This window comes from Paenibacillus sp. HGF5, from assembly GCF_000204455.1.
In the GTDB taxonomy this organism is placed as follows: Bacteria; Bacillota; Bacilli; order Paenibacillales; family Paenibacillaceae; genus Paenibacillus_AQ; species Paenibacillus_AQ lautus_A.
This window is the reverse complement of sequence record NZ_AEXS01000099.1, coordinates 1-48693: the sequence shown is the minus strand read 5'-3', so window position 1 is coordinate 48693 and position 48693 is coordinate 1. Positions and strand designations below refer to the sequence as shown.

Genomic DNA, 48693 nt, shown 5'->3' with positions numbered 1-48693 from the left:
CACGACCACAATCGAGAACCATGGCGTGAGCGTGCAGGCAAGCGACCGGGTACAGCGCGTGCTGCAGGCAGTCGATCGTCCGAACTTCAAGACGACCTTGGATATCGGCAATTTTCTATGCGTTGACGAGCAGCCGCTCGTCGGCGTGAAACGCAACTTGCCGCTGGCCTCGCTCGTCCACGTGAAAGACTTCTATTATCGTCCGTTTGATCAGGATCCGGGCGGGGGGAAGTGGTTCAGAACCTCCCATGGCAATTACCTACGAGGCTCCATCTTCGGGCAGGGGGATCTGGATGTGCGGCGAATCCTTCGACTCATTAAAGAATCCGGTTATGACGGGGATATTACGCTGGAATTCGAGGGCATGGAGGAGTGCAGGGAAGGAACCCGATTGGGTTTGGACAATCTGAAGCGGTTATGGGAGGAAGCGTGACAGGAGAACCGCTAGAATATATAAACGAAAACAAATAAAATATACAGGCCTGCCGTGGAGCAAATCCGGGCAGGCCTGTTTGCGCAAACCGACAACCGAAAGCAGCTCTGTACGAACCGATAATCACCTATATCTACTAAAAATGGATTCGGGAAGGGACAAAGCTGGTGTCAGAGCCCAATTTCAGTGATTGACAATTTATGGGTTGCGTTTAGTATTAAACTGAAGGACTAAATTCATGGTGAATTTCACCAGCCAAGGGGGATAATATGAACCAAACTACCGTTCCTTATAACGAGATTGAACCTAAGCTGCAGACCGGAGATATTCTGCTCGCTCATGGGGTAGCCAAGGGAAGTCTTCGAATTGAAGCACTGGAACATTGTCCGTGGTCACATGTTGCAATGGTCGTACGCGCTCCGAACGATGAAGTGCTGTTATGGGAATCCACGTCGCTCGATAATCTGGAGGATACGTGGTTACATATCAAGAAATCAGGTCCTCAGCTCGTGAAGTTACGCGATCGATTGTCAACCGATGTCAGCAACCATTACGATACGATGTTTGCGATCCGTCATCTGCATGCAGATCGAACACCCGAAATGTACGAGCTGCTGGATCATTTTATCGAGCAGGTGCATGATGCCGTGTTTCCGGATAAAAAACAGATGTATTGGGAGATCATCGAAGGCAAGTTCGGCATCACTACTTCGTTCCGCGACTTCTTCTGCAGCAAGCTTGTAGCGGAAACCTATATCCAACTAAAGCTGTTGTCCCCCGCTAAAGCACCCAACAGTTACGAACCCAAAGATTTTACATCCAAGCGACATCTTCGCTTGCTGGGGAATGCCCGGTTAGGCGATGAAATTTATATCGATGTTGCGTCCATTCTCGCATGAGATGGCGTAAACACGCGGCTGCCCTGTTTTTTTTACCTAATCCTATCTTTAGCAGGCCATTCGGAGATTGCTATTGCGAAGTCGTCCGTGAGCGTGCAGAACGGTGAGCTTCAGCTTGAAGGGTGGGATTTCGGCACAGACGGATCCATTTCGCTGAACGGAAAGTGGGCATTTTATTGGAACCAACTGCTGGATCCGGACGATCTGAAACAGGGGGCTTCTCCTGCCGTAAGCGCATACGTCGATATGCCCGAGTATTGGACGAATTATACATTGAACGGCAGAAAGCTTCCAGCCGACGGATATGCAACGTATCGTTTGACGATTAGCGGGCTTGATTCTGAAGAGCCGATTGCACTCAAACTGCGAAACATCTATTCGTCATACGCCCTATGGGTCAACGATACCCTGGCGGCATCGGCCGGTAAACCTGAAACTACGCACGAGGCATCCATTCCGAAATATGGTCCGTCTGTAGTCGTACCCGTTAAGCCGGACTCGGACGGACGATTGACGCTTCTGGTTCAGGTCGCCAATTATACGTATCCCAAAGGCGGGATTAATAACGCTATTGAGCTTGGAGATGCCAAGCAGCTGCAGCAGGAGAAGTCGGTAGAGCTTGTAAGAGACAGTCTTGTGATCGGTTCACTGCTGGTGATCGGTGTGTATCATATTATCTTGTACGTGCTCAGGCGCAACGACGTAACTCCGCTGTATTTCGGATTGTTCTGTATGTGCATTGCCGTTCGAACGATGCTGGTGGGTTCAAGATTTATACTGGAAATATTCCCAGCGTTCTCATGGGTTTGGTTTGCAAAAGTATCGTATTTAACGATTTACGTCGGCGAATTATTTTTGATCTCATATATATATCACTTGTTTCCCCAATTTCTATCCCGCAAGGTATGGCGTTTGACGCAGTTTTTCACGATATCTTTGACCTTACTGGTGCTTACAACAGATATCCGGGTGTATGATTATTCACTGATCCCATTTCAGATCTATTCCATCGGGCTTGTTCTCTATGCCGTCTATGCATCCATTCGGTTAGCAAGGCAAAGACAAGAAGGGGCTGTCCTCCTCATCCTCGGATTCAGCCTGATTTTCCTGACAGCGGTCAATGATACCTTAAACCGTAAAGGAGTCTTTACTACGCCAGCGTTGCTGCAGTTCGGTGTGCTCGGATTTGTATTTTTGCAGGCATTATTGCTGTCCATGAAATCCTCCCGGGCATTTTTCCAAGTGGAGCGATTATCGGAGCGTTTGTTGACATTAGACAAACTGAAGGATGAATTTTTGGCGAAAACCTCGCATGAGCTGCGTACTCCGCTGCATGGCATTATCGGTCTGGCCGATGCCTTGATCGACGGAAGCTCCGGCAAACTGCCATCGCCTGTCATCGATCTTTTGCGGCTCATGAAGGTCAGCGGCCAGCGGCTTGCCCATTTGGTAAACGATATATTGGATTTCTCAAAGCTCAAGCACCAGGAGATCGGTTTGGTCCTCGTGACGGTTAACTTGCGTCTGGCCGTCGAGCTGACCCTTCAAGTGCTCAACCCATTGGCCGAGAAGAAAGGGCTCCGGCTATCCCATCAATTGCCGGACGATATGTACGTGATGGCAGACGAGAATCGATTGCAGCAAATATTGCATAATTTAATTGGCAATGCGATCGCTTACACGGAAACCGGGGCGGTTACCGTCACGGCAAAGAGGCTGCAAGGACAACTTTCGATTCAGATAACCGATAGCGGAATCGGCATCGCAGAAGCTGATCTGGACCGTATTTTTGAATCATTCGAGCAGATTAATCCTCTGGATCGATCTCAACAAGGCGGTACGGGGATTGGGCTATCGATTACTAAGAAGCTAGTCGAACTGCATGACGGAAGGATTGGAGTAACCTCCGGTCTTGGCGAAGGCTCGACGTTCAGCTTTACGCTTCCTATGGCTGGCGAAGGAAAGCCGAAGAGCCCTCCTCTGCCTGTCGCAGATTACATTCCGACAGAGTCATTCTCACATTGGGAGATTGTTGAGCCTGAGCGGGAGGCAGCCCACTCCAATAAACAACTGCCTTCTGTGCTCATCGTGGATGACGATCCGATTAACGTCCAGGTACTCTTGCAGTTCCTGGCAGGAAAGTATTCACTCAGGTCGACATGCAGCGGGCAAGAAGCCCTGGAATGGATCCAGAATGGATACAAACCGGACATCGCGCTTCTGGATGTCATGATGCCGTACGTATCCGGACTTCAGTTAGGAGAAGAAATACGCAGGCATTACAATTCAGGGGAATTGCCAGTCATCTTCCTCAGCGCAAAAAGTCAAATGACGGATCTGATTGCCGGTTTCGAACACGGCGGTAATGACTATCTTGCGAAACCTGTCGACAAGCAGGAGCTGTTGGCACGCCTTGAACTGCATCTCCAGCTGGCACGCTGGAATGCAACGCTGGAACGCGAAGTGGAGGCGAGGACCATTGAACTTGAGCATTCTTTGGAAGAACGGGCCAGAGCATTGTCGGAGATATCCGTGCTCGCCGAGCGGAACCGAATTGCCGGCGATATTCACGATCACGTAGGACATATTCTAACAGCCAGCGTCGTTCAGTTAGAGCTCGGTCTGAAAATGTCTTTCCAAAACGCACCGGAATCGACGGAGAAATTGAAGCACGCGTCCGATCTGCTCCGCAAAGGGCTTCATGAAATGCGGAAATCCGTGCATATGCTTGCCGAGGAAGCGGCTGGTTCTGCAACGTTCCGGGACTCCTTGCTGCAAATCATTAACGACTCCCAGCAATATGCTGAAGTCAACATAGAGCATAGAATTGATGTCTCCGACGGCAGTCTTGAGCCGGAGGCCGAGAAGTTGATCCGCCATGCCTTGCAGGAGGGGATCACGAACGGTATTCGTCACGGTCAATGCACGTTCTTCCGGTTTGAGTTGATCGAGACAGAAGACGCTATCCGGTTTACGCTCGAAAATAACGGGCTGCCCTTTACGTCCGAACGGCTTGGATTCGGATTGACCATGATGCGGCAAACGACCCGGCGAAGGGGCGGCACCTTCCAGGTCAGCACGAAGGATGGAGCAGGCTGTGTGTTATTACTCACCATGCCCCGCTCCGCGCTTAAGGAGTGATCAGAAATGTCAAGCATAAGCATACTCATTGCAGAGGATCAGACCATTGTCCGTGAAGGCCTAGAGACCATTATCAATATGGAGCCCGAAATGGAGGTCGTTGCTACGACGGACAATGGGCAGACCGCTTGCGAGCTGGTGGAGCAATTGCGTCCTCAGCTTGTGTTAATGGACATCGAAATGCCGGTTATGAACGGAATTGCGGCAACGCACCAGATTAAGCAGTCCAATCCGGACACGATCGTGCTGATCCTCACGACGTTCACCGAAGAGGATTTCATTATAGAGGCACTCGCTAAAGGAGCATCCGGATATTTGCTTAAGGACTTTACGTCCCATAAAATCATCGCCTCGATCCGCGAGGCGATTCGTGGCGAGCTGATGCTCCCTTCGAAGGTGGCTGCAAAGTTGGCTGCCCGGTTAAGAACGACCGGAGTTCCACAGATTCCAGTGCAGAACTATAATCTGACCCCCAGGGAATTGCAAATTGCAAAGCTGATGACGGAATATAAGAACAACCGCGAAATCGCCGATATGTTATATATCACGGAAGGTACGGTTCGCAACTACATCAGCGTCATCTATGAGAAAATCGGCATGAATGACCGGACCAAGGCTATCCCGCTGCTCAAGCAGGTACTTAGGGATCCGGATTGATTAAGGCAAGAACACCGCTTTCAATGAAAGCGGTGTTTTTTTGTCATGTGTTTCTATGAGTATAGGGTTTGGCGGTCTTTCGAAACAGTTACTTCTGTCATATAAAAGCCATACACCTGTCATGCTTTAGTCATGATTCGGTCATATCCAAACGTGGCTGAACTAGGTTATGCCATCAGCACGATCCCGTTCGGCATTTTATATGAGATGAACGCAAACGTTAGGTTTTACATTTGAACCCGGCTGATATATGATATAACGTGGATATTGATTATCCGCTTTAAAAATGAATAGCATTTTAAACCAAATCCATATCGTAAAACGAGGTGCTGTTTATGCATATGAAAACCGGCGTGGAACAGTCCGTATATGCCCTGGTTCTGCTCAACATGCTGCCAGACAGAGCGGTGTTGCCCGGGGAAGCGATAAGCCAGCAGCTGGGAACTTCCGTGACCTATTTTCAGAAATTGTTGAGAAAGCTGGTAACCGCTGATCTGATCACGTCCGTTCCCGGCATCAAGGGCGGTTTCAGATTAAAGAAGAAACCTGAGGATATACGAGTATACGACGTTTACCTCGCGGTGGAAGGACAGCAGTCCCTATACTCGTCCCACGGAATTCTCGTGGACATGCTCGACTTGCAAAAAGAAGAGAGCTGCTGCCTGCTATCCGATTTGATGGAAGAAGCCGAGTCTTCCTGGAAAGCTGTATTAAAGCGAGAGACTATTGCTTCGTTGTCGGAGGAAATGCGCGGAGAACGATTTAAGGACAAGGTTAGCGCCTTGGAGGAATGGATCGGCAGCAAAATGGTCATCTAATCGAATCGAAGAAGGGAAGATATCATATGAGATTAAGCGTACTGGATCAAGCTCCCGTCACCAGCGGCAACACGGCGGAAAGTGCATTGATGAAAGCCGAAGAGCTGGCTGTTCTGGCCGATGGATTGGGATACAGCAGAATGTGGATGGCCGAGCATCATGGAGGACATACGTTTGCCAGCTCCGCACCAGAAGTGACGGCCGCCCGGCTTGCGGCAAAAACCGAGCGGATACGCATCGGCACCGGCGGCGTCATGATGATGCATTATTCGCCGCTGAAGCTCGCGGAAGTATTTAAGACGTTAAGCGCATTTACGCCCGGAAGGATTGATTTCGGCGTAGGGCGAGCGCCAGGCGGCGATACGAGTGCCATGTACGCTCTGTCCGAAGGGCGGCAGCTGATGCTTCATAACATGTATGACAAGCTCTCCGTCACCATGCAGCTTCTTCGCGACCAGGTGCCGGAAGATGAACTGTATGCCACGAATGCCGCCGCGCCTACGGGAGTCGCCCTGCCCGAAGTGTGGCTGCTCGGCTCCAGCGGCAACAGTGCGCTGCAAGCGGCACAGATGGGGGTCGGTTACTCCTTCGCACAATTCTTCAACGGAGCGATGAGCATAGACATATTGGACCATTACCGAGATAACTTCCAACCATCCCCGTTCATGGAGGAGCCTGAAATTAACGTATCCTATATGGTGACAACAGCTGAAACAAAGGAAGAAGCGGAGTATGAAGCGCTGCCGCAGGATATTTTCCGGCTGATGATGAGCAAGGGCCGGATTACGCAGCTGATGACACCCGAAGAGGCTCAGAATGTATCTTTAACGGAAATTGACCGGATGGCGATCCAGGAAGGGCGCAAAATTCATCTGGTGGGAGCGGTAAAAGACATCGCGGCCCGCTTACAGGAAGAGCAAGCGCACTACGGATTCCAGGAAGCGATGATATGCAGCATTCCGCATTCGCAGGAAAAGCGGCTGGAGGTGTATCGCCTGCTCGCACGTGAACTGCTGTAAATCATGGTTTTGAGAGGGCAGGCGGAAGTCTGTCCTTTTTCGATTGACGAAAATATCGTATCCCGTAGATGCGTGTTGATGCTAGAATAGTAAAAAATCGTTTATACATAAAATCAGCAGTTAGGAGTAATTATGCCTTTTACATTCGCGCATCCCGTCATCACGATGCCGTGGTGGAAGAAGAAGTCGTTACCGGTGTCCGCACTCATTATCGGGTGCATGGCGCCGGATTTTGAATATTTCATCCGCTTTCGGGCGGCCGGCGTGTGGGGACATGAGGGTCCGGGTATTCTTTTATTCAATCTCCCCTTGATATTGCTGCTGTACGTTGTGTTTGAGAAGGTCATACGTCTCGTTCTGCACGACTATTTACCTTCATGGTTCCCGTACCGCTGGCAGCGGGATGGCAAGCTTCCAGCCTCTCCAACTGGGTGGATGGCCGTAATCCTCTTAGGACTGGCAGGCGTTGGCACGCATCTGCTCTGGGATCAGTTCACGCACAAGGGAGCATGGATCGTCAATCAGATTCCGCTCCTCACGGAAATGCTGCATATCGGTACCGTACAAATTCCGGTGTATAAATTAGGCCAGCACGGCAGCACCCTATTAGGCTTGGTCCTGACCGCATGGTGGGTTCACCGTCATTTGTACGTATCGCCCACGAAAAGAGCCCATGCGAATCCGGTTAAAACCTTTTGGTGCGTATTCGTTGCGGTCTATATCCTCGTGATGTTCACAGCCATGATGACGGTTGCCGGAGGGGAGGGGCTGTCTTTTGTATTGCAGCTTGTCGTCCCGGCCATTAGCAGCTTTCTGATCGCACTGCTTGTAACTTGTCTCCTATTTTGGAATACGGCCAGGCGAAAATAACGAATCCAGCAAATTAACCAGAATTCATTGTGTAGGAGGGGGCCATTATGGTAACCATTGAACAGTACACCCTTAAGGGGATCCATTTCTTAAATGAAGATGCACTTATGATTCATGAGCAGGCGGGATTGTATGGCGTGTTAGACGGGGTATCCTCCATAGTTCCTTACCTCAGCGACAAGAAGGAAACGGGAGGGTACCTTGCTGCTCAAGCAGTGAAGAACTATTTTGAATCATTGGATCAAGTGGAACAGCTTGCGGAGCATACTGCGGCAGCAAACGATAAGTTAAGAGAACTCATGCAGCAAGCCCATGTCGATATGGAGAAAAAAGACGGGCTCTGGGGAACGGCTCTTGCTCTCGTACGAATTCAGGAGGAACGCGTAGAATTTCTGCAGACCGGTGACTGCATGATCCTTGCCGTTTACCAGGACGGGGAGGTTCGGCCGTTAACCTGGAGACAAGTGGCTCATTTGGAAACTCCAGCCATCGCGAAATGGGAGGAAGGCGTGAATCAGGGACTGACCCGTCAACAAGAACTCCATGGCACGGTAATAGATATCATTAGGGAGAACCGCTTTAAGAGCAACGTGAATGGAGGCTACGGCGTCTTGAACGGGGAACCCCGTGCCGTTGATTTTCTCGAATACGGAAAAATCAATAGATCCCGATTAGCCCATCTAATTCTATTAACGGATGGTTTATTCTGGCCTGTGAACGATTTGCCGAGCGATCGACCCTATTGGGACTACATCGCGCAGCGTATACTCTTAAACGGCCTTGAACAGTATACGCATGAATTACAGGATATCGAAGAGGCTGACCCGGAGTGCTTAACCCATGCAAGATTCAAGAAATCCGATGACAAGACGGGCATGGTGCTTCATTTTAACGACCTATAGTTGGTCCATAAAGCATGCTCTTGCATTTATATTAAAAGAAACCCCGAAACACTGACATAAAGTCGTCAGTGTTTCGTTTTTATTATAAAGTAAAAACAGAAGAGCGAGGTAATATGAAATGCCTAACCATCAAGATGTAAGCGGGTATCCGCGTTCTGAAGCTTCCGTTCGTCCCTTCCACGTACACTTCCCTCAAAAGGATATCGACGATTTGCGGGCACGTATTGCGAATACGCGTTGGCCATCCCAGTTACCTGGAGGCGACTGGAAGCGAGGGATTCCGGTTGCGTATCTTAAGGAGCTCGCGGATTATTGGCTTAAGGAATATGACTGGCGCGAATATGAGCAGAAATTAAATGCGTTCCCGCAATTTATGACGGACATTGATGGACAGCCGATCCATTTTCTACACGTACGTTCCCCTGAGCCAGATGCCTTGCCATTGATCATGACGCACAGCTGGCCGAACACCGTTGCTGAATTCATGAATATCATCGGTCCTCTGAGCAATCCAAGTGCGTATGGAGAAGATCCGAAGATGGCATTTCATATCGTGGCACCTTCAATCCCCGGGTTTGCCTTTTCACCTTTTCCGCAAGGGGCCGATCAATCACCGTGGAGCATCAAACGTGTTGCCGGCATATGGGCCGAGTTGATGCACAGACTAGGGTATGATGTTTATGGTGCGCACGGTAACGATGCCGGTGCCTTAGTCTCTCCGGAGCTGGCTATCCTGGATGCTGAACACATGATCGGTGTACATATTACAGGAGGTCTGGGCATCCCCATGGGAGATCCGAGCGAACTGGAAGGAGCTAGTGAAGAAGAGCTAGCGGAAGTGACTCATTTGGCTGAGCTGTTTGCAGGAGGTAGTGGTTATGCCCCTTATCTGTCCAATCGGCCGCAGACGCTCAGTTACGGATTTCACGATTCCCCGGTCGCTGCGCTTGCATATCTTGCCGAGCGCTATAAGGAATTTGACGGATGGCCCAAAAACAAGGATGTTATCCCCCGGGAACCTATCCCTGCAGATTTGCTCCTTACAAACGCCACCATATATTGGTTGACGGAGACTGCAGCCTCCTCGTCTTGGACGTATTATGATGGGGCAGCCGGGATGCCGACAGATCAAACAAAGGTACCGACAGGGGTTTCCCACGGAGGAGGTTCGATCTTCCGGCGCATTGCCGAAGCCAAAAACAATATCGTGCATTGGTCGAATCTGGAAAGCGGCAGCCATATGGTTGCCATGTCCGATCCGGAGTCACTCGTTAAGGATATAAGAGCGTTTTTCAGCATGCTTCACCGCCAATCATAACGGTTTACAAGCATCCTCTATCATCCATACGCTTTAATAAGCGTGCTTTGCCTAACAACATTTTCATGTCCGAATCATATTTTATGGTAACGGCATGAAAGCGGGAGGTATGCAGTATGGGCCGAGGAGTGCAACGCAAACGAAGACAGCAAGGAAAATCCAACAAAGCTACGGTTAAACAATTGGCGTTTATCGCAGCCATATTGGTATTAATCGCCTCAGCCATAGGCCTCTACGTTGCTTATGATGACTTGTTTGAGGATGAAGGTGTGGAAATTATCGTGTAGCCAATCGCGTAGGAACAATTTTTTAAACAACGTTAATTTCATCTTTATCATATATGACATAGAAATACTATCTGCTTCAAACCAAAGGCAGCCGTTCTTGTTTCCAAGAACCGGCTGCCTTAATTATGGGTTCATTTAACCGGCAGATCGTCAGGAGTCAGCCTCTATTTTGGTCGTTGGCGCAGTGGGGCCATCTTGATGGGGGAGCAGTTTCATGCCGGTATGATCCAGATGGACTTCGACATGTACCGTTTCCAAAGAACCTGCATCCATCGATGGGAGAGACGACTGATGAATTTTTTTCCAAAGTCGGGTGTCTTTCTTAAACAACACGTGCTCCAAGCTGTACAGATCTGTTTTTGAAGCAATTCCATTCTTAAACGTGGATATAATCTCCTCCCGTACTTCCGCGGCCGCCCTTTTTTCCATTTCGGTCTTATTCATGTCGTCGAGCGCTTCTACCACGTTACCATTTAACTTCACGTTGATGCGGAATTGAGGCATTCCGTTGACAATGTTCATTTTCTTGCGAATTTTAGGATTCGACAAAACGACGATCCCTGCGTACTCGCCGCTCTTATTTGTAATCATGACGTGGGAGCGTTTCGTATCGGTTTCCATCCAGCGTAGACCGGTGAGCTTGTCGCTGGTAAAAAAACCTTTCGATACGACCTCGGATATAGCGTATACTCCGTTAATCACAAGTTTCGGATTTTCTTTTTGTTTCAGGCTCCAGGTCCCTTTATCGATCGATAGATTAGGAAGGAGTACCGTGCTGGCCGGTTCGGTGATCAGCGCCATGAAATCAAAATATCGAATCGGTACGATATAGGATTTCTGTCTATACTCTTCCGAAGGTTCATGAGCTAACGTATTTAACGGGGAGAGATTGAAGAAAGCAGGAACATTAAATAATTGTTCGATGGAGTCTTTTGTTCCAAATACCCAGGGCGTCATACGAATTTCCTGATATCGGCCGATCGTATCCAATTTGGTTAGAACTTTCGATTTCAAGACGGTGTCACTGATGATAATACAAGAGATATGGCTCCAGCTTGTACGCATCTGCGCTGAATCATAGATGGCATTGACCGCCATGTCAAAGGTTTTGCCCCTAGTTTTGGAAGTCCATACTTGCGGTGGCTTTTCCGACTTTCCCGTTTCGCTTTTGGCTACGGACGTAAAATCCATCATCTGGGTGTAAACAACAAAATCACCGTCTTCTTGATCGATGCCGATGGCGGTGATGTAATTCATGTCTTGTATCTCCTTGATGTCCCAGCAGCCCGTTAACATATTGAGCATAACCGTTAACCATATTAATTTTAGGATATTGATCCAGTTTCTCATCTCACGTAGGTTCCCTTTCTTCAGAAGTGTTATCAATATTGTTCAGCATTTCCGGTCGTTTTTTGTTGAAAGCCCACGGTTTTTTCAAGAGGGAATTCATCAAATCCTTGAAGGTCAGCGGCGATAGAGGTGCAAGATACGGAAGTCCGAAGGATTCCAATACGGAGAGGTATGCAAGGAGACTGAACAGTCCAATAAAGAATCCGAGCATGCCGAGCAAGGAAGACCATATCAGCACATACAGCCGAATAATGCTGACCGTTCCGCTCAGCGTCTGGTTGACCAATGTAAAGGTTGCAACTGCCGTCGTCGCGGAGACTACGAGCATGGTCGGCGATGTCAGACCCGCACGTATGGCAGCATCCCCGATAATGAGACCTCCTAATACTGCAATGGTTTGACCAACGGCTTTAGGCAGCCTGACCCCGGCTTCCCTAAATAATTCGAACATGCCCAGCATCAATAAGATTTCCATCGGACCGGACAATGGGAGCCCGAAACGGGAAACGGTAACGGTTGCCAGCAGCAGAAATGGGAGCTGATCCATGTTGTAGCTTGTCAGCGCAACCCAAAATCCCGGCAGCATAATGGCGAGGGATAAGCCTAATAACCTTAGAAGCCGTTCAAATACCACAAAGTGGTAAGGAAAATAGGAGTCTTCCGGCGATTTTAACAACTCCAGCAAGTTGCAAGGCGCAATCAATGCCATCGGCGACCCGTCCACAAGGATGACAAAACGACCTCTAAGCAAGCATTCCACGACAAAATCCGGCCTTCCAATGTAATCCATGAGCGGAAACAGGGAGAGGGTCGAATCGGAAAGTGCCTCCTCCAGCTGACCGCTGGTTACTAGCGCATCGACTTGGATGCCTTTTAAGCGCATTTTTGCCTCGTTGATGACTTCGGGGCGTATGATATCGGAAATATACAGAAGGGCTACCCGGGTCTGGCTGCGATCGCCGATCATCATTTGCTCATTGTGGAGCGTAGCCGTTCGCAATCTTTTTCGTACGAGTGCCACATTCATGTATAGATCTTCCGTAAATGCATCTCGAGCCCCTTTGATGGAGACCTCCGTATTGGACTCTTCTGGTTGTCTATTGGGAAGCGAGGCGATATCGATGGAATAAAAGCATTTCTCTCGTGAAAAAAATAGGATCATTCGTCCCGCGAACAGGAGCTTAACGACATCGGCAGGCTGCTTCAATTTGCTCCATTCCATCGATTTATCCAGTTCTCTGGCTAAAGGCTCCCAATCCCTGAAGTGTTCCAGTTTTTCTTCCAGATCCGGCAGCACATATTGGGTCATCACCATGGCATCAACCATTCCTTCGCTATACAGCAGCACTACGGGGATAGCATCTTCATGCTTTCCCGGGAAAGATTTGATGATGACATCCGCGGAGTTGGCAAACATGGATCGCAGGGCTTCCTCATCCAAAGCGTCGGATGCGGGCTCACGGTCCACGTCGAACGGGGGTTGTTTCTTTTTTCGGCGGAACATGCTATTTCGAGTTCTGTAGTTTGACATATTCTACCCACCTTTGGTATTTGCTCGAAATGTGACAGCAATGGCAATCAACAGCGTCAGCGCGGAGAGGAAGACCAGATAGGACGGCGAATATTTGCCCAACACGAATAATTCGATTTGCCGATCGATAACCGGGATCAACGAGATGATAGATATGGCAACACCCATCCCTAACACATACCACATGCGCCGTTTGGTTTTTTTAAAGGGAATACCGTCCGCCATGATAAACAGGAACAGCGAAATACGGATTAATGTCCCCGATATCCATTGGTACAAAGCCAGAAAATCGACATGGGTTATATATTTCGTAATGGTGACCAGCATCCACTGCTCGTAGGCAGGATAGCGGGATTCCATCGCGGGAATTGGCCCGAATGCGGCGATAGCTCCCATCAACGGTCCGAGGGTTAGCCCTCCCAGCAAAATAGACAATATGACGATCGAGAGATATTTCATTTTTCGTTTCATGTGATGCTGAAGATAGATCAGCACAATCATTTCCATGAATCCGCCGCCGGCCACGAGCATGCTCTTGAGCATGGGCGTATAACCTTCCACGAATAGGGGGGTCAACAATGAATAGTCCTTATATTCCAGATTCGACAAGGCCACAAAATGCCCCAATACCCATACAATCGGAAGCAGGATTCCGGAGATGATGGCGATCGAGCGAATACCGTTGTTCGCTACATAAACGCACAGCAGCATAATGGTGAGCGAAATGACGGTTTTGGGCGTTGACGGCAGGTAGGTGACCCGAATCCATGTCGTCGTTTCTCTTATGATGACCATGGTCATCCAGAAAAAATAGAGCGTTGTTATGCTAACGAAGATCCAGCCAATCACGGGCCCGAAGCTGTCTTTGAACCATGCGAAAATGGATTGTTGACGGGTCCGCTTCATAATGAAAAACAAGATGTACACCCAGCCAATATGCAGGATTATAGTTAGCAGTGTGCCCATCCATGCGTCCCGGCCCGCTTTCTGCAGAAGAAGCGGGATCAGGACAACGTGATTGGTGATGCCCAGGGACAGCAGCATGATGAAGTAAACGTCGAGCAGGGAAATCTTTTTAGTTGCGGCCATAATACTAATCTCCATATGAGGGAATACATGCTAATTCGATACAGTGAGTATTCACCATTTGCCGTATTTTATGTATGGAGCGAGGAAGCACAGCCGTAATATGCATGCGAATCGTATGGGGGAGAGGATCTTATCACCATGTGATTGTCGACTGCAATAGAGTAGGGAAGCGAATCGGACATCAGATCGGCTGTCGAAACGATGTGGTTTTTGCGATTACCCAAGAAATAATTTATCCTATTTCCAGGCTCCGAGCAGGAAAGGCATCATTTTTTTCCTTTTAAGAGGTGAAGAGATGAAATGGTGCGGGGGGAGACAGAGTACTTTCTGAAGGCAGTAGGATATTATAGGAGGCACAGCTCAGATTGCATGAAAGACAAATGGACTCATTAATTAACAACATTAATTAATCAATTAATTCATGACATTAATTATATTTAATTAATGATATTAACTATATATAGTTAATGCTATGAAATATAGCAGCAGACCCGGGGAGAAGCGATAATAAAACAGGCAGCTCAGACCCATTGGATGGGGCCTGAGCTGCCTTAAGAAATATGCGGTTGTTTAACCAGAAATCATTATTTCTTGCTTGCCGGCAAGTTGTAGCTTTCACGGATCAGAGAGAAATAATGATCGGCGCGAACGACTTTGAAATCTGCCCCGAGCTGTTCGGTCAGGGCCAGCGCATCGGAAGGGGTCATGCTCCATGCGAGCATACCGAGTGAGACAAACAACGGTGACTTACCGTCCCAATTCGCTTTGGCTTCATTGAGCACCTGCAATCCGTCTTGAACGGCGCTGATCCCGCGGATCGTGGATACGGGCAGGCTGTCGCCAACGATTTCAACCCCGTATTTGTCTTCATAACTAATAAATAAACCGGGTACGTTATATTCCTCCTCATATGCTTTTGCTTTAAACGGAGATAACGGCACATTCTCGCTATCGACTCGGTTCAGAACATAAGGGATCGTCATTCCCGTCTTTTTCAGATATTTCTCGGTTTGCCGTAAAAACTGCTGGAAGCTTGCATCCGGCCAAGGACTAGGGTAAAAATATCCGGCACCAGACGGCCCGGCAATCAGCAAATCGTTCTCTGTAGCCGAGTTGAGATAATAATTCAAAATCGCGGGAGCACCTTCATAGAGCAGCGGGCTGGAGGTCCAGTTGATCGGAACTTTGCCCCGGGCCGGGTCATCCCACATGACGCGCATGCGATGCTGGTTATATTGAAAATTGTCTCCTTCCGTAAAGGTATAGGTCACGTAGATTTTGTTCTCAAGTGCCGGTTGTGGAGGTGTTTTCGCGAGCTTGAACTTCGGCTTGGTTCCGGAGAAAACGGTCAGATTGCTGAACCAATCGGCCGCCAGAACATACACGCCATAACGGGAAGCGATCTCGACCGAGCTGAACTCGCCCTCCACATCATTGCTGAACCAGCCAAGGTAAGGAGTACCCGGCTCCACATCGGACATGATTTTCTCGAAGAGCGCTTTTTGCTCAGGCACATTAGAATCGAGCCAGAATACCATCGCTTTATTGGCAACGGCGTAATCTCTTAAGTAACCATAAGGTTCCTGCTGCTCAGCGGATAGCGGACGGATATTTCCAGCGGAAACCTTATACTGGTTCCACATATCCACTTCGGCGGTCAGGTTCTTGGTTCCGGCAGGAGGGGTGAATTCGTACACAAAATAACTGCCGTTATCGGCGAAGCGGTGACCGCCCTGTCCTTCACTGAACTTGGAGTTTTGCCGATCATATAGATAGGTCTCTTCTTCCGGTGTACCTGCGATGAAACTCGCAATCACGTTGCCGTCGGCCTTAACCGTTACTTCGTGTACGGCAGGGCCCCAGCCATCCTGGGTGAAAGCATCGTCGAACCGAAGATATACCTCTGATTTTCCCAAGAGGGAGGATAAATCAAGCTGGTAAGCATCACGATTGCTTGCATCGCGAATCTGCTCCTTCTCCTCTGCAATCGTCACGAACGATTCCGGCAGACCCGAAGGAATTCGGATCGCCGTATCCGGATCCAGTCCGACTAACATCTGATGATTCGTCTGTTTCCACAGATTCTCGTACTGCCAGGTGTAAGCTTCGAGCCGGTTATCGAATTTGCCGCGCAGATCGTCCAGCGTCTTCAAGTTATAAGGGGCTTTGGACAATTTGGCGGCCAGCTCCGGGCTGGCAACGACAGCCTTTTTCAGTCCTGCGAGGGTGGTGGCGACATTAATCGTGTCGGGAACTTCCGGATCATAAACAATCATGCCTTTGGCTTCGCCTTGATAAGCAGCGAATACGTCCCAATAATCTTCATGAAGCGTATAAGGCACGTTTATATCTTCAAGCCAGGTCATTTTCCCTTCTTCCTGGGACTCAATCAAATAGATTCGGGGCTGTTCCCTGTTAACGATTCCCTGCAAGGTCCCTAACAGCAATTTAATGTCACCTGGAGCATCATAAATATCTGCGGCATCCAAATGTTTCGGTTTCTTGAAACTTGGCAGCTCGCGGTTATTGGAGCCGTCGGGTTTGGCTGGCCGTGCATCCGTTCCCGAAGCATAAGCTGCGCCGCCGCTTAATGAAAAAGCACAAAGGATGGCTAAACAGAGAATCGTGAATCTACGGGCCATGGCGAATTCACTCCTTGTTATGTTCTGTTGTCAACTGGAAGCGCGTGCTCATCCGTAAACATCCAACCTCCTTTTTTCGGTACCATACCGTGCAGCACACTGCTTACCAACACATATTTAATATATTCAAATATCCCTTTACAAGAGGTTCGACAAAACTTCCTATAATTCTTGCAAATCAGGCATGTTAAACGCTATCGCATCAAGGGTGTTGTCGTCACAGTCGTTGTCAGCTCATGCTTGTTTATTGCGCTTGTATGTGTAAGGATATATTATATATTTCAAATATCATGAATGAATTGGTGATGTGATTAGAATGAGTACAAATGATCGAATTCCGTTGTATCAGCAAATCCAGGACTATATCCGACACGTCATAGCATCAGAAAATATGAAGCCCGGTGATCGCATTCCGACAGAGAAGGAGCTGATGGACCAGTTTCATGTCAGCAAGATCACGGTTGCCAATGCACTGACGGGATTAGCGAATGAGAAATTGATTGCCCGCGTGCCGGGCAAAGGAAGTTTTGTTGCAGAAGAGGCGGACTTCTTACCCGGAGCGCAGCCGTCGGCTTCGTCACACAAGGGAAGAGAGAGGACGCTGGCAACGGGCATGATTGGCGTGATTATGCCCACCATTCATGATTACTTTGCCATGAGACTCATTGAGGGGATCGAGCAGGCTCTGAGTGACGAAGGTTACCGCAGCATGATCATGCTGACCGACGGCAAACTCGACAAGGAAAAAGACGCCATCAAGGATCTGAAGGCTCTCGGAGCCGAAGGCCTGCTGATTTTCCCGATCGACGAGGAGAACTACAACGAGGAGATACTGGGCATGAAGCTGTCCGGTTTTCCTTTTGTGTTGATCGACCGCTATTTGCCTGGTGTCGAGACCCATTATATTGCCGCCGATGGAAGGCGGGGCACCAGGCTCGCCGTTGAGCATTTATGGGAGCTTGGGCACCGGGATATCGCCATCTGCTCGGATTCTCCACTTCAGACCGTTACGGTTCAGGAGCGGATCGAAGGGTATATCGATGCATTGAAGGACAAAGGCGCGCTCATCAATCCGGCGCATATGATTACGGATTTCAAACCGCTGAAAGTGCTTAAGGATGCGGAAGCCCACCCGTTATACCGTTACATCCGAAATCGCATGGTAACCGCCTATATTTCGCTTAACGGGAGACTGGGCGTGCAGATCTATCAGATGGCAAAGCAAGCGGGGCTCAAGGTGCCTGAGGACGTATCGATCGTCAGCTTTGACGATCCGACTTCCATCGTGGAGGAATTCAGCATTTTTACCCATGTCAAGCAGTTTGAGCGGGATATGGGATATCAAGCCGCCGGAAAGCTTCTGGAAGTGCTGCGCGGCTCAGGTGCAGCCAAGAGTTACAGCAAATTGCTGATTGAGCCCGAGCTTGTGATCCGCCAAACTTCCGGCCAAGTTCCACGAACTTAAAATACACGCCAAGAATAAGCCTTTTCCGTCATTCAACGGAGAAGGCTTTTTTGGTTTGTCCAAAAAACATATTGAATATATTTATATTATATATTATATTCTAGAAAATGATGGAGCTTCTTGATGTGCAAGTACATGTAACTTGAGCAGGGAGGTATAAAAAACGTGCCGAGAGATCGCAGGGAAGAACGAACCGGGTTTCAAGAGTCTGCGCCGTATCACCCCGACTATGATCTTCAGACAGACTTCGTGATGGTTTACGGGATTGACGAAACCATGCCTGAGCGGATTCGGAAATGGAAAGAGAAAGGTTACGTCGTCCATCTCATGACCGGAGTCGCATGGGGGCAATACAACAGCTACCTGGATGGGGAGGTAGACGGCGTAGCCCATTGGGATGAAGCCCAGATGGATCGCCATGGGGAAATGATCCTGCATGGCAAGCAACCGGTCATTCCTTACATGGTGCCTACGATTTCCTTTGGCCGCTTTATCGCGGACCGAATACGCATCGCGGTGGATGCGGGCGTGGAGGCCATTCATCTGGAAGAGCCAGAATTTTGGGTGAACGGAGGTTATTCGGAAGCGTTCAAGCGGGAATGGCAGCTGTATTACAAGGAGCCATGGATTCCGCCACATGCTTCACCGGACGCACAATACCGGGCTTCCAAATTGAAAGCGTATTTATATACTCGCGTGCTCGACCGGTTATGCGCAGAGATGAAGGATTACGCGTTAAAGCGCTATGATCGGATTCTTCGCTTTTATGTTCCGACCCATAGTCTGATCAACTATACCCAATGGCGGATCGTCAGTCCGCAATCGGCGCTCGTAGAGCTACCGTCCATAGACGGGTACATTGCTCAGATCTGGACGGGGACCTCCCGGACGCCGAATGTATATGAAGGGCTGCGCAAGGAACGTACGTTTGAAACCGCTTACCTCGAATACGGCGTGATGCAGGAGCTGGTTCGGGGAACGGACAGACGCATGTGGTTCCTGCATGATCCGATCGAAGACAATCCGAACCACACGTGGGCGGATTACAAGCAGAACTATCTAAAAACCGTGGTCGCTTCATTGCTGCATCCCGGGGTCTCCCATTATGAAGTCTCGCCATGGCCGCGGCGAATCTTTAAAGGGACTTACCCTTCCGAGGACGGCTCTGGCAAAGAGTCCATCCCGTCCGACTATGCAACGACGCTGCTCCAGGTCATGCATACGCTCGGCAATATGGACCAGAAAGTGAACGAACCGGAGGTAGACGCCTTGCAAGTCGGCGTTCTCATCGCAGACTCGGCCATGTTTCAACGAATGAAGCCTGAGCCGGAGGCGCCAGATGCCGGGAAATATGACGGCACGGACCCCGAAGGATTTCAGGAATCGGGGGACACGGAGCTTCTCGATTTCTCTCCTTTTTACGGTCTGTCGCTGCCGCTGTTGAAGCATGGCATCCCGGTACGCCCGCTTCAGCTTGATAACGTAAGGCGATATCCGGGTTATTTGGCTCCTTACCGCGTCCTCGTATTGAGCTATGAATTCTTCAAGCCGGAATATCCAGACCTTCATTATGCTCTCGCGCAGTGGGTGCGGGACGGCGGCGCCCTAATCTATGTCGGCGATGACAGCGACCCGTACCATAAAGTACGCGCTTGGTGGAACAAGGAGCTCGGGGGCGGATCATTCAGCTCGAAGTATAATTCCCCGCGGGAGCATCTGTTTGAGCAGCTTGACCTGAAGGAAGCAGCGGAAGGTATCCATCAGGCAGGAAAAGGCGTCGTATGCTGGCTGAATCAGCATCCGGCCGACCTGACCTTGTCGAAGGAAGGGGCAGACCGGCTGCGCCGCTCAGTTCAGGCCACGATGGAGGCACTTCTCGGCACGGAATCGCGGTGGCATTCCAAGCATTATTTCAAGCTGTTGCGCGGTCCTTATATCATCGCTTCGGTTCTGGAGGAGTCGGTCACCGATGAAGAACTGACGATCTCAGGTCCTGTCGTGGACTTGTTCGATTCGAAACTCTCCGTCCATGATCAGATTACGATAAGCCCCGGGAAACAAGCGCTTCTCTATGATGTTGAAGCCGGACGTCCTTCCGGAGGCAAGGTTTCCGTCATCGCAGCCTCTTCCAGAATCGAGGAGCTTGAACAATCGGACGCCGGGTTCCGATTCACGGCCAAGGGACCGGCCAATATGCAGGCCAGCGCGAGGCTGTATTGTCCGACCGAGCCGGCATCCGTTCAGTACGTCATCGGGAATCAAACGATGCCTGCCGTCTGGGTATGGGATACGGAGTCGTTAACCGTCCTGCTGCAGTACGAACATGGCGCCGCGAACCAGGCCGTGATTCAGATTGATTGGAATACCCAATCCGTGCCGGAACCTGCAGCCGACTGAGGCAATAGAGAGGAGCGAATCATCATGCCATACGAACCTATAAGGCCTGAGCCGTTAAAACAAATGCTAAACAAACTCCGGGAAGCCATATATGAGCCGGTTGCCGAGTTGGACGTGACGGCATGGGTTACGCCTGAGCCTGTATCGTACATGGATCGCAAGACAGGAACGAAAATGACGCTTGTCCATGGCCAGCGATGGGGCAGCTTGTGGGACTGTGCCTGGTTCCGTTTTGCCGGCAGCGTTCCGGAGCATAGCCGGAAGGAGGACCTCGTCCTCCTGCTGGACATCAACGGCGAGTTGTGTTTGGCGGATCCGAACGGATCGCCAGTACAGGGATTGACCACCGTGAATTCGGAATTCGATTTTTCCTTAGGGCTCCCCGGCAAGCGTGTCGTCCGGATTCATGACATGTTCTTGACCGGATCCGATATTGAAGTATGGGCCGATGCGGGCAATAACGATCTATTTGGCAAATACCAGGGAGGAACTTTGAAAGAAGCTGTCATCGCCATCTGCCGGGAAGATATCCGGAGCCTATATTACGATGTCGAGGTACTCTTGGAAGCTGCCGAGCACCTCCCGACGGGATCCGCGCGCAAAGAGAGAATCTATCAGGCGCTGTATGACGTTTCGCTGCGGCTCACGGATTTCTCGCCGGAGCGCATCGCGAAGGCGAAGAAGAAGCTGGCTGAACCATTGAGCCTGAAGGGCGGCGATCCTGTCTTAACAATCAGCGCCGTGGGTCACGCGCATATCGATTTGGCCTGGCTGTGGCCGATCCGCGAAACGATCCGGAAAGGCGCCAGAACGTTCTCGACCGTGCTTCGCATGATGGAACGCTACCCGGACTACGTGTTCGGCGCAAGCCAGCCCCAGCTATATGATTGGATGAAGCAGCATTATCCGGCACTGTATGAACAGATCAAGGAACGGGTGCGTGAAGGAAGATGGGAACCGCAGGGAGCCATGTGGGTAGAATCGGATACCAATGTGCCGGGCGGGGAATCACTGGTTCGTCAGATCTTGTACGGCAAGCGATATTTTCAACAAGAATTCGGGTTGGAGATGAAATCGCTCTGGATGCCGGACGTGTTCGGTTACTCCGCCAGCCTGCCGCAGCTGCTCAAGAAGTCCGGCGTGGATTACATGATGACCCAGAAGCTCTCTTGGAGCGAGTACAATCGGCACCCTCACCATTCCTTCCTCTGGGAAGGCATCGACGGCTCCGCCGTTCTGACCCATATGCCTCCTGAAGATACGTACAACAGTCCGGCAGCCCCACGTTCCATCGCCAAGGCAGAGCGGGAGTATTTGGATAAGAACGTATCCGGCCATGCCTTGATGCTCTTCGGCATTGGAGACGGCGGCGGAGGTCCGGGCGAAGAGCATTTGGAACGGCTGGCTCGCGAGAAAAACCTGCTCGGTTTGTCTCCCGTCCAGCAAGAGCCTTCGTGGAAGTTCTTCGAACGGTTGAATGAAGAGCGGGAGTCGTTCCAGACATGGCGCGGGGAGCTCTACCTGGAGAAGCATCAAGGAACCTTGACCAGTCAGGCGCGGAGCAAGCGTTACAACCGGAAGATGGAGAAAGCGCTGCGCGAGCTGGAGTTTGCTTCCGTGCTGGCAGCCCGGCTGGGGCGGGCTTATCCATCCGAGACGCTGGAGACGATCTGGAAGGAAGTTCTGCTGTATCAGTTCCACGATATTCTTCCGGGATCTTCGATCAAGCGGGTATACGATGAATCGCTGGTGCGGTATGAAGAGCTGCTTGGGCATACGGAGACCATGATTGTCGATACCTACAGCTATTTAGCTAATCATATAGCACACAATGAAACGGCTTCCGCGCAATCCGTCATCTTCAATTCGCTGCCTTGGGAGCGACGAGAGTGGCTGCGCATGAACGGACGCTGGCATCACGTGCAGGTTCCATCGATGGGATACGCCGTTTTATCGAATGACGCCGGCCTGGAAACGGAAGAAGAAGCCGCATCCTCCTCAGAAATCTTGACTAAAACGCCAGGGGCGGACGCAGACGCTGCGGCTGAAGGACGAAGCCTGGAGAACGACAAGGTCATCGTGACATTCGACCCGAACGGAGCAATTCTATCGGTTCTGGATATAGCGGATAACCGCGAAGTCATCCAGCAGGGACGATTAGGCAACGATCTTCGCGTATATCATGACGTCGGGGACGCATGGGATTTCCGCCATGACTATGCGGCGAATCCGGGTACACCGTTACACCTGCTGAGCATGCGGGAGCTTCGGGACGGTCCGAGAATCGGGCTTGTCTTCGAGTACGGTTACGGGGAGTCCTCGCTGACCCAGACCGTCGTGCTAACGGCGGGCAGCCGGCGAATCGATTTCGAGACGGACGTCGATTGGAGGGAGAACGGCAAGATGTTAAGAACGTCGTTCCCCGTGAATGTACGCACGGACCAGGTTCACTGCGAAATCCAGTTCGGCAGCCTGAGCAGACCGACCCACCGCAATACGTTGTGGGATTTTGCGAAGGATGAGATCTGCGCACATCAATGGGTGGACTTATCGGAGCCGGATTACGGCGTCGCGCTGCTCAATGATTGCAAGTATGGCCATCGCGCCATCGATAACGTGCTGGATCTCCATCTGCTCCGCAGCAGCTCTTATCCCGATCCGGAGGCAGATCGCGCGGAGCATCGTTTCACGTATTCGTTGTATCCGCACCAAGGGAATCATGTGCAAGCCGAAATCTACCGAAGAGGCCATGAACTGAACGTCCCGCTTCGCACGATGTCCTTGCCTGAGGTATCGGATCAGGTGACAACAAAGCTGCCTCCATCACAATCGTTTATCTGGCCTGATCATCCGCACATCATGGTAGAGTCCGTCAAAAAAGCCGAGGATGGCGACGATGTCATCGTTCGTCTGTATGAAGCTTCAGGAACGCACGCGAACACGTCGCTTCGGCTTGGGTTTGAAGCCGCCGAGGCCTGGATCGCTGATCTGATGGAAAACTGCCTTACGCAGCTGCCGATGAACGATCCGTCCGAGGTCACGCTATCGTTCACGCCGTTTGAAATCATCACGCTGCGCCTGAATGTACCAGAACTATAGAGGACGGGGCGGCATCGCCGCCCCATGTTAGAAAGGAGAGGTGGGAATGTGAACAAGTCACGTTGGACAAGCAACCGAATATTCAAACGAATTTGGCAGCACAAGCTCTTTTACTTGTTCATGCTGCCCGGCATCGTCTGGTTTTTTCTATTTTCCTATGTGCCCTTATACGGAATTCAAGTTGCCTTCAGGGACTACACCTTCATAGGCGGATTTACAGGCAGCCCTTGGGCCGGGTTCAAGTACTTCGAACAATTCTTCAATTATTATCAGTCCGGGGACATCATCCGCAACACGGTCATCATCAGCCTCATGAAGCTGCTGATCGGATTTCCGATGCCGATCATTCTTGCGCTCCTGCTGAATGAAGTGCGGAAGATGAAATTCAAGAAGACGATTCAGACCCTGTCTTACTTGCCTTATTTCGTTTCCTGGATCGTGGTCGTCACCTTGATGCAGCGGCTGCTGACCCCATACGGCGGTCCGGTCAATGACCTCTTGGGGTCATTCGGGGCCGAATCGATCCAGTTCCTAAACAATCCAACCTGGTTCTACCAGATGATTGTAGGTTCCGATATCTGGAAGAACATCGGCTGGAATTCGATTATCTTTATGGCCGCCATTGCGGGCATCGACCAGCAGCTTTACGAAGCTGCCAAGATGGATGGCGCGGGGCGCTTCAAGCAGATGTGGCACGTGACGCTTCCAGGTATCCGCAATGTGGCCATCATCTTGTTCATTCTCGCGGTGGGCAATCTGATGAGCGCGGGGTATGAACAGCTCCTGCTCCTGAACGGACCGGCGACTGCCAGCATGGGCAGCGTTCTGGACGTGCACGCCATCAATTCCGGTATCCGGGAAGGACGCCTCAGCTATGCCGCGGCCGTCGGGCTATTCCAAAGCATCATCGGGCTCATCCTGGTTCTGACGGTCAATCGGATCGCCCGCAAAGTCAGCGATGTATCCCTGTTCTAAGGAGGTGACGTAATGAATCGAAAGTGGTCTTTCTTCTCGGTGTTTAACTACACGTTTCTCGCTTTGATCGGCTTCTCCATGATCTACCCGTTCATTTACATTTTGGCTTATTCCTTGAATGACGGGAAAGATTCGATGATGGGGGCCATCTATTTCCTTCCCCGTAAATTCACGCTGGAGAATTATGCTCAGGTGTTCGATAACGCCCGCATATGGAAGGCATACCAAATTACGCTTATGCGCACCGTGCTCGGAACCTTCCTGCATGTGGTGCTGTGTACGCTCATGGCCTATGCGCTTTCCAAGAAGACGCTGCCCGGCCGTTCCTTTTTCACTTTCTACATCTTTTTGCCGACGATTTTCAGCGCCGGGTTCATCCCGTTCTTCATTACGCTGCAGAAGCTGCATCTGATCAACACCTTCTGGGTGTACGTGCTGCCGATGCTGTTCAATTTCATGCACATCGTGATCATCCGCACGTTCCTGCAAGGCATACCCGAGGAGCTGGAGGAATCCGCCCGCATTGACGGTTACGGCGATTTTCAAATCTTCGCTCGGATCATTCTGCCGCTCTCGGGACCGGTGCTGGCAACCATCTCCCTCTTCATCGGGGTGGCCCATTGGAATGATTGGTTCTCGGGCGCATACTACGTATCCAACAAAGACTTGATCCCGGTGCAGACCTTATTGCAAGAAATGCTGACCGAAGCAGAAGCATTATCCAATTCGATGCAGCGCGCAGCGCAGCAAGGTGGTCAGACGGTGGGCGGAACCAGCGGGGCAGGCGCGACGCCCGAATCGCTTCGCATGGCCTTGCTTGTCATCACGGTCTTCCCGATCCTGTGCATTTATCCGTTCCTGCAGCGATATTTCGTAAAGGGGGTTATGATCGGTTCGGTTAAAGGTTAGGTCATCCTGACCCGGAATTTGTCAAAAGGTTTACCAAGATCATTGATATCCATATTCCAGGAGGCGATTGGTTTGAAGAGGATTTGGTCGAAAGGCGTATCCGCATTGCTCGTGTCCATCATGGTTGGAGGTTTGCTGATCAGCTGCACGAATTCATCAGGGAACGGAGATAACGGGGAAGGCGCAGAAGGAGAGAATTCATACAAACTCAAAATATTGCACAATTGGAACGGCTCAAACGGTTCCGATGCCATCACGCCGGTGGAGGAAGTCATCAAAGAGAAGACGGGCGTTACGCTGGAGTGGGAATATACCAAGGGTAGCGAGACGGAGAAGGTCAATCAGATCTTCGCGACCCAGGATCTGCCCGATATCTATACCGGACCTGCCTGGGGCGGGGAGCTGGACGGGATCATCAAGGCGGCCAAAGAAGGACAATTGGTCGATATCTCCGACAAATTGAAGGATTATCCGAACTTGTCCAAATCCATCGCGGAAGAAAATGTGCCGCCGGCATTGTATGAAAAAGCGATTAACGCTTACGACGGCAAAAAGTATCTGCTGCTGCAAAATCAGCCGGCGACCAACGAAGACGGGATGGACTGGCTCTACGGCTTCTATGTGCGCAAAGACATCGCCGAGAAGGTTGGCGTAGATCCGCAATCCGTCGTGACGAAGGACGATTTCTATAACTTCCTCAAAAAAATCAAGGATGCCAATCTGCAGGAGAACGGCCAGCCGGTCTTTCCGCTGGGCGGTTTCAGCAACGGCTGGGCCGTCGGCATCGGCAACACCATGTTTTATTCCGGGGCGAGTTACGTCGACAAAGGCGACGGCACGCTTGAGCATAACTTCTTCACCAAGGGCTACGAAGAATACACGCTGTTCTATCGAAAGCTGGTTGAAGAAGGGCTGATGGATCCTGAAGCCTTCACCCAGACGGACCCGATCGCCAAGGAAAAAATCAATCAAGGCCGCATCGCCATCCTGGCCGCGCACTATCCGGCGATCCTGGATGCTTCCAAGGAGTATGTCTCTTCGCATCCGGGCAGCGACTACATTCCGCTCGGCCCTCTGGAGCGCGCTGACGTTGAACCGGACAGGCCCGTGGATCTCGGAATTCAGGGCAACAACGTGACGGCGATCACCAAGAACTGTAAAGGGGCTTGCGTCGATGCTGCGCTGAAATTCCTGGATTTCATGGCTTCCGATGAAGGCTTCATGCTGGCTAGGTACGGGGTGCAGGGGGTTCACTGGGACATGAAGGACGGCAAGCCTGTTGCGAATCAGGAATGGTTTGACAAATTCAGCACGGATACCAACATGAAGCTGCGCAAGAATGAAGGCATCAGTATCGGCCTGGAATCGCTGACAGGGCTCGACCGCATCAATTCCGCTGCGGGAGGTGACATCTGGGCGGAACAAGAAAGGCTGGACGCGATGGAGAATGCTCGCAAAATCCTCCGTCCGAACGGCATTCAGGTCATTACGGCGTACAACCCCGGCGATGTCATCACCAAAGCGCCGGAATGGGAAATGCTGAAGCCTTCGATGGATCGGATGGGCGATGCGTGGAAGGAAGCGGTTTTTGCCAAATCGGATGAAGCCGCCATGAGCATTATCAACGAACTGCGGGAACAGCTCCGAAAGACCGGATACGATAAGGCGATGCAGTTCACGAACGAAAATCTGAAAGGGAAAGACGTCGTGACCGTTCAAATGCCGAACTAATCATATCCATGTTAAAGGGAGCCCGTTAATTAGGAAGGCTTCGCATGACCTAGTCATCCAAGGGGGCGAAGCCTTCGCTATTTTTCGAATCTATATTTCCAAACCGCAAGGAGATCCAGGCAGCTTGAAGAATAAAGAAAACATGAAGGAGTTGACGTTAGATGACAACGAATTTCAGACCTCCATCCGTGCCGCTGGTTACCGTAGATCCTTATTTCAGTGTATGGTCCGCTGCAGACCGTCTATATGATGACCATACCCGGCATTGGACGAACAAGATTCAGGGCATGACGGGAGTGGCCATCATTGATGGCGCGCCGCGGCGATTTATGGGAAAAGTTATCACACACACGGAGGAGCCGTCCGAAGGACTTGAGCCTGAAGCGCTTGAGCAAACCGATCTGACGGTTGAGCCCGTAACGACCCGGTATACGTTTCAAGGGGGAGGCATTGAACTTCAAGTTCAGTTTACCACCCCGCTCTTGCTGGATGATCTCGATCTGTTATCCCGGCCCGTCACCTATCTGACCTTTCACGTTCGTTCATTGGATGGGCAAGGGCATGACGTAAAGATTTACATCGATGTAACGGGCGAATGGTGCGTCAATACGCCGGATCAGCAGGTGAGCTGGGAGCACCGCGTGATCGACGGACGATTGAATACGATGTCGATGGGTACAGTCGAACAGCCGATCCTGCAGCTTGCCGGCGATGACACCCGAATCGATTGGGGGTATATGGTGCTGGCGGTGCCGCGTTCATCGCGGATACAGACGGTGATTCATTCGGCAACGACCCGGGAGCAGTATGTTAGGACAGGTCAATTACCTGCCCAAGATGATTCGCAGAAGCCGCGCCCCGTCTCCGATAACGTTCCCGTCTTGGCAGCCGAATTCGAATGCGGGACCGTCGGGGATGAATGGGTATCCGAATATCTGATGCTAGCGTATGACGATATCCATGCGATCGAATATTTCCGCAAGCCTTTGGATGCTTATTGGAAGCGAAACGGATGGACTTTTCATGACATGCTGATAGCGGCAGCCGATCAGTATGAAACGATCATGCAGCGATGCGAGAGATTTAACCGGGAGCTCATGACGGAGAGCCAAGCCGCAGGCGGCAATCGGTACCGGGATATTTTGGCGCTGACCTATCGGCAGGCGATTGCCGCGCATAAACTGGTTGCCGACGAAGCGGGACGTGTGTTGTTCTTTTCCAAGGAGAATTTTAGCAACGGATGCATCGCGACGGTCGATGTAAGCTACCCGTCGATTCCATTGTTCCTGAGATATAACCCTGAACTGATCAAGGGCATGATGCGTCCCATTTTTAAGTATGCGATGAGCGAGGATTGGACGTTCGATTTTGCGCCTCATGACGTGGGCACGTACCCGAAAGCCAACGGTCAGGTGTATGGCGAGAACAAGCTGGAGTACCAGATGCCGATTGAGGAATGCGGTAATATGCTCCTGATGGCGGCTGCGGTATGCAAGTATGAGGGTAATGCGGATTTTGCCAGGGAGCACTGGGAGCCACTTACCGCATGGGCAGGGTATTTGCTGAAGAATGGACTCGATCCGGACAATCAGCTGTGCACGGATGACTTCGCCGGACATTTGGCGCATAATGCCAATCTGTCCATCAAGGCGATCTTGGGCATTGCCGCTTACTCCTACATGTGCGATCGACTCGGTCTAGAGGAAGGCGCAGCTTATCTCGAAGCTGCACGGAACATGGCCAATGAATGGATGTCCATGGCTGATGCTGGCGACCATTATAAGCTTACGTTCGACAGCGCCGACGATTCCTGGAGCATGAAATACAATCTGGTGTGGGATCGGCTGCTGGCGTTCAACCTGTTTCCAACAGAAGTGGCTGCACGGGAGCTGGAGTATTACCAGCATCATCAGAATCGTTACGGCCTTCCCCTGGACAGCCGCGATACGTATACGAAATCCGATTGGCTGGTATGGTGTGCAGCCATGTGCACCACGCAGGCCGGGTTTGAGTCCATGATCGCGCCCCTATGGGATTTCATGAATGAAACCTCCGCGCGTGTTCCGGTGACCGATTGGTATGACACCATCAGCGGCAAGCAAATGAACTTCCAGAATCGCTCCGTCGTCGGGGGATTCTTCATTCGATTACTCATGTCAGGATCCAGATCAAATTAGAACAAAGACAGGTGATGTGTGTGAACAGCCTTCATGTTAAGGAAGAAATCGAAATGGATCTCATGCGGTTGAAGCAGCAATTCCAGAATCCGGACGCAACGTACCGCCCGCAGCCTTTCTGGTTTCTGAATCATGAGCTCAAGGAAGCGGAGCTGGAAAGTCAGATTCAATCGATGTTTGAAGCGGGCGTCGGAGGCGTTGTTCTGCATGCGCGCCATGGAATGCAAGCCTCATACCTGTCGCAGGCCTTTATGGAAGCTTTGGAATTCTGCACCGTGGAATGCCAAAAACGCAATATGGTCGTCTGGCTGTACGATGAGGATAATTGGCCAAGCGGGACGGTGGGCGGCAAGCTGACTCGCCAGCATCCGGAATTTCGCATGCGTTACTTACGAGTCGAGGAAAAGAGATATATCGGCGGTTCCGGGCAAGAAAGCTTGAAGCTGGAATTTGCACGCTATGAGAACAACGAGCTGATTGCCATTTTGGCCTATCGTGCCGTCGAGTCTGACGGGGAATGGCTGCTCCATGAAGAATCCGAGGATCTCACGCATGAATGGGGACGGGATTGGACGCCGCCGAATGCGGAAGACTCTTATGTCGTGCTGGCCTGCTGGTCCTGTGAAATTGCGGAAGGCATTACGTTTGCCAATGGGTACTACTTGGATACGTTGAATCCGGAGGCGGTCCAGGCGTTCATCCAGATGTCCTATGAACCGTTTCTGTCTTTGCAGAAATATTTCGGAACGACGATACAAGGCGTTTTTACCGACGAGCCGGGGCTCATGATCCACGATGGTTTCTTCGGTGTGGAAGCGATCCGGACGGCTGTTCACGATGTAGGCGCTACCCTGCCTGGCATGGTCTTTGCTTGGTCTGAAGGAATGGGTGAGCGGTACCGGCAAGAGAACGGGTATGATCTTATCCCACGATTAGGCGCTTTGCTATATAACATGGCAGACGGCAGCCGGACAACGAAACAGCAATATTATGATACGATTACGCGCTGGTATGTGGAGGGCTATCATCAAGCGATTTCCTCATGGTGCGAAGGGCATGGACTGCTGTACATCGGTCATACGCTGGAGGAGCCGGTCTGGGGGCAAGCCAGGTCGCAGGGCAACCAGACGCGCGTCCTGCAGCAGTTTCACTATGCAGGCGTGGATTATTTAACCCCCGGCATCGGCACCAAAGAGAATCCTCATCGGATCGTGTCCGTGAAGACGGCGGCTTCCGTAGCCGGGCTGGATAATAAAGAACGCGTGATCTGCGAGGCCTTTGGCGCCAGCGGTCACGGCTATTCCATGCGTCAAAGGCGGCTCGATGCCAATTTCATGGCTTTCCTGGGCGTTAATCTGTTTATCCCGCATGCGTTCTATTATTCGTTTGCGGGGTATCGGAAAACCGATTTTCCTCCAACAGAGTTCAAACATGCGCCGCATTGGCCGCATTATCGCGCTTTTGCCGATTATATCGGTCGATTGAGTCTGCTGGGCAAGAGCGGTAAACGTTCACCGGAGGTTCTTCTATTATCGCCTATTCATACGGTGTGCGAAAATATGTTCGTATCTGGACAATCTAACCGGTTTCCTTCATCCGATACCTTGTTCTCGCTTTTGTCGGATCGCATGCTGCGCCATTCCATTGATTATGACTATGTTGATGAATGTCAGCTTCGCGATGCGGACCTTGTTGATGGAAAAGGGATTCGATTTAGCAACGATGGGAACGTATATTCGGTTTTGGTTATGCCCGAGGTGGAAGTCATGTCGAGAGACATTGCCGTTCTACTGGTTGCCTATGTTAAGCAAGGCGGTACGCTGGTTGCCGTAGGAGCAATTCCGCAGCATAGCGAGACCGTGCGTCAGGACCCGGAGCTGGCAAAGCAAATGCATGAGCTTTTTAGCCCGAATCCTCAGCATGGGGCTTTACGCCCCGTTGGCAAAGGGTATGCTTTATTTTATTCGTTGGAGGAAACGGACCACGAAGACACATGGATCGAGGATCATCTCGATCCCGGAGAAAAGCGGATACTTGCCGATCCAGAGATGTCCGAAGGCCGTATAAAGGAGCAGTCTCCAGATCTGCTCGAGCCCTTGTGTGAAACGGTAAACAGGTTATTAATGAAAGCTTCTGCCTTACGATGGAAGCTGCTTGAAGGACAATATGAGGATTTGATCTATGTAGAACGCGTGTTCGGTAACCGTGTATTTGTATGGTTTATGAACTGGACGGAGCATGGCGTTGCCATGAAGCTTGACGCAGGAGAAACCGGGCACCTTATTGAAGAGTGGGACCTGGAAAGCGGGAACATACGCCAGTTAGCCAGAGATTCCGTTCTTACCTATGCACCTGGAGAGATGCGAGTTCTATCGGTCGATCCTGAGGTGAGCCCGGTTAGTGATACGGAACAAATGTTCGCTGGGGTGCATAAAACCGAGGATATTATCGTTCTCGAAGATAAGTGGCGTTTTCAGACTCTTGAACCCAACGTTTTATTACTGGACCAGTGGCAGGTCACGCTGAATGACCGAAACTCCAGGATGAATGCCACGATGCCTGGGCAAGTGAACACATACCGTACCACGTTTACCATGACGCAGGCATTGATCGAACAATTGCTATCACCGAGTGGACGAGATCGTTCTAATTCACCAGATGTCCGTCCATTGCCGAGGCTTGAGTTGATTCTGGACGATGTGGATCAGAAAATACCGGCCCATATCGGCTTCCTGCAGCGCAGGCGCAATGTTGAAATCTTCGTGAATGGGGTCAGGCAGAATGCGCTGAAGCCATCCGATTGGCAGGATTCAAACTATGCTTGCCTGGATATCACGGCTCATTTGGTGGCGGGCGAGAACGAGCTCGAGATATTGACGGTTTCCTTATTGGAGCCGATGCCGGCGATTTCATTCCCAGCCTATTTGATTGGGCCGTTTGAAATAGAAGATGGGGTGAGGTTAAACGCATGTTCGGAACATATGTTTGGTTCTTGGGCTTCTTCCGGCTATCCTTATTATGCGGGGGCGGGTGATTACTCTCAGCAGGTAGACCTGACGGAGGTCAGCTTAGCTCCGGACGAGGAGTTGTGGCTGGAAGCCGAAGATATTAGGGAGACGGCTTGCCTATATGTGAATGATACAAACGCTGGCATCCGGCTGTGGCCTCCGTATCATTGGAACATCACGCCGTATGTGGAACAGGGGCTCCATCAGCTTACCATACGTGCAGCCAATACGCTGGAGAACCTGTATGGCAAGAATGCTTTGCCTTCAGGGATGAATGGACAGGTAAAGTTGGTACGTCGAACTTTATCCAAAGAAATGTAATCTTAGAGGAAGTTCATCGAAATGACTACAACGAATGCAGGTTGTAGTCATTCTGTTTATTAATGGTTTACATAATATAATATATGTAACCTAATGGATAAAGAGCTGCTTATTTCGAGTTACAAAGACGCCAGCTTATTTATTCTATTGGACATAGAGAATAACGAGAGGACTATTCTTACAAATGTATTGATTTATCATAACATTCTCTTAATCAAGAAGGCTTACACTTAAGAAGTTTTACTATTGATATCAACTCGGAGGTGCCATGAAATGCAGCTAAAGAAGAAAACCATCATGGTTTTGGCGCTCAGCTTGTCCATCCTTTCGCAAGGCATGGTTGTTCATGCGAAGTCGGATGGGTCTAAGTTTAAGCCGGAAAGCAACGGCAAATGGATGACAGGGGAGTATCATGCGCATACGTATCAATCCGATGATGCCAGTCAATCCTTGCAGGAATTGCTGGACAACGGGTTCGATAAGTACGGCCTGGATTGGATCGCCGTTTCGGACCATCTTAGAGTTTCTAAACGGGATGATGAAGGAAATCCTCTTGCCGCCGGACCTGTTCCGTTCTCCCAAGGAATGGCACTGTACCAGATTCCCAAGATCCAGCAGCTCCAGGCAGCAGGGAAATACAAGAACAACATTATCTTTTCGGGTTTTGAATGGGACATGCCTACATACGAACATGTGGGAGTCGGCATTATAGCAGGCGCATTGGGTTCAGAGTCGAGCCTTAAGGCAGCCCGTCAGTTCGAGTATCTATTTACGGATCGGGATGAAGCGATGTTTGATCCCAAAGACGTCGCCGATTGGAAAAAAACAGGCAGCCGGGCTTCTACGACGTCCGAAGATGCCCGAACGGCACTGGCCTGGCTCCAAAAAAACTACGCCAACAGCAGTTATGCATTGCTCAACCATCCTTCCAGAAAAACCGTTTATACAATCGCTGACATACGGGATTTCAACAACATCGCGCCGAATGTCGTATTCGGGATGGAGGGAATGCCCGGGAATCAGATGGAACCTGATCGTGGGGGGCTAAATTTAACTACGCCGGAAAACAGAACCTATGGCGGCGCTGATTACATGATTGCCAAAGTTGGCGGCGTATGGGATGCGCTGCTCGGCGAAGGACGCGAATTTTGGAACTTTGCGAACTCAGATTCTCATTTTGAGATAAGTGATAACCGTTTATACTCCAGCGGTTATTGGCCTGGACAATACGCCAAGAATTACACATGGGTGAACGGAAAGGATATGCAAAGCGTGCTGAACGGCATGCGTTCAGGCAAATCGTTCTCCGTGCACGGCGATTTAATCAACGCCTTGGATTTCCGCGTTCGCCATGGAAATAAGCAGGCCGAGATGGGGAGTAAACTTCAAGTGAAACAAGGGAATCCTATCGAAATTACGATCCGATTCAAAAGCCCGAAACAAAATAACAACGGCGACCCCGTAGCCGTGGATCATGTCGATTTGATCTCGGGTGATGTCACCGGTAAAGCACAACCAGATACGGCGGCATACAGCAAGAGCACCAACGATTCGACCAAAGTGATGAAACGGTTTACGAGCAAGGATTGGACAACCGATCGGGATGGATACAACGTGATCACATATCGGACGAAAGCCACAAAGGACCAATATTTCCGGTTAAGAGGAACGAACCTTGGCGTGAATGTTGCCGGTGAAACCAGCCATGGCGATCCGCTCATGGATCCCAAAACGGACATTGAAGACAACGAGCAGCGATTTGCGGAAATAAATAAACGGAATTACAGCGACCTGTGGTTTTATTCTAATCCGATCTTTGTCAGCGTTGACGATAAGCCGGTTAAAGCTCCTAAACAACAGGGGAAGCATTCGTAAGACGCGACTTGCGCTATATTCAGAAGACTGCCGATTGTCCGGCAGTCTTTTTTTCATTTTTTTCTACTTATAAAGAGGCATGAGGTCTGAATTCCTATCTGGCTGCAACTGAAATCGCTAAAGACAAATGGCATACCGTTTCAGATTGGCGGGTTTTCTGTCGTTACTCCGCATCACGACTGGCGAAGCCATTGTTACCCACGGTGTATAAGTTTTGCGAGAACTTCAATAATATAGGAGGAACAACATGCATCGAAAGATATGGACCTAGGCGAGTAGAGACAAGGAGGCAACCTAGCCATGAATATAGCTGAAAAGAAACTGCTGGTCGCCGCGCTTGGCGGTGTGAATGAAATTGGAAAAAACATGTACTTCATACAGTACGATCAAGATATTGTGGTGATTGATTGCGGCTCGAAATTCCCTGACGAAAACCTGCCCGGCATCGACTTGATTGTACCCGACTTCACCTATTTGCTGGACAACGCGGATAAAGTCAGAGCCCTTGTCGTCACTCATGGACATGAAGACCATATTGGTGGAATTCCCTATTTACTGAAGCAGCTGCCGATCCCGGTGTATGGGACGAAGCTTACGATTGAGCTGATTAAAATCAAGCTTAAAGAGCATCGTATTCTGCGTAATTCCGAGCTCCACACGATCGATGCGAATTCCACTATTCAAGCGGGTGCCATCCATGCCTCTTTTTTTTCGACCAGTCACAGCATTCCGGATTGCGTGGGCATCGTTTTTCAAACTCCGGAAGGCAATGTCGTCCACACGGGAGATTTTAAATTCGACATGTCTCCTGTGAAGGGACCTTATCCTGACCTGCACCGAATGGCAGAAATCGGCAAGCAGGGCGTGAAGGTGCTGCTATCGGAAAGCACAAACGCCGAAAGACCCGGGTTTACCCCTTCGGAACGCTTGGTTGGCGGTCATATCCTGGAGGCTTTCGCCCAGGCCAAACAGCAGGTATTCATCTCCACATTTGCTTCGAACGTCAACCGTGTCCAGCAGATCATCGATGCCGCGGTAGAAACGGAACGGAAATTGATCCTGCTCGGCCGGAGCATGGTTAATGTCGTTGCGGTGGCCAAGGAGCACGGGTATCTCAACATGCCCGATGATTTGCTGATCGATGCTGGAGATAGCGAGCGTTATCCGCCGGACCAAATCGCCGTGTTATGCACGGGAAGCCAAGGGGAGCCTATGGCAGCCTTATCACGGCTAGCCAACTCCAAGCATCCCCATATCGAAATTCTGCCGGGCGATACGGTCATTATTGCCGCAGGGGCGATACCGGGTAATGAGCGGAATCTGGCTCATGTCATCGATAATTTATATGTGCTGGGAGCCCAGGTCATTTATGGATCGGGTGTAACTTCTGGGATGCATGTATCCGGACATGGCAGCCAAGAAGAATTGAAGTTGATGCTTACCTTAATGAAACCGGACTATTTGCTCCCCGTTCACGGTGAATTCCGAATGCTCTATCAGCATCGTCAGCTGGCAGAGTCCGTGGGGATCCCGAATGAGAACGTGTTTATCGTTCAGAATGGCGATACGATACAAATCCAGCAGGGAATGGCATCGTTAGGTCCTAAAATCCCTTCAGGCAACAGCCTGGTGGACGGATTGATGATCGGCAACGTAGGCAATATCGTTTTGCGGGACCGCAGGCAGCTGTCCTCCGACGGGATGCTCATTATCGTCACCACGCTCAGCAAAACGGAAAAGCAGATGGTGGCCAAGCCCGAGCTTATATCCCGGGGTTTTATCTTCGTGAAAGATTCGGAGGAATTCATGGGTCAGATCCACGATATCGTCTCGTCTTCAATGAAGGATTTGACTGAAACCGGATCCACCCAATGGAATCTGATCAAGCAAACCTTGAAGGATCATGTCGGCAAATTCATATACAGTGAGACCAAGAGACGGCCGATGATTCTGCCCATCATTATCGAAGTTTAAGCCCTTTGAATATATAAAGCACAGCCTATTGGAGGCTGTGCTTTTTTTATGCGTATCGAAATGGGGTTCAATCTAGGCATACACCCGGAAGCGGGCAGCTGCATACACTGCCGATAAAGAATCGCTTTAAGGTGTTGATCTTTCATTCACGTCTGTGAAAAAAAGAATAACACATAATCCGGATTCATCCACATAACCATGTACAGAATGGACATGAACGTCTTGTCCGATTGCCGGAATGGATCCGGTTACTAACGAAAGGAGGAGGATCGGTTTGTCATCCACCCCAGAAGGGAAATGGACTGCGGAACATGGAAAATGGGCAAAACGAAAGTTCAGATTTACGCGCAATGACTGGATGGGTTATCTATTCAGCGCCCCTCTGATTATCGGCGTCATCGTATTTGCCATTTATCCCATGTTTGCCGCACTGTTTATGAGTTTTCATCAGACATCCGGGCTCAATTTATCCGGGAACTGGGTGGGCCTGAGCAACTATCGTTACGCATTAGAGGATTCCTTATTTTGGCAAGCGCTTACAAATACGTTCGTCATGGGGATATGGTCCGTATTGCTAGGGATCGCGCTTTCGTTTGTTCTGGCAAGCCTGATTAATAATCTGAAATGGCATCTGGGACGCAATTTTTTCAAAGCGGTCTATTTTCTGCCCAACGTCGTGTCCGGCGTTGCTACAAGCTTGTTGTTCTCCTTCTTGTTTTTCCCCTCCAAGGAAGGGCTGATCAACTTCGTGATTGGATTGTTCGGCATCGATCCGGTCGGCTGGTTCACGAACCCGGAAGTTGCGCGTTACAGTATCGTGCTGATGAGCTTGTGGGGTGCACTAGGGTATAACACCATTATTTTTCTGGCCGGTTTGCAAAGCGTCCCGCGGGATCTCTATGAGGCTGCCGAGGTCGACGGTGCAGGCACGTACCGGAAATGGTGGTATATAACGATTCCATACTTGCGTCCGATCTTTGTGTTCATGCTCATCATGGGAACCATCGGCGGAATGAAACGCTTTACGGATGTATGGTTAATTGGCGGAACTGCAGGTAATCCTGGGGGAAGCTTGATGACCGTGGTGCTGTATATTTACCGAAATGCATTTCTCTCTTCGCAGATGGGGCTGGCTACGGCCGTATCCTATCTGTTATTCGTCATCATACTCATCTTAACCGTGTTCCTCATGCTGCTCAACCGACGTAAAGACAGCTTGGATTAATCCCATTATCTATTCTCGGATCCGTAGGGGGAACCTTATTCCAGAAGACAGGAGGGTAACTATGAGCACTTCAGCCTTGCCCAAGGAGCCGGTGCGCCGTAAACGAATCACTCTTCCACAATTGATGCTAACGCTGGTTCTATTGGTAGGTTCATTCATTATGATTGTGCCATTCTTATGGATGCTGGTAACGAGCTTCGATTGGGCTGCACGGTTAAATATTTCATTCCCGCCGAAAATATGGCCGGAGGAGCCTTCAATCCGAACCTATGAAGCCGCTTTCACCAACATCAATATGTTCCGATATATCGGCAATTCCACGCTTGTCAGCGCAGGGGTCATTATCATCAGCTCGTTGTCCGCACTATTATCCGGTTATGCCTTATCCAAGCTTCGCTTCAAAGGAGCTAATTTCGTACTGCTGCTGGCGCTAAGCACGATGATGATTCCGTTCGAAATGACCATGATTCCGCAGTATCTTTTGTTCAGTAAACTTGGGTTGGTCGACAATTATCTGGCATTTTATTTACCGGCCATGAACTATGCGTTCGGTACTTTTTTAGCCAAAGCGTTCTTTGATCAATTGCCCAGCAGTTTAAGGGAAGCGGCCGTACTGGATGGAGCCAAGGAAATTACGGTATTCAGCCGGGTTTATCTGCCGCTGTGTACGCCGATTATCGCCACCATGATCATTCTGCTGTTCTTGGGCGTATGGAACGATATGCTGTGGCCGCTGCTGATCTTGAAATCGGCTGCCAAGTACACGATCCAGATCGGTTTAGCCATGTTTACGTACAACAACGGTATTAACCAACAGCCATCCATTATTATGGCGGCCACAACCACGAGTCTCATTCCGGTTATCGTCGTCTATATGTTCCTGCAGCGCTATATTATCGAAAGCATTGCGCTGTCCGGTATCAAGCAGTAATTCAGAAAGTAAAGCTAAAATTATGCGGGGGTGTTGATGTGATGAAAAAAGCTGTGCTGCTGATCCTGTCATTCGTGCTGGTGTTTACATTGGCGGCTTGTTCAGGCAGTTCAGGTAAAGATGTGACAGGCGGCGTTACAATTGAAAAAGTATCGGATATGGAAGGAACGGTTCGCGTTGCGCTGGCAGGCTGGCAGCTGGATAACGGGATCGATGCGCTGACAGGCAACCCGACCATCGGACTCAACGAATATTTGGATAAAACGTTCAAAAAAATGTATCCGAACATCAAACTGGAGGTTTATCAAATCCCTTGGGAGAACGTAAAAGCCAAACAAACGGCCATGCTGCTCTCCGGCGATGCGGATGTCTTGTATACCGGGGGAGCCTTTGCATCGCAATGGTACCAAGAAGGGCTGCTGCGTGACCTGGACGACTTGATTGCAAAAGATACTTCGTTTGACCCAAGCATCTATCTGGAAGGCATTATGAACAACTCCTATAGCACCAAGTCGCCGGACGGAAGCAAACAATTTGGAATTCCTGCCGTTCTTGGCCGCCGGATGACGATTTATGATAAGAAGCTATTTGAAGACTGGGGCGTTGAAACACTCTCGGCACAGCCGGGACCGGATGAAATTCTGGAGAAAGCCAAGCAGATGACCGGCAAAAACCCGAAAACCGGTGAAGACAATTTCGGTTTGTATTGGAGCGGCAACTCATTAAACGGATCTACCTTTGTTGCATTAACCCTTGCATATGGCGCCAAAGGAGCGGAAGGGTCACTGAAGGATATCAAGAACATCAAGTGGCACCTGAATTCTCCGGAAATGGTCAAAGTGCTGGAATGGCTGAAGGAAGCCGCACAGCTGCCACCGGCCGGGTTCGTGAATGCCCAGGGTGCCGAGAATTTCGGGCTCGAGAAAAACAATATTGCCATCGCGCTGGATTCCACCGGCGGCTCCACGATGAGTGAATACCGGTCGAAGCAGAACAAGGAGCTGCTGGACCGTTTTGAACCTGTGCTGAACATGGGTCCTAAAGGCGAAGGCTGGGTGGCGGTTGACCCGTTCATCATGGCAAAGAATGCCAAAGATGTGGATGCATCATGGGAAGTATTAAAGTTCTTGACCAGCTACATGACGCAAAAATACATGTATGAGAACTTCTCCAGTACCCCGACACTTAAAAACGCTGATTTCGTAACTCCGGAGGATAAGTTTGTGAAAAAAGCTCTCGAAATCGCAGATGTTGGCCACTCGGAGCTCATGGATGAAGCCAATCCGTTCTATATGAGCGACATCGCTCCAGCCATAAACGGATTTATCAGCCAGGCGGCGTCCGGTAATGCTCCGGATATTCAGAAGTTTTTGGATGATCTGCAGGCTCGTGCCGAGAAGTGGTCTGCGAATCTGAAGTAAAAACAGGAGGGGACTGCACAGGTGCATGGGTTTGATAAGCGTGGTTGACTTACACGTTGTCCCTGACTTTGAAGAGACGGGCTAATCATGATGAGTATATGAGCCGAACAGCACAATATATTCCAATATTAAGTAAATCGTGCATTGTCCTGATGATGCGGGAGAAAAACCGACCGAATATGGCCGGTTTTTTTATATTTCAAGGTACATAAAATAACATATAATGGTAAATCATAAAGGTGTAGAGAGGGGAGGGTTGAAAAAATTAGGAAGAAGGATGATAACAAGCAAGCAAAAATCAAAACGATTAAGAACCAACGAAAGGTTAAAATATCTCAGTAGGGAAATTCCGCTAAAATGTGTTAAGCGAAATCGTAATAATAATGAAATAACCAAAATTCGATGATTTTAATGGCACATGAACAAACTTGTACAAATAATCGTTTAATGACGATATTGGACGACATTAATTGAAGTTTAATTAAAGCCTTAGATTAGATGAATTGTAATTCAAACGAATGAATCAAGAATCTAAATGAAGAAAGAATCCAATTGAAAACAGTTAAAGTTGTTTGATAATAAGAAGATGTGCAAGAAAAAAGAATCATAACGGCTTAATATAATAGAAAGCTAAAACTAAGCAGATTCATACGAATCTAAATGAAAATCAGCTGTGGAGCTTCTTTTCTTGTCATCTATTTCACAAAACTCGTATTTTGTACATATGTAGATAAAGTTGTTCAACTCCTTTGTATTACCGATTTCACATGGTTTGTGTCACAAACGAATGATTTATTTAGCACTACTCTTTTATCATTTCAATAAAACCCCACTGATTTATTTAATCAGTGGGGTTTTAGATTTAATTTCCACAGGCTGCCGAAAATATCAGTTTGTTAGCTCATCCGCTAAAGGGTCTCGGACGTAGAATTTTTCTTTTATTTGAGCGATACAGTTCTCCACTTCATCGATAGAACCAAGATTTCTGTACTCAATTGCATAGTCCATAGCTGTATGTGAACTACCGTAGACAAGCAGCTCTCTGTTAATTTTCGACAGCATCTCGTTTATATAATCCTGATTACGTCTCTTACGTCTCTCTAGCCTATTCAAAGTGTCTCTGTGCTTTGTATACACATATACCGATAACGATATATTATCCTTGTACTTTGACGACAGGTACTCCTGCAAGGTCATATCGCCTTGTTCCTTCAATAACCCAACTAGTCGCAAATCGGCAAGATTAACATACTTAGTTAATACCCGCAACGAGATGTCATCACTGGCTTTAAAAACTCTGTATTCTTCCCTATTGGAAACGGCTGCTTCGACGATTCTCTTATACTTGGAGAAAAATTGCTCGATGTTGAGATTTATCACATCTTCTCGCATCAACTCGAGCTCTTTATCGTATGAGTCATCATCTGGAGAAAATAATGTTTGGTAGTAATTAAGCTCACCGTCCGAGTCTGCGATAATATCTTTGAAACGATCTGCGAACTTATCTCCGTAAGTAATTCTAGCGTGGTTACCTTTTTCTAATAGCCTCTCCAAGTAGAGTGCTTCCTTTTTCTCCATAGCCTTTTGCTCGAGAATTCGAAGAACATAGCGTAGCCTGTCCTCCATATAAAACTCTAAACTATCTGTTACTAGCACAAAATAATCAAACGTTCTGCATTTTCTTACTCTAACACTGGATATTGGGATAGAGTTATCTCTTGGTTCATGATAAGTGAAGTATTGCGTTCTATCATACCCACCCACCATGATGGTTCTTGGTGTTTTAATGTAGTTAAATTCAATAGATAACTCGGACTTCTCCAAATCAAGAAAGTACAAAAGACCTGTTTTATCGTAAATATGCTCATCGAATTTAACTGTTCTTCTGGCATCTGTAAAATCCCTAGCTGACGAGAACTTCATAAACTTAGCCTTGTCAAAAATCCAGAAATCCTGTATGTCGACAGACTCATATAAGTTGTGGCGCTCTTCCCACTGTGCAATGGTCATTTGACTGTGTTGAAACTCGAAAGCCCACTTTACTCCTGCATACACACCATCTATATGCTCTACATATACATCTGCTATTTGTCCAGTGGTGGGTATATGCATTTCATATTGCACAAATGCAGTAGGAAACATACCCCTTAGCCATTCGTACAGAATGGTTTTTCCTTTTATATGGCTTTTTGTTTCAGGCTCGTGACCAACATATTTACACTCTGCCACACGATGTGCAAAATGGGATATGTTAACGGTACCATTCTTGAATATTACATCTCCTCCACAGTTAGGGCAAAATATTTGATGATCCTTTACCAATTTAGCGACAGCTTCCGCATTACAGTTTGTTGAAATCAAGGTCTCTTTACCAGCTGTTATACATCTTAACAAATTAACTCCCCCAAATCTTTATACCCATCGTAAGCACTTATTCCTCGTTGGTGTACTGTTATGGGTATGTATCGATTAGTTCCAGCTCACGGCATTTCGCTTAGCCCCAATGCAATACTGTGGTGTTCTTAATTACATTTATAACATAATAAACCTGCAGATTAAATCTGCTACCCTGAGATTTATATTGTGTCAAAAAGAGGAGTTTTGCTATCAAGTTCTTCCGTTGTGTATTCTTCCTTATGCTAATAATAAAAAAAGCCGCTCGAGCGAGCGACTTAACCTTGATTACAGTCCTATAAGTACGGATACGTAACGACAATTCTTGGAGATTGTTTTCTTTAGAGTCTCTGAGGTTTTTCCCATGTATCAGATTTATTTGAATAATTCAAACTGTGTTTTTATCCATATCTTATTCTGTTCAGCTATATACTGTTCAGCTTGAATTAGCAATTCTACTAGTTCCAGTTTTGACATCTTCATATATCTTCCCTTTACTCTTTGAACATCACGATCAATTTTGATATGAGTGTAATCAGTTTCACTAATTCGTATTTTTTTAGTTTTACTCTTTGCTGCCTTGAAATTTGAATATTTTTGATAATAAGCATAGAGTTTATCATTGTTTTTGACGCTATTAGGATGTATACCTTGGCCGGAAATATCTAATTGCTTGGATCTTGCGGCTATATTTCTGTATGAAATCGGCATGGAATCTTTTATGAGTGAATCGACTGCTTTCTTTCCTAGCCTATATATTCTTTCCTTAGCTTCTTTATTGTTATTTTCTAGCCAAGGTTTTTTATTAGTGTTTGATTCGAACTCTGGGTTCATAATGTTCATCCCTTTGATAACGTTCCATTAACTCAATTTCTTTGAGTTCATTCTTCGCTCTGTTTTTGGATATCTTCATTTTTTTAGCTTCTAGAAGCATGCCATTCTTGTTAAACATCGCTTCACTTTCTTCTGCCCATTGTAAGTAAGCTTTTATCTCTTGTTTGAACTCAGGTTGTGGGACTTTTGCTGCACATCCAACACAAGCTAACTTAGTGGGACAGACAGAGTCGGTGGTACATATCCCTCCCACAACCTTTGACAATGTTCCGACCTTCTCTTTGTAATCATCATAAATTTCTTGTAATTCATCTGGACCTCTAAGGATACCTTTTTGAATATCCACAAATGAAACCCAATTGTCGTGTAAAGAATCAATTGTGTCTGATATTTGTTGATGTGTAGGCGCTGAATAATACTCTGTAACCGAGAGATCCTTTTGATGTAAAAGGGATTTAACAATATCGATTGGAACTTTTTCAGTCTGAACAGCATGAGTAGCAAATGCATGTCTCAGTAAGTGGGATTTTAAGACAACTTGGTTTCCTTCACTCGTTTGAATAATAAGGCCATGAAGTATAAATCGAATAATTGCGTTAATAGTGGACTCATTTAAATGGCGATTCTGATATTGAAAGACATAACGTTTGTTAATCATGAGATGCTTACGAGTCGCTAGTGAATATTCTACTTCTGGAATAGAATCTGACTTATATGAATCCTTTAAGAACTTGATAATTTCATTCATAAATTGGAACACTTGTTCAGGCATGTAGTAGTTCTCTTCTTCTTCTCGTCCCTTTGGTATCAATCTGAAAATGTAGTTTCTTCTTGAAGTATCATTATGATTATCCACCGTTACAATACAACATTTTTTATCATAACTTATTTGTAGAAGTTCATTCATCCGAGCACCTGATGATGTTATGATATCTAGAGCAAATCTTGCAAACATACAGGCTGCATAAATGGGTTCAAGATTTATTAGCTGTTTATCAAATTTTCTTGCGTTTCTAACAATATAGACACCTTGAGTCAATAATCCAGGATTTCTATGGAAGAACGGAGCTTGGCCACTTTCGGCATTCTCATATCCCCATTGTTTTAGATAATTGACAATTTCATCGCGTTCATCTTTACTAACATAATCATTCGACCAAATTCCTATTAAGCGACGCTTTAGTATATCTAAAAACCATAAGCCGTCACCAGGAGATCCATCTTCTAATTTTTCTGCTTTGATGAACTCCAAAAAAACTTCATTTTCAGTTGATGTTCCAACATCATGATATTCTCCAAAGCTGATTTTATCCCACAAGATGAAGTGCCATCGTTCATTCGTATATTCTGACTCTTCATAATTAAACTCTATGGGTAAGGGTTTATTATTTTGTTTTGCCACTTCTAAGACGTCTTGTACAGCTTCTCGAAGTCTCTTGACCTGATTCCACCTAAAATGTGCTTCCGCTCTTATTTCGGGTAATAAAGGCGTCACAGCCGATGTTTCAATTTTTCTGTTTTCTTTCGCACTAACTATGGCTTTAGTACGTGCAGTAAAATCACGATTATCGAAAGGCAATTTTGGAAGAAGATATTTTTGTAGTGTATTCTGTTGTTCTTTTGTGAACTTTGTTGTTATCCATTTAGACATATTAAAGAAAAAACTATTGTATGCAGTTAGAAAAGATTGTCGTTGTCGCTCGGTATGATTATTTAAAAGTTCACCTGTTAAATATTTTTCAACAATAGGATAATTGAATTCATCCATAGTTGATATTTCAGCTGCTTCAAATAGGTTTTTGAATCTTGCATTTAAGTTGCTCAACAAGTTATAAATAGACTGAGGTGTTAATCTCCTATCGGTTACACATAAAAGGCTGAGACCAAGATGATTCTGCCAAGGAGTTCCTAATACGTGCTTAATAAAATATTTCAGAGAAACTTCATCGACTTTGTTCCAATAATATTCTTCCTCATAATCCTGGAGTGCTAATAGCTCTCCGTCTATTTTGCCAAGCAACAAAGGGTACCATTTCTTCGATTCAATCTCAAGTGTCATTATTAGTCCATTCCTTCAAAAAGATCATTTAACCAGTCTTCTTTAAAGTCAACATCTTGATTGGTAGCTGTTTTATTGACTGGTGCTTCTTTTCTTCTTTTTTTATTTTGTAGATACTCTTTTTCTCTTATGGAGTATGTTCGGATTAAGCTCTCATGTAAATCACGATATTTTTCTTCATCATAAATGTGCTCATAGACATCAATAGTCTCAGCATCTCTCCACTTCATATAACCAATAAGTTGCTTCTTTTTTTCTTCAATTTCAGCTTGTGAATTCGATGTTTCATAAATCCCCTTTAGTCGTGATGTTACAAACCAATGTCGCGCTTTATGGGGATTTAATTTTATGTCTGCATAACGTATGATTTTTGACCAATTATTATAAAATGCCGAATATGTATATTTAGTTCCTCTTGTTGACAGAAATATGGGCTCTTCATCTGCTAATTTGTCAAACTTCAAGGTTGTATCAGCATGTTTTTTTCTATCCATATTCACATATCTGATAAGAAGCTTTAATGTATCTGAAGAAATACGTATGAATTTAATTCTTCTTTTAAAACTACCTTTATTAAAGGTTGAAAGTTCGAGTTTATCTAACCGGTTACGATAATCGCCGATCGTTAAATCGAGTATTTCTGAGATCCGTGCACCAGTTTCAAATAAAAAACGTATAATTACCTCGTCACGTAAAGACCAATGAGCTTTTTCTCCTGCGTTGTAGATTCTAAAAGGTAGGTCCTTATCTCCAATAATTTCAGGAATCCATTCTGTATTAATTAACTTAAAGTATGAATCAGTGTGGGCTCTGTACTTAGTTGGTTCTTCAGTACCTGCTATTTGTGGCATACGCCGGCGGTCCCTTCTCTCTCCCTGCATATCAAATGAATCGCTTAGAAGTTCGACATTTACGAGTGGATTTGAGTGACTATACATTTCTAGACGAATCATAGTTTTATAAAAAGATTTAACTGCTGCTAGAAAATGATTCACTGTTTTCTTACTTTTATTGGTTAGGTACACTTGTTCATATTTATCTTGATCCCTTACTTTACAACCTAATTCCTTCTGGAGATATTGTTTTATAGCAGATTTTATTGCCAAGGGAGAACTATCCCACTTCACTCGTTCACCCATGTAGAGACTTTTGAATTTCAGCCAATAAAAAAAAGGCTCCAAGACGCACAGGTACGAAAGAGCAGTGCTTTCACTTACTCTGCCTAGTTGATAATGATAGTATTCCGTCAAAGGAATAAATGGTTGTTTATCATCTTCAAATACCAATAATGAATACCTGCTCTCAACTCCAGGTGGACACAAATAATGGTTGAACTTCTTGATCAACAGTATTTCCCTCATTCAAATTAATTTTGTTATATCAATTATAAATATAATTTTGTGAAGATCTTAGCGGTAATTAATACCAGTTAATCAGCAAAGAGGACATTACATACAGATGTATTGTCCTCTTACTTGTCAGCTCATTAGTTCAGTGATTTCTAGTGATAATGTTTTTGAACCGCTTAAACCTTTTAAATAGCGTAAAGGCCCATTTGATGACCAGTCAATTTGTTTAAGTTTGGATACAGATTTGATTAATACAGAATAATCCACTCGTTTCTTAGATTTGGTGATTTGCTTACTTAATATATTACATCCAGCAATAGAAAGAGCATCCATACATACTATATGAGTCAATCGATGTCCCGAATAATCTAACCATTCTGAAGGGAATGTTTCTTTAACAGTTGTGTAATACGTTAACGCAATATTCAACTTTTCTTCTTTTGTTAAAGAAGTTAAATGTGAGTCTTTAAAAAGCAAATGTAAGGTGCGATACAAATTTTGCAGTGTAATATGTCTCCCTTTGACTCGTTTTCCAATAATACTTCCAATTAATGCGAAAGGACTTTCTTTTCTCATTAACAATTCTGTAGCAACCCAGCTCAAATCATCAGAATCCCTACGTAAATATTTACTTAACGATGGACCTATTCCTTTTGCTTTAGTATTAATAGTATCGAACAATTTGATTTCCTCATCATCATCAAGAGAATGGAAAGCTAAGAATGGAATAGTTATATCCGAATTCGTCTCACTAACATACTTTTCAATGCCACCTAATCTATGTTGTCCATCCATCAGAGATGCTTTTCCTTTACATATTAATCTTCCATAATTAGGTCTCTGTCTGTCATAACAAGAAAATTCCCATTTTACCGCATGCATTCAATAATACAGGAGTAAATAGTGCATCTTCACCTTTTAGACAAATAAACAGCAAAGTCATGACATCGTTTAGGGTCAACGGGACGCTGATAACCTTTACCATTTGAATCGTTATAAGGTTTAACAAACGTAAGATTTAATGCTGTCAAAGCTGGTAGGTAACTTTGATATACAATCTTGCCCCTCATCTTGCTTTGCAGAACATTTTCAATAACCTGATTTATTTGTAAATTACTCATCGTGTCAACTCCACTGGATTTTTATATTTCAAATATAGAACTTATAAGTTTTTTATTCAATGGTATTTATAGTTAGATGATCTTTTGTTATGTCATTGGCTTACCTAACCTATAAATTAGGTGGTGGTTGATGTGGCAAACCTGGCAATTTTAGTCGGGAAACGAATCAGGCAAATACGAAAAGATAATAAAATAAGCCAAGAAAAGCTAGGAGAAATGGCTCAACTACAAAGTTCATATATTGGTGGAGTTGAAAGAGGAGAAAGAAATATTTCTCTAGAAACATTAGAGAAAATTATTAAGGCATTTGATATGCAATACACGGAGTTTTTAATTTTAGAGATATTGGGAACTCAGACAAACTTGCTAAACAAGAACTTCTTGAAGTTTTTGTTGGAGAACTATTAACAAATGATATTGAGCAAATCAGAAAAATATATGAGATATATAATATAGTGAATAAAAAATAACA

The 48693-nt window shown here is 47.7% G+C and carries 34 protein-coding genes; 24 read left to right on the top strand and 10 right to left on the bottom strand.

Going from position 1 to position 48693, the window contains the following annotated elements:
* From HMPREF9412_RS16030 to HMPREF9412_RS32945, 10 genes are all read left to right on the top strand, one after another.
* A partial coding sequence (locus tag HMPREF9412_RS16030) for a sugar phosphate isomerase/epimerase family protein (protein ID WP_009592654.1) occupies positions 1 to 433 on the top strand: 433 nt, incomplete at its 5' end.
* Positions 434 to 702: 269 nt separating this feature from the next.
* Positions 703 to 1332, top strand: coding sequence for a hypothetical protein (locus HMPREF9412_RS16025; protein WP_009592662.1), 630 nt, complete (start codon positions 703 to 705; stop codon positions 1330 to 1332).
* Positions 1333 to 1419: 87 nt separating this feature from the next.
* A complete protein-coding gene (locus HMPREF9412_RS16020; protein WP_009592651.1) occupies positions 1420 to 4473 on the top strand; it encodes an ATP-binding protein in 3054 nt (1017 codons plus the stop codon).
* Positions 4474 to 4479: 6 nt separating this feature from the next.
* On the top strand, positions 4480 to 5130 hold the full coding sequence (locus HMPREF9412_RS16015; protein WP_009592655.1) for a response regulator transcription factor: 651 nt from the start codon (positions 4480 to 4482) through the stop codon (positions 5128 to 5130).
* Positions 5131 to 5465: 335 nt separating this feature from the next.
* Positions 5466 to 5948 (top strand): RrF2 family transcriptional regulator, encoded by a 483-nt coding sequence (locus HMPREF9412_RS16010; RefSeq protein WP_009592659.1) that lies wholly within the window; start codon positions 5466 to 5468, stop codon positions 5946 to 5948.
* A 26-nt stretch (positions 5949 to 5974) separates the two neighbouring features.
* Complete coding sequence (locus HMPREF9412_RS16005; RefSeq protein ID WP_009592672.1) at positions 5975 to 6967, top strand: LLM class flavin-dependent oxidoreductase; 993 nt, start codon at positions 5975 to 5977, stop codon at positions 6965 to 6967.
* A 132-nt stretch (positions 6968 to 7099) separates the two neighbouring features.
* Positions 7100 to 7837 (top strand): DUF4184 family protein, encoded by a 738-nt coding sequence (locus HMPREF9412_RS16000; RefSeq protein ID WP_009592665.1) that lies wholly within the window; start codon positions 7100 to 7102, stop codon positions 7835 to 7837.
* A gap of 47 nt (positions 7838 to 7884) precedes the next feature.
* Positions 7885 to 8739: a protein phosphatase 2C domain-containing protein gene (locus tag HMPREF9412_RS15995; RefSeq protein ID WP_009592676.1), complete on the top strand. Its 855-nt coding sequence runs from the start codon at positions 7885 to 7887 to the stop codon at positions 8737 to 8739.
* Positions 8740 to 8857: 118 nt separating this feature from the next.
* Complete coding sequence (locus tag HMPREF9412_RS15990; protein WP_009592679.1) at positions 8858 to 10057, top strand: epoxide hydrolase N-terminal domain-containing protein; 1200 nt, start codon at positions 8858 to 8860, stop codon at positions 10055 to 10057.
* Between the two features lie 116 nt (positions 10058 to 10173).
* A complete protein-coding gene (locus HMPREF9412_RS32945) occupies positions 10174 to 10344 on the top strand; it encodes a hypothetical protein (protein ID WP_009592652.1) in 171 nt (56 codons plus the stop codon).
* A 150-nt stretch (positions 10345 to 10494) separates the two neighbouring features.
* Here the strand turns inward: HMPREF9412_RS32945 and HMPREF9412_RS15985 are convergent, their stop codons facing one another.
* The 4 genes from HMPREF9412_RS15985 to HMPREF9412_RS15970 form a co-directional block, all read right to left on the bottom strand.
* Positions 10495 to 11694 carry a Ger(x)C family spore germination protein gene (locus HMPREF9412_RS15985; protein ID WP_036672458.1) on the bottom strand — a complete coding sequence of 400 codons (1200 nt, stop codon included), beginning with the start codon at positions 11692 to 11694 and terminating at the stop codon, positions 10495 to 10497.
* A 1-nt stretch (position 11695) separates the two neighbouring features.
* The gene (locus HMPREF9412_RS15980) at positions 11696 to 13225 is read right to left on the bottom strand and encodes a spore germination protein (protein WP_036672456.1); all 1530 of its coding nucleotides are present in this window, start codon (positions 13223 to 13225) and stop codon (positions 11696 to 11698) included.
* A 3-nt stretch (positions 13226 to 13228) separates the two neighbouring features.
* The gene (locus HMPREF9412_RS15975; protein WP_009592668.1) at positions 13229 to 14314 is read right to left on the bottom strand and encodes a GerAB/ArcD/ProY family transporter; all 1086 of its coding nucleotides are present in this window, start codon (positions 14312 to 14314) and stop codon (positions 13229 to 13231) included.
* Positions 14315 to 14898: 584 nt separating this feature from the next.
* Positions 14899 to 16956, bottom strand: coding sequence for a GxGYxYP domain-containing protein (locus HMPREF9412_RS15970; protein WP_009592673.1), 2058 nt, complete (start codon positions 16954 to 16956; stop codon positions 14899 to 14901).
* A 316-nt stretch (positions 16957 to 17272) separates the two neighbouring features.
* Between HMPREF9412_RS15970 and HMPREF9412_RS15965 the strand changes: the two genes are divergently transcribed.
* The 13 genes from HMPREF9412_RS15965 (at position 17273) to HMPREF9412_RS15905 (ending at position 40464) form a co-directional block, all read left to right on the top strand.
* Positions 17273 to 18421: a GntR family transcriptional regulator gene (locus HMPREF9412_RS15965; RefSeq protein WP_009592671.1), complete on the top strand. Its 1149-nt coding sequence runs from the start codon at positions 17273 to 17275 to the stop codon at positions 18419 to 18421.
* Between the two features lie 165 nt (positions 18422 to 18586).
* On the top strand, positions 18587 to 20818 hold the full coding sequence (locus tag HMPREF9412_RS15960) for a hypothetical protein (protein WP_009592669.1): 2232 nt from the start codon (positions 18587 to 18589) through the stop codon (positions 20816 to 20818).
* A 24-nt stretch (positions 20819 to 20842) separates the two neighbouring features.
* Positions 20843 to 23917 carry an alpha-mannosidase gene (locus HMPREF9412_RS15955; protein WP_009592653.1) on the top strand — a complete coding sequence of 1025 codons (3075 nt, stop codon included), beginning with the start codon at positions 20843 to 20845 and terminating at the stop codon, positions 23915 to 23917.
* A 48-nt stretch (positions 23918 to 23965) separates the two neighbouring features.
* Positions 23966 to 24892, top strand: a complete 927-nt coding sequence (locus tag HMPREF9412_RS15950; RefSeq protein ID WP_009592660.1) for an ABC transporter permease — start codon at positions 23966 to 23968, stop codon at positions 24890 to 24892.
* Between the two features lie 12 nt (positions 24893 to 24904).
* Positions 24905 to 25801, top strand: coding sequence for a carbohydrate ABC transporter permease (locus HMPREF9412_RS15945; RefSeq protein WP_009592681.1), 897 nt, complete (start codon positions 24905 to 24907; stop codon positions 25799 to 25801).
* Between the two features lie 72 nt (positions 25802 to 25873).
* Positions 25874 to 27532: an extracellular solute-binding protein gene (locus tag HMPREF9412_RS15940; protein ID WP_009592661.1), complete on the top strand. Its 1659-nt coding sequence runs from the start codon at positions 25874 to 25876 to the stop codon at positions 27530 to 27532.
* 161 nt (positions 27533 to 27693) lie between these two features.
* Positions 27694 to 29709 carry a glutaminase family protein gene (locus HMPREF9412_RS15935; RefSeq protein ID WP_009592675.1) on the top strand — a complete coding sequence of 672 codons (2016 nt, stop codon included), beginning with the start codon at positions 27694 to 27696 and terminating at the stop codon, positions 29707 to 29709.
* A gap of 14 nt (positions 29710 to 29723) precedes the next feature.
* A complete protein-coding gene (locus HMPREF9412_RS15930; protein WP_036672453.1) occupies positions 29724 to 33038 on the top strand; it encodes a glycosyl hydrolase in 3315 nt (1104 codons plus the stop codon).
* A 273-nt stretch (positions 33039 to 33311) separates the two neighbouring features.
* The gene (locus HMPREF9412_RS15925; protein WP_009592657.1) at positions 33312 to 34913 is read left to right on the top strand and encodes an S-layer protein; all 1602 of its coding nucleotides are present in this window, start codon (positions 33312 to 33314) and stop codon (positions 34911 to 34913) included.
* A gap of 300 nt (positions 34914 to 35213) precedes the next feature.
* The gene (locus HMPREF9412_RS15920; RefSeq protein WP_009592658.1) at positions 35214 to 36887 is read left to right on the top strand and encodes a ribonuclease J; all 1674 of its coding nucleotides are present in this window, start codon (positions 35214 to 35216) and stop codon (positions 36885 to 36887) included.
* A 274-nt stretch (positions 36888 to 37161) separates the two neighbouring features.
* The gene (locus HMPREF9412_RS15915) at positions 37162 to 38112 is read left to right on the top strand and encodes a carbohydrate ABC transporter permease (RefSeq protein ID WP_009592680.1); all 951 of its coding nucleotides are present in this window, start codon (positions 37162 to 37164) and stop codon (positions 38110 to 38112) included.
* A 61-nt stretch (positions 38113 to 38173) separates the two neighbouring features.
* The gene (locus HMPREF9412_RS15910) at positions 38174 to 39043 is read left to right on the top strand and encodes a carbohydrate ABC transporter permease (protein WP_009592664.1); all 870 of its coding nucleotides are present in this window, start codon (positions 38174 to 38176) and stop codon (positions 39041 to 39043) included.
* A 41-nt stretch (positions 39044 to 39084) separates the two neighbouring features.
* Entirely contained in the window at positions 39085 to 40464 is a 1380-nt protein-coding gene (locus HMPREF9412_RS15905; RefSeq protein ID WP_009592677.1) for an extracellular solute-binding protein, read from the top strand.
* An 888-nt stretch (positions 40465 to 41352) separates the two neighbouring features.
* Here the strand turns inward: HMPREF9412_RS15905 and HMPREF9412_RS15900 are convergent.
* The 6 genes from HMPREF9412_RS15900 to HMPREF9412_RS33335 all read right to left on the bottom strand — a co-directional run bounded on the left by HMPREF9412_RS15900 (position 41353) and on the right by HMPREF9412_RS33335 (position 48221).
* Positions 41353 to 42858 (bottom strand): competence protein CoiA, encoded by a 1506-nt coding sequence (locus HMPREF9412_RS15900; protein ID WP_009592667.1) that lies wholly within the window; start codon positions 42856 to 42858, stop codon positions 41353 to 41355.
* Between the two features lie 375 nt (positions 42859 to 43233).
* On the bottom strand, positions 43234 to 43692 hold the full coding sequence (locus HMPREF9412_RS15895) for a hypothetical protein (RefSeq protein WP_036672449.1): 459 nt from the start codon (positions 43690 to 43692) through the stop codon (positions 43234 to 43236).
* The gene (locus HMPREF9412_RS15890) at positions 43664 to 45751 is read right to left on the bottom strand and encodes a site-specific integrase (RefSeq protein WP_009592678.1); all 2088 of its coding nucleotides are present in this window, start codon (positions 45749 to 45751) and stop codon (positions 43664 to 43666) included. Before HMPREF9412_RS15890 ends, HMPREF9412_RS15895 begins: the two co-directional genes overlap by 29 nt.
* Positions 45752 to 45753: 2 nt before the next feature.
* A complete protein-coding gene (locus HMPREF9412_RS15885) occupies positions 45754 to 47097 on the bottom strand; it encodes a tyrosine-type recombinase/integrase (protein WP_009592663.1) in 1344 nt (447 codons plus the stop codon).
* A 132-nt stretch (positions 47098 to 47229) separates the two neighbouring features.
* Positions 47230 to 47982: a DGQHR domain-containing protein gene (locus tag HMPREF9412_RS15880; protein ID WP_254664062.1), complete on the bottom strand. Its 753-nt coding sequence runs from the start codon at positions 47980 to 47982 to the stop codon at positions 47230 to 47232.
* 29 nt (positions 47983 to 48011) lie between these two features.
* Positions 48012 to 48221: a hypothetical protein gene (locus HMPREF9412_RS33335; RefSeq protein ID WP_254664061.1), complete on the bottom strand. Its 210-nt coding sequence runs from the start codon at positions 48219 to 48221 to the stop codon at positions 48012 to 48014.
* A 132-nt stretch (positions 48222 to 48353) separates the two neighbouring features.
* Between HMPREF9412_RS33335 and HMPREF9412_RS15875 the strand changes: the two genes are divergently transcribed.
* On the top strand, positions 48354 to 48629 hold the full coding sequence (locus HMPREF9412_RS15875; protein WP_083829957.1) for a helix-turn-helix domain-containing protein: 276 nt from the start codon (positions 48354 to 48356) through the stop codon (positions 48627 to 48629).
* The last annotated feature ends 64 nt before the right edge of the window (positions 48630 to 48693 follow it).

Excerpts from the sequence above, each read along its gene's own strand:
- HMPREF9412_RS16025 (WP_009592662.1), top strand. The coding sequence starts at position 703 with ATGAACCAAACTACCGTTCCTTATAACGAGATTGAACCTAAGCTGCAG.
- HMPREF9412_RS16015 (WP_009592655.1), top strand. The coding sequence starts at position 4,480 with ATGTCAAGCATAAGCATACTCATTGCAGAGGATCAGACCATTGTCCGT.
- HMPREF9412_RS16010 (WP_009592659.1), top strand. The coding sequence starts at position 5,466 with ATGCATATGAAAACCGGCGTGGAACAGTCCGTATATGCCCTGGTTCTG.
- HMPREF9412_RS16005 (WP_009592672.1), top strand. The coding sequence starts at position 5,975 with ATGAGATTAAGCGTACTGGATCAAGCTCCCGTCACCAGCGGCAACACG.
- HMPREF9412_RS16000 (WP_009592665.1), top strand. The coding sequence starts at position 7,100 with ATGCCTTTTACATTCGCGCATCCCGTCATCACGATGCCGTGGTGGAAG.
- HMPREF9412_RS15995 (WP_009592676.1), top strand. The coding sequence starts at position 7,885 with ATGGTAACCATTGAACAGTACACCCTTAAGGGGATCCATTTCTTAAAT.
- HMPREF9412_RS15990 (WP_009592679.1), top strand. The coding sequence starts at position 8,858 with ATGCCTAACCATCAAGATGTAAGCGGGTATCCGCGTTCTGAAGCTTCC.
- HMPREF9412_RS32945 (WP_009592652.1), top strand. The coding sequence starts at position 10,174 with ATGGGCCGAGGAGTGCAACGCAAACGAAGACAGCAAGGAAAATCCAAC.
- HMPREF9412_RS15985 (WP_036672458.1), bottom strand. The coding sequence starts at position 11,694 with ATGAGAAACTGGATCAATATCCTAAAATTAATATGGTTAACGGTTATG.
- HMPREF9412_RS15980 (WP_036672456.1), bottom strand. The coding sequence starts at position 13,225 with ATGTCAAACTACAGAACTCGAAATAGCATGTTCCGCCGAAAAAAGAAA.
- HMPREF9412_RS15975 (WP_009592668.1), bottom strand. The coding sequence starts at position 14,314 with ATGGCCGCAACTAAAAAGATTTCCCTGCTCGACGTTTACTTCATCATG.
- HMPREF9412_RS15970 (WP_009592673.1), bottom strand. The coding sequence starts at position 16,956 with ATGGCCCGTAGATTCACGATTCTCTGTTTAGCCATCCTTTGTGCTTTT.
- HMPREF9412_RS15965 (WP_009592671.1), top strand. The coding sequence starts at position 17,273 with ATGAGTACAAATGATCGAATTCCGTTGTATCAGCAAATCCAGGACTAT.
- HMPREF9412_RS15955 (WP_009592653.1), top strand. The coding sequence starts at position 20,843 with ATGCCATACGAACCTATAAGGCCTGAGCCGTTAAAACAAATGCTAAAC.
- HMPREF9412_RS15945 (WP_009592681.1), top strand. The coding sequence starts at position 24,905 with ATGAATCGAAAGTGGTCTTTCTTCTCGGTGTTTAACTACACGTTTCTC.
- HMPREF9412_RS15935 (WP_009592675.1), top strand. The coding sequence starts at position 27,694 with ATGACAACGAATTTCAGACCTCCATCCGTGCCGCTGGTTACCGTAGAT.
- HMPREF9412_RS15930 (WP_036672453.1), top strand. The coding sequence starts at position 29,724 with ATGTGTGTGAACAGCCTTCATGTTAAGGAAGAAATCGAAATGGATCTC.
- HMPREF9412_RS15925 (WP_009592657.1), top strand. The coding sequence starts at position 33,312 with ATGCAGCTAAAGAAGAAAACCATCATGGTTTTGGCGCTCAGCTTGTCC.
- HMPREF9412_RS15920 (WP_009592658.1), top strand. The coding sequence starts at position 35,214 with ATGAATATAGCTGAAAAGAAACTGCTGGTCGCCGCGCTTGGCGGTGTG.
- HMPREF9412_RS15910 (WP_009592664.1), top strand. The coding sequence starts at position 38,174 with ATGAGCACTTCAGCCTTGCCCAAGGAGCCGGTGCGCCGTAAACGAATC.
- HMPREF9412_RS15905 (WP_009592677.1), top strand. The coding sequence starts at position 39,085 with ATGAAAAAAGCTGTGCTGCTGATCCTGTCATTCGTGCTGGTGTTTACA.
- HMPREF9412_RS15895 (WP_036672449.1), bottom strand. The coding sequence starts at position 43,692 with ATGAACCCAGAGTTCGAATCAAACACTAATAAAAAACCTTGGCTAGAA.
- HMPREF9412_RS15890 (WP_009592678.1), bottom strand. The coding sequence starts at position 45,751 with ATGACACTTGAGATTGAATCGAAGAAATGGTACCCTTTGTTGCTTGGC.
- HMPREF9412_RS15880 (WP_254664062.1), bottom strand. The coding sequence starts at position 47,982 with ATGCATGCGGTAAAATGGGAATTTTCTTGTTATGACAGACAGAGACCT.
- HMPREF9412_RS33335 (WP_254664061.1), bottom strand. The coding sequence starts at position 48,221 with ATGAGTAATTTACAAATAAATCAGGTTATTGAAAATGTTCTGCAAAGC.